This window comes from Halomonas sabkhae, from assembly GCF_030409265.1.
GTDB lineage: Bacteria > Pseudomonadota > Gammaproteobacteria > Pseudomonadales > Halomonadaceae > Halomonas > Halomonas halmophila.
The window spans coordinates 57672-115342 of sequence record NZ_JAUFPM010000008.1; the positions used below are offsets into that span (position 1 = coordinate 57672).

Below are 57671 nucleotides of genomic sequence, written 5' to 3' on the forward strand. Positions count from 1 at the left end.
TGGGGTTATCGACCACCTGACGCAGGGGTTCGACGCCTGCATGACCGAGACAGCACAACAACTGGTTGGTATTCGCCAATTTCGAGAGCTGCTGGGCACCCAATGAGGCAAGAAAGTCTGCCATGACATCATCGACCTTGAGCCGAAACATGGCCTCTTCCCGGTCAGCATTCAGCAGACGCTGCGCCAACAGGAGATAGGCAAGATTCATTTCACGAATCTCATCCAGGTATTCGTTGGATTTCATAATTCCCTGCTTTTAATGCGTTATTTATTCGGGATGGCCGATTCCGCCCTGCGTTCCGAAAGACTTTCATCTCACGCAACGCACAGCATACGGCCATCTTTTTTCATTTGTTCAACATTGTCTATAATTCGCCAGCGGATGCAACATGGCGCCACCAACGGTCACAACCCGGGGCAGTCACGTGTCAACCCTTGCGGTGAAAAATTCCATGAAATCACATGATTAAGACCAAACTATGACAAAGCAGCAGGGACGCAATAAAGGTAATCAAGAACCCCGAACCAACATCATTCAACGCTCATCAGCGGACCTTTCGTGCAGCCAGACCAGCAGTTCGGCGATGACCCGATACAGCCTGGGCGGAATTTCTTCATCCAGGTCGAGCTGCATCAACAGACCCACCAGCGCTGGGGAGTCGTGGACATGGACGCCCTGACGTCGCGCCTCCTCGACGATACGCTCGGCCAGCTCGCCATAACCACGCGCCACGACCCTTGGCGCAGCGTCATCATCGCCATAGGCCAGCGCCACAGCCCGTCGACGTGCGTCCTCGTCGGTCATTCCTCTTCCTCCCCCCAGTTTTCCAGGCGCAACTGCACATGCTCGAAGCCATGGTGCTCCAGCCGCTGGCGCAGCGTCTCAAGCTCCGTCCCCAGGTTCGAGAGGATCGTCGCATCACGCACCTGCAGGGTGACACCCAGTGTCGTCGCCCCCATTCGCAGGGCCACCCGCATGTCTCCCAGACCCTCGATTTTCAGGGTCAGCTCGGAGCGGAAGGACCCTTCTTCATCATCATGATCACTCGAGGCTGACTCGCCGCCCTCGCGTCGATGCTCCCTTCCCTCGGGGGGCAAATGCACCGCCAACGCCATGAACAGCCCACTCCAGACATCGCCTTCCCAACGCAACGTCGGCGATGCAAGCATCTCCAGTTGATGGCGGACCAAACCCTGCAAGTGCTCATGGACCGGTTCGCGCCCGGCCATGGCGTTGACCGCCGACGAACGCGTCACCTCCGTGGCTGAAGATCCAGCTTCTCCGGAGATCGCCGCGGCACCCGCCATGGGCCCAGCGCCAGCTTGTGACGGCGATACCTGCCCAGGAGTAAAGGTCAAGGTTCGCCACATCTGGGGCTCACGCTCGAGTTGCTGACGCGACAGCCCTCCCGCGAACCAGCGAGCCAGGTGTGACTCGTAGAAGAGGCCGCTGTCTCGCACGCTGCCCTCGAGGCGTTGCGCCAGCTGGGAGGGCGAGATCGACTGATCGGCGCTCATCAGGGGGGCGGCAGGAGTCACCACCGAGGTGGGAGCGGGGAAACGCAGCAATAGATCGGCGATGGCCCGTGCCGTGGCACTGAAATGAGTATGGGTCGAGGCGGAGGTCGCGGCATCCGGTCCCGTTATTGGCCCGGAGGTACGTGGTGCCTCCGGCGTGCTGGGCGCTGCACGCTCCGGCGGCGCACGAGCGTCGAGTCGCGAATCGCTGTGCAGGGCGCGTGGCGCATCGCCGGGGGCAACCGGCTTGACCGGTTGATTCAGGTCGCGGGGTGGCGGCACATCGGCGCGCTTGCCCAGCACCTGGTGCAGCAGCGTGTCCAGCAGCGGGGTGATCCCGCTCACGACGAATCCGTCCCGAAGCGCGACCCGGCATCGATGACGCCGGGCCGGGCGCCACCCCCGTAGGTACGCTGCAGGTCGCGCTTGCGCCGGGAGACACCAATCAGCTCACCCAGCTCATCGCGACGCTGGATGAGATGGCGGCGTATTTCCATATCGTTCTCGAGGATGCGTTCCAGCAGCTCCGCCTTGTGCCGCCGGGCCTCTTCATCCAACACGACATTGGCGTCGAGCGTCGGCAACCGCTCCACCTCCTGCACGTATTCGGTTTCCTGAGCGACCAGGTTTTCCCAGTCGGCCGCCAGGGCAGCTTCCAGCATGCTTTCGCTGCGTGTCAGCAGGCTGGTGTAAACATCGAGCACGGCTGCGCTCGAGGCTGGCGCTTCATCGAGAAACTGACTCATGCTCAAGCTCCTGCAGCCTGAGACTCGATGTCCCGCCAGGCCGAGGCGATGTCATCCAGCAGGCGCTCTGCTTCGTCCAGAGCCCCGACGTCATTTTGGGCATTGGCCGCCAACAGGCGACGGGCAATGTACTCGTAGAGCGACGCCAGATTACCCGCCACCTCACCACCACGCTCACCGTCCAGGGCCGCCAGCAAGCCATTGTTGACGATGTCCAGCGCCTTGGAAATCGACTTGCCCTTCTCGGCGATATGGCCAGCTTCCATGTGGATACGCGCCGCCCGAATGGCGGTACACGCACCATCGAACAGCATTACGATCAACTGATGCGGGCTGGCGGACATCACGCCACTCTCCACCCCGACCTTCGCGTAGGCTCCCGCCCCTTGCATAGCTGCCATGGCCATTGACTCCTTCGATCGGTAAAACCGTCCCAAAACCTTACGGTCCTCAAGGCTTGTTCAAACTGCCCGCAGTCTGGCAAACGCCAAGCGTGAAGATATCGCGAGCAGGCCTTGCCGAATGGGCTATTTTCTCGTTTATCGGCCAGGCCCCCCGGAACTTTAGGAATATGCTCAGCCGTTTACCACGACTTCCTCGACCACCTCTCCCAGACGCTGGCTCACATCGCCCTGAATGACCTTGCCCATTTCTTCCGTGGGCGGTCCGGCCGTATCGGTGAGTTGCACCCGAGCAATCGCACCGCTGTCGTCCAGCCCCTGGACCCAACCCAGGGTGTCACTCGAAAAGCGGACCAGCGAGCCGATCGGGTAGCGACCGAAACGCTGAAAATAGCGCCGCACCCAGCGCGCATCGAAGGCGTCGGAATGCGTCAGCAGGTGGCTTATCACCTCCTGAAGACGCCAGGCGGGACGATCAGCCCGATCGCGTCGCATGGCGTCCACGACATCGACCACGGCGGCGGCACGTTCAAGTTCTCCCAGCGTCTCGCCACCCAGGCCCTGTGGGTACCCATTGCCATCCAAGCGCTCATTGATGCGCTGCACCACCGAAGTATGCACCGCGCTGGCCAGCCAATGACAATGACGCATGCGAGGCTGGAGAATATCGACATGCTCGCGCATCCGTTGTTTATCTTCAGTACTCGGCGTGGCCAGCTCCCAGAGGTCGGCCGGCAACAGCGCCTTGCCCAGATCGTGCAGCATGGCTGAAGCCACAACCGCCTTGCATAACTCATGCGGCGGTGAAACCTCCTGCAGCAAATCGAGCAGGTGTACTGCGACGCTCACGCAGTGGCGAACCAGCCGGGCCTCCTCGTGCAGACAGTGCGTAGCGAACAGCAACGCCTCGCGATCCTCTTCATGCAGCAACAGCAGCAGGTCAGCGTGCCGCGATAACTGGACCGAGGAAACCTCGCCGCCTTGATGCAGTTCGAGAATCTGGGCATCCAGGTAGCCGGCGACACGCGACAGCCGCTTTGCCATGGGCGTGGCATAACGGCACATGTTGCGACGCCCTATCGTGGGGGAAGCAGTCACCGAGGCCAGGAACAAGGGTGATGGCTGCCTGGAGGCATCTGCGCCCTCGACATGGCGTGCCGCCTCCTGCTCGATAGCGCGCACGAAATACCACAGCTTGCGCTCCTGCTCAGCACCTTCCTGCTCGAACCTGAAGCCCGCCTGAACTACGCGACGCACCATATCCGCGTTTCGGTGTCGCAACGACGCGCGACTAATGACGTAGCGTGTACCATCAGGAAAGCAGAGCTCGACTTCCAGCGGCACCGCTCCCTCTCCCAGCAAGCCACTGGCTGATAACGGCAACTCCAGCCGGCACCCCTCCAGGGACAGATCCTTGAGATCCCCCTGAATCGAGCGACCGCCAGCTTCGGTATTCCGCAGTATCGCACCAACTTCCATGCCGAGTCGCAACTGGGCACGAAACGTCTCACGACGCTGCAGGACTTCAAGACTGCGCGGATAGTCACTGCGACAGACCAGGCGTCCCTCTTCGTCCTGGCAAGACTGCATGGTCAGTGTCGAGGTCCGCACCATCTTTCCATGACTGCGCCCCAAAAGGCGGAATGGCTGACCGCGCTGCAACGTCCCCGCTATCTCGCGAATGGCGCTGATATCCAGCTGCAACTCCTCGCCGGGCCGATGATCCTCCACCAGTACCGGTAGCGGCTCCCCGCCCGCGTCCTCCACTTGCAGCGAGGCGCCGCCCGGCGCCATCAGCGCCTCGAGCAATGCCTCGACCTCCATGGGACTTTCCACCCGATCATAGCCATCCTCCACCATCCTTGTGCCTCTCATCTTTCGCGATCAATGGACCGATGCTGCAATACATCGGCCGCCACCTGTACAACTTGAGTCCCTGGCTGACTTGTCTTGCACCCGGCCCCCAAGGCTTGCCGTATACCCGCCATAACCCGCACTCTCTCGATATAACGCCGAACACTACGGCACCGGAGTAGCACCAATGACCTGGGAGAGTGTATCCATGCCTGCTCGGATCACTGCCGAGGAGGCCTTCCGGCGACTCGCCGAAGGGCTTGGTCACAGCGGTTCCGACGACTTTTTCGACACACTGGTGGAGCGGCTGGCCCAGCTTCTCTCGGCCGACCATGTCCTGATCGCTCGAGTGCGGGACGAAAAGGCCCAGACCCTGGCCATCTGGTCCCGGGGGCAGCATCTAGCAAACGTGCAATATGCCTTGGCCGGCACGCCTTGCGAGACGGTGGTCAGCCACGAAATGTGCCTGTACCCCGGCAATGTGCAGTCCCGTTTCCCCCATGACAGCATGCTGCGGGAGCTCGGGGTCGAGAGCTATCTGGGACTGCCGTTGTTCACGACAGATGGCGCCCACCTGGGGCTTCTGGCCGTCCTCGCCAACCGCCCCATCGCGCCCAGCGACCAGGAGTACGAGCTGCTGCGCATCGCCGCGACCCAGGCCGGTGCCGAACTGGGCCGACGAGAAGCCGAGTGCGCTCTGCAGGAAAGCGAGCGCCACGCCCGCGAGAGCGAGCGCCGGTTGAACACCCTACTCAATCATCTACCCGGCATGGCCTACCGCTGCCTCAACGACACGGACTGGACCATGCTGCTGGTCAGTCAGGGGGCCACCGATCTGACCGGCTACTCCCCCGATGATCTTGTCCAGAGTCGGCAAGTCAGCTATGCCCGACTCATACACCCTAATGACCGACAGCACGCCGACGATATGGTGCAGCAGGCCATCGCCCGGCGAGAGCCGTTCCAGGTCGTATATCGCCTGCAGACCGCCAACGGCGGTCTTCGCTGGATGTGGGAACAGGGCCAGGCGGTGTTCAACGCCAACGACCAGGTCGACAGCCTGGAAGGTTTCATCACCGACATTACCGAGCAGCACGAAGCCCAGCGCGTGCAGGAGGCGGTGATGCAGATCGCCTCCACCGTCACCAGCCAAACCGGAGACGACTACTTCCATCATCTAGTGGACACGCTCACCCGCACCCTCGAAGCCGATGCCGGTCTCGTCGCCCTGTTGGAACCGCTGCCTCCGACGGAAGCCGTTGCCCCGTCCCCTCCCGAAGAGACCATGATCAGCCTGATCAGCGCCCTCTCCGATGGGCAAAGCCTGGCACCTGGCCGCCTGCCCCTGACCGGCACGCCCTGCGCGACGCTGCTCCACGAGCAGGAGATCATGATCCAGCACGAAGGCCCCTCCGGGCTGCCGGGCTTCCCGGCGGATACCTGTGCCTGGATCGGCCGTCGGCTGGACAATACCCGAGGCGAGCCCATCGGCTTCATCATGGTGCTGTATCGCCAGCCGCTGGAGGCCGACGCCTTCGCCACCTCGGTGCTGCGTATTCTCTCCACTGGCGCCGCCGCCGAGCTGGAACGTCGCAACGACCACCGACGCATGCACCAGCTGGCCTATACCGATGGCACCACCGGCCTCCCCAATCGTATTCACTTCATGGAAGACCTGAGCCATCAACGACAGACCGCCGAGCGCGACCAGTACACACTGGCACTGCTGCTGATCGACATCCGCCGGTTCAAGGAAATCAACGACACCCTGGGCCATCAGGTCGGCGACCGCCTGCTCGCGACCCTCGGCGGGCGGCTGCAGTCCGCCCTGGCGCCACACGAGCGCCTGGCCCGGCTCTCCGGCGACGAGTTCGCCCTGCTGGTCCCCAGGGCCACGGCGACTACAGTGAAGGAATGCCTCGAGCGCATGCGCCAGGCCGTGAGCCGTCCCATCATCCTCGACCACCACCACTTTACGCTCTCGGTCAGCATCGGTAGCGCCCAGTATCCGCGGGATGCCGCCACGCCCGAAGAGCTGTTCAAGTTCGCCAGCATCGCCCTCTACCACGCCAAGCACCAGGCCGACGGCACCTGCCATTTCGCCCCCTCGATGACCCTGGCCCTCCAGCGTCGCCAGCGGATGACCGAACGACTCCACCTCGCCCTCGGTGAGGACAAGCTCGAGCTGTACTATCAGCCGAAGGTCGATCTCGCCAGTGGCGAGCTGGTGGGGGCCGAGGCGCTATGCCGCTGGTACGACGAGGACTGGGGCTGGGTCAGCCCCGGGGAGTTCATCCCGCTGGCCGAGGAGCGCGGGCTGATTCGTCCGCTGGGCGAATGGGTGCTCGAAAGGGCCGCTCGCCAACTGGCTACCTGGCGACACAACGGCCACCCCCTACCGGGCCGGCTGTCGATCAACGTCTCGGCCCAGCAATTCACCGACCCCGACCTGGCCCGACGCATCGCCGAACTGACCCGCCACACACCGACCTCGTCCATCGACCTGGAGCTGACGGAAAGCGACGTCATGCGGGACCCCGAACAGGCCATCGCCATCACCCAGACCCTGCGCAAGGCCGGCTACACCCTCTCGATCGACGACTTCGGCACCGGCTATTCCTCGCTGGCCTACCTGCGCCGCTTCGCGGCCGACACCCTCAAGATCGATCTTTCCTTCGTACGCGAAATGCTCGACGGCCCCCACGACCGCGCCATCGTGGAAACCATCATCGCCATGGCCCGCAGCCTGGGCATGCAGACCATCGCCGAAGGGGTGGAAACGCCGAAACAGGCCCGTGAACTGGCCCGGCTGGGCTGCGACCAGGCCCAGGGCTTTCACTTCGGCCGCCCGCAGCCCCCGGCCGACTTCGTGGCAAGCTGGGGCGACGCCATGACATCCCGATAAGACCGCACCGCAAGCGCCGTATCAGCGACTGTCCTGCGGCACCGAGAGCCGCCGAATCCTCTCGAAGCGACCCTCGGGCGAGACATACAAGCGAAAGACGCCATGCACCCCGTCCCGCGTCACAACCCGGCGCAGCGCCTCGGCCGGAAACTGTACGCTGCGCCCGTCAAGGCTGCGGGTATGCACCATGCCCACCCGGCCCTCGTAATGGGCCAGGCAAGCTGCAGGGGAAAGGTCGAGGATGACGTCGATGGTGGGCATGCCGGCTTTTGTTGGTCCGCTCCCGATAGCACTAATCCGCTGACATCATACGCAACAGCCCTTTCATGAATAATCAACCTGCAGTCAAGGAATCATGCCGGTTGGCAGGCATACTGCTTCCAAGTTTCTCTGACAGCATTCAGATCAACGTCTTTCTGGACCTGGAACACACCTGCCGACTCTACCGACTCCACGACGTCGAGAAACTGGAGCACCACATGATAGTGCGGCCGATTCCAGAAGTCATGAATAAATATGTAAGCATCACGCCCATTACAGGGATTTCTAGCAATATGCTCGATAGCCGTCATGGTACAAGCTACACGAAAACGCCCATCTACCAAAACAAGGTCAAAAGGCTGACTGTGCTGAAATATTGCTCGACTGTATTCAGGGAAAGTGTGGCTCTCTTTCGCGTCAGCCGGGAACCCCCACTCCGTGGTCGGACCGATACCCACCGCTTTGACTCGGCAAGGAGGACCAAGCTCCTTTTTAAGTGCATTCACCCAGTTGATGTCACTCTCGACCCCTTTAACATCAAGCCCTTCCTTGACAGCCCATACTGTCGAGCCGCCAGCCCCAAACTCAAAGTAATTCTCTGCCTGGCTGAGACAACCACTAAATAACTGGCGCTCCGAATCAGACATATGAGGTTGGTCAGGAAGCGCATTTTTTTTGTTAGATGCATTATTATTGACCACTCCCCACCATGCCAGCTCAAGACCTAGCGCCTCCCCAATCAACTGAGGTGCGGACTCATCAGCTATATCAACTTCCAGAAAGTTATCATCGCCCTCAAAAAAATCTCGAACCTTGTCATGGTGACGCGCGACCCATGCCTCTAGATCAGAAACATCATCCACCCCCTGAAATCTCAAACCAGGTACACTAGAGGATTTAAGCCTATCTAAAAAATCACCCCATCTCGCTATACTATAAGCAGTTTCTTTCGGATTCCGATAATTGAGAACAAACAAACAACCAGGGTGCTTATCACGAAGCCTTCCAATCACATCGAGATCAAGATTTGGCCAGTAACTATACCCCTTTATTGGCATGCACACATCTGACTGAGCAATTGCATCATAATCACTCAAAAAATACCAGGGATCATTTTTTTCACTTAACCCCTTGTACATCAACTCACCGACAAACCCCTCTCTTACTCTCCAGTGAGCAGATGAATAGCCTGTTTCTTCCAGTGCTTTCTGAATGGTCGAAGTTCCAGACTTTGGGAAACCAACGACAAAAACCTTTCTTCTTTTTAGGTCAGCTTCAGCCGATGACTGGTTTCTGAGGGAACGTCCACAACCGGAAAACTCTAACAACCCTTCTCTAGCTAAAAATGTCTCAGACTTTTTCTGACTAACTTCGCACAACAATGCATATGCCATATCCTGAATTCCATAAATCGTATGCAATAGAAAGGCGAGCTTGGTGCGCTGAGAGTCATCTAGCATTTTTATGCGTTCATGGCTGGGCATAAAGAGTACATCAGCGGTCAATAGCTCGGTCGCCTGGCGCTGTGTCTCCGGCACGACCTCAGGAAGGTGGCTGCAATGCCTCATGCTCTCAAAACGATAGAAGCGGAAGCCGTGCCGACTTGCCCAGTGCTGCAATTCGGCGAAATTCGGCTGGCGCTCATGCGTCGGCTGGAAGGCGACTTTCACCTGGATCAGCAGCGTGTCTTTTAGCGTCCGCTCGCCGTTCTCGAGGATCTGCATCGCTTCGTGCAGGTCGTCCAGCACCAGCATGTCGACGCTGGGAAGACCCTCGACCTGATCGAGCGCAACCGTATTGATGGATAACTCGGTGAGTACCTTGAGCTTGTCATGCTGATCTTCCGGCAGCTGTTCTGCGGGAAGGGGCTTCAGGGTACTGCCTTTCTCGGCATCCAGGGTGGCGTAGAGCGTGGCGGGCTGGCCGTCGCCGAGCAGGGCGTGAGGGTAGTGATGCAGTTCGCCGTACTCCTGCAACGCTTCAATCTTGTTGTTGAGCAGGCTGGCGGGGTCGAAGCTGATCACCGCGAGGTGGCCGCTGGCCATCCACTTGGCGTAATCCGGGTGGCGGGGCAGCACGGCGGCATTATCGATCACGGTAACGGGCTCATCGAGCTGCCATTCGAAGCCAGTGGGTTCCGGTTCTTCCTCTTCACGCGCCTCCACCAGGTCGACTCGCTCACCCTCATCGGCAAACCAGGCGTCGCCTTCCTTGTTGAAGGTCAGGGCCTCGGGGGCCTTGTCGTCACAGTGGCGCTGCCAGATGGCCCTCAGGGCATTGTTGAAGTGATGGGCGAAGCGTGGCGCGTCGCAGACCGGCGAGTAATGCAGCACGGTGCGCAGGCCGGCGCGGATCACCGCCAGGTTGGGCAGGTCGTTGGCCAGTTCCAGCACCCGCTGGCGGTACTCGTCCCAACTGCTAGTCACCAGCTCCTGCAAGCCGGCGTTGATCAGGTGGGTGGCACTGTGACGGCCCGCGAAGGTCGGCCCCGGCAGGGTCACGACCGGCACGCCCATCAACATGGCCTCGCAGGTGGTCAGGCCGCCAGAGTAGGGCCAGCTGTCCAGGGCGATATCGATGCGCTGATAGGTCTCGAGGAACTCCGCATGTTTGGTAGGCCCTTCGAGCAGGACGCGATACTCCGCGATGCCATGCTCGGCGAGGGTCTGGCGGATCCACCCGCAGAAGTCCTCGCTCTCGTACTGAGCACCACGCAGCAACAGCCGGCTGTCGGGCAGCTCGTACATCAGCCTGGCCCACTCGCCCAGCAACGTCTCGCCGATCTTGGCCGGGTTGTTCAGACAACCCAGGGTCACATAGCCGTTCTTGATGGCCGGCAGGGACGCGGTGGCCGGCGCATAGGGGCACGGCATATAGCAGATGTAATCATCCGGCAGGCGAATCAGCTTCTCGGTGTACTGATCGTCCACGCCTTCGGGCGTCTCGATGGCATCCGACAGCAGATAGTCGATGGACGACAGCCCCATGGTATTGACCAGGCCACCAACCCACTTGATGCATAGCGGCGCCGGCCGCATGGAGATCGCCTGCAGGCAGCTACCATCACCGTGGCCCGAAAGATCGATCAAGATATCGATGGCATCGTCGCGGATCTGCCGGGCCAGCGCTTCCTGCCCCAGATGGCGCACCGGCCGCCAGACGCGTGTGGCCTCGCGAATCTTGCGGGTCACATAGTCGTCGTGGTCATTGGTGGTATAGGCATAAAAATGAATGTCCGGCCGGCTATGCTCCATGGCCGTGGCGATCATCTGCCCCACCGGATGAATGCGAAACCCGGAAGAAATCAGGCCGACGCGCAGCGGCTTCGCTGGATCCTTCGGGTTGGCCGGCGCGGGCAGCGGCGGTAGCGCGAAGCGTGAGTCCCAACCCTTGGCGAAGTCGACGATCGCCTGCTGGCTGACATCGGGGTTGTAGTGCTTGGCGAAGAAGATGTTGGAGTAGGCCATGACATAGTCAGGCTGCGCCTCCAGGGCTCGCTGGTAGTAAGTCTCGGACAGTTTGTATTGCCCAATATCCTTGTAGAGATTGCCCAGGTTGTTATAGACGGGCGCCTGGCCGGGATAATCACGCTCGAGCTGCTGATAGATATCGAGCGCCTGACTGAAATACTTGGTCTGGTACAGCAGGGAACCGACCAGGATGCCGCTACGGAAAGCGTCATGCCCCAGTTCTCGGGCCTTGCTGGCATGCTCCAGCGCCTTGGTGTGCTTGCCCGCCGATTGCAGCATCTCGGCCAGGCGATATTGGGCCGGGGCATAATCGGGCTGGAGCTCCACGGCGCGCGTCTGGTAGCGAACGGCCTGGTCGTTCTCGCCCTGACGGTAATAGACCGCCGCCAGGCTGGTCAGCGACAGGGGGTCCGAATCCTTGATATCGACCGAGCGGTGCAGATGCTCGAGGGCCTCGTCCACTCGCCCATCCTCGAGCAGGGTGGTGCCCAACGCCTTCCAGGCGAAGGCACTCTCCGGGTAGCGCTCGGTCATCGACTGGGCCGCCTGCTCCGCGTCGACCAGGCGCTTGGCCTTGTAGAGCCCCATGAAACGATCGACCTCCGGCTTGGGCACGCCCAGGTCCGCATGCTCGGGCACGCGTTTCCAATGCCGACCGGTACGCTTTCCGGATGACTTGTGGACCGATGTCTTCTGGCGGGACTTCTTCCTGGCCATGGAACCCTCGATGAACTGGAGTGGCACGGATTGGCGATTGCCGCCAATCTAGCAAGGTGTGGCTGCTGCCAAGGCAAGAAAAACCCGGGCTAGAGCCCGGGTTATCTGCTGTTTGAAACGGGCAGGACCGCTTAGCCCAGCAGCGAGAGCACACTCTGAGGCGTCTGATTGGCTTGGGCCAGCATGGAGGTCCCGGCCTGCTGAAGAATATTGGCCCGTGTCATGTTCGACACTTCCTCCGCATAGTCGGCATCCTCAATGCGCGAGCGCGCCTCGGTCAGATTGGTCGAGGTGGTCTCGATATTATCCAGTGCCGTCTCGAAACGGTTCTGCATGGCACCCAGGTTGCTGCGTGATTCATCAACAGCGGAAATACGGTCGTCTAGTGTGGCAAGAGCATCGCCTTGCAGTACATCGAAACCAAGAGCGTCCTGTTCTCGAGCAACACCAGCCACTGTGCCTAGTTCACCAGCTCCAGTGCCTGCGGCGACATACCCATTAGTCCCGGCAGCGGTTGCATACATATTCCAGCCACCACCAGTCGAGGCGCTGCCATCTGCCTCTGCTGCTGCGATGCTGATATCAATCGTTTGATTGTCTTTAGAACCAACCTGGATACTGAAATCCTGATCGGTGCCTCCAGCAAACAGGTCGCGGCCGTTGAACTGCGTCTGGCTAGTGACGCGATCGATTTCCGCCAGGCGCTGATTCACCTCTTCCTGGATGGAATCGATATCCTGGGCGGTATTGGTATCGTTCTGCGCCTGGACGGTCAGCTCGCGGACACGCTGCAGATTGTCGTTGACCTGGTTCAGGGAACCTTCGGCAGTCTGGGCCAGGGAGATACCGTCGTTGGCGTTCCGCGAGGCCTGATCCAGGCCGGTCACGGTGCTGGTCATGCGGTTGGCGATGGCCTGGCCGGCGGCATCGTCGGCGGCGCTGTTGATACGCAGGCCGGAGGACAGGCGTTCCTGGGCCTGCTGCAGGGAGTTCTGGGAACTGCTCAGGTTGTTCTGCCCGATCAGGGCCGTGATATTGGTATTGATGACGGACATGTCAAATCTCCAGGATGAACTTCACGATGCCTTGTCACGGTTATCGGCCGCTCAAGGCAGAGCTTGAGGCCGATGACAAGGCATTCAGCGATTCAAGGGGAACGGCTTAGCCCAGCAGGGAGAGCACGCTCTGCGGCGTCTGGTTGGCCTGGGCCAGCATGGAGGTACCCGCCTGCTGGAGGATATTGGCCCGCGTCATGTTCGACACCTCTTCCGCGTAGTCGGCGTCCTCGATACGCGAGCGCGCCTCGGTCAGATTGGTCGAGGTGGTCTCGATATTATCCAGTGCCGTCTCGAAGCGGTTTTGCATGGCACCCAAGTTACTGCGTGTTTCGTCTACAGCACTTATCTTGTCGTCGAGGACTGATAGGGCATCAGTCTCAAGAACATCAAACCCATTCGCGACTCCGCTACGACTCTCATCACCAACAGTCTGAGTACTTACATCTGTCCCAGTATTTGAGTACATATTCCAACCACCGGAAGTAGTGGAAGTTCCACTTCCACTTGCACCTGCAATATCGATGCTAATGGTTTCGCCGTCTTTAGCCCCCACTTGGATCGAAAACGAGGTTCCAGCCGTACCATTCGCATCAAAAACTGAACGACCGTTAAACTCAGTCTGACTGGTCACACGATCGATTTCCGCCAGGCGCTCATTCACTTCTTCCTGGATGGAGTCGATATCCTGGGCGGTATTGGTATCGTTCTGCGCCTGGACGGTCAGCTCGCGGACACGCTGCAGGTTGTCGTTGACCTGGTTCAGGGAACCCTCGGCAGTCTGGGCCAGGGAGATGCCGTCGTTGGCGTTGCGCGAGGCCTGATCCAGGCCGGTCACGGTGCTGGTCATGCGGTTGGCGATGGCCTGGCCGGCGGCATCGTCGGCAGCGCTGTTGATGCGCAGGCCGGAAGACAGGCGCTCCTGGGCCTGCTGCAGGGAGTTCTGGGAACTGCTCAGGTTGTTCTGCCCGATCAGGGCCGTGATGTTGGTATTGATCACAGACATGGGATCGTTCCTTCTGGGTTGAGGGCTCCATCGGCCACCCCGTCCGTTCGGCGGGGCCTGCCACCACGGCGCCATAGGCCGTTATATGGTTTAACGGCCGATAGGGCGCTTGACTTTAGGGTCGAGAGATAATTTCTCTGGCGACGTTCCATGTGGATGGCGGGCAACATCGGGGAAAACGAACGGGATCAACCCTGATTTGACTGGCCGGCGAGGGTCGACAACTGCTGGGTCAGGTAGGCGCTGGTGGCATTCATCTGCGCGATCATGCCATCCAGTTGACTGAACTGCTTGCGATAGCGCTCGACGGTGCGCTCGACGCTTTCTTCCGTGCGAATATAACGATCCTCGAGGCGGCTGACCTGTGCCTCGGAGCTGCTGATGGCGCTCTCGATGCTGCCCTCATCACCGAGCATCTGGCCGAGTGTCTCGTCCAGCCGGCCCGCCATGCCACCTTCCTCGCTGGTACCGGCGAAGAACTCGCTCACCGCCTCCGGGGTCTCGGTCAGTGCCTCGTCCAGCTTGCTGTCATCCAGCTCCAGGCGCCCATTGGCCTGCAGGGAAATACCCAACTGCGACAGCATGCTGAGCTCGCCATCGCTCACGGGGTCGACCAGGGCACGGCTCATGTCAGACGCGATATTGCGCAACGTGCGGTCACCGACCAGCTCGCCGGCGGTCGAGGCATCCCCGGTAGCCTCGGTCATGCGTCCCATGGTGGACTTCAGCTTATTGTAGGTATCGACGAAGGCGGTGATCGCCTCCTTGACCGATTCCTCGTCCTGCTCCACCACCAGGCTCAGGGTCTCGCCGGAGGCGGCGGGGTCGAGCGCCAGCGTCACGCCTTGAATGGCACCCTCGACGGTATTGGACGCACTGGTGATGGCGATGCCATTGATATCGAGCTCGGCATCGAGGCCCTGCTGATGGGTATCGGCATCTTGGCCCAGGGTCACCCCGCCCGCCAGATCGGTGAAGGCCATGCTGGCAAGCCCGGCATCGGCCCCGCTCTCGCGGGAGCTGAGCACCAGACGGTAACCGGTGCCATCGTTGATGATGGAGGCGTCCACCCCGGCATCGGGGTCGTCGTTGATGGTGTCGCGGATCCCCTCTAGGCTGGCATTTTCCGCCAACTCGATGCTGGCACTGGTACTGCCATTGCCGAAGGTCAGGTCCAGGGTGGCACTCGCACCGGTCAGGGGCTTTTCCAGGTCGCTCACCCGAGTGCTCGCCAGGCTGCCGGCGCGGGCGGTCTGGTCCACGGTGATTTCGTAGCGCCCGGGGCTGGCCTCCTCGCCGGTGGTAGCCGTCATGCCCTCGCCCAGCACGCTGGCCGAAAGACTCTGATAGAGCGCGCCGTCATTGAGCTCGGCAACGGTATCGCGAAACTCGCTCAATCCGGACTGCAGGCGACCATAGGCAGAGATTTTCGCCTGTTCCTGGGTCTTCCGCTCGGTGATGGGATTGAGCTTCTGCCGTTCGGCAGATTCCAGCTGGTCGAGTAGACCGCTGAGATCGAGGCCGGAACCGACGCCCAGTGATGAAATGCTAGCCATGGAGGTTGCCTCTACATGATCGCCTGTTACGGCCCTGCCAAGGCTTATCGGCCACGAACGCAAAAACTTTACACAAAAAACCCGGCTATCGGGCCGGGTCTCGCGAGGAGGAGAAGAGGTGAGGAGCCAGAAGATTACAATAGCCCGCCGCCGCCACCAGAGTTCATGCCGCTCAACTGCTGTGTGAGGTAGCTACTGGTCTGATTCATCTGGGCTACCATGCTGTCGAGCTGATTGAACTGGGTGCGGTAACGCTCCACGGTCTGCTCGATGCTGTCTTCCGTACGGGTATAGCGTTCACCAAGCCGATCGATCTGGTTCTCGGCACCCTGAATGGCATTGCCCAGAGCGCCGGTGTCGCTGGTCAGCTGTTCGGTGGTCTCGGTGAGACGCTCCGCGAGGCCGGGGGTAGTGTCATCACCGGCGAAAAAGGTCTCGACGGCGGCGGGGTCCTCGACCAGGGCACTATCCAGCTCATCCTGATCGAGCTCCAGGGTGCCATCCACGTTCATCGAGAGCCCCACATCGCTGAGCATCGAGAGCTCGCCCCCCGCCTGACCACCGCTGGACAGATCGCCACGCAGGCGGGACTCGATGGTGCGCACGGCACTGTCACCATTGAGGGCACCAGCCTGGCTACCCTCGCCGTTGAAGGCCGTCAGGTTATCGGTAGCTTCTTTCAAAGCGTTGTAGTTCTCCACGAAGCCGGTGACCGCCTCGCGAATCGATTCGTCGTCACGCGCCACGCTCAAAGTGCTCGACCCCTCCTGCTGCAGATCCAGGTCCACGCCCTGGATGGCCCCCTCCACCCGGTTGGTGGTGCTGGTGATGGCGATGCCATTGACCTCCAGACTGGCATCCTGCCCTCCCTGGGTTTCGGTGGTAGCACTCAGCGTGACCTGGTCGGCCATGGTCGCGAAGTTGGTGCCGGTGATACTGGCCTGCTCGCCGGTATCCTCGGACATCAGTGCCAACCGATGCCCAGTGCCATCGTCGATGATCGAGGCATTCACCGCGGCGTCCGGATCGGCGTTCACTGCATCGCGTACGTCTGCCAGGGTGCTGCCGGCGGCGATGTTCACGCTGTGATCCAACCCGGCATCCTGAAAGCTGAGGTCCAGCGTGGTGTCGGCACTGTTGAGCTCGGCTTCAGGATCGGCCACGCGCTGGGTCGCCCGGCTGCCGGATGTCGCCAGATCGTTGACGGTGACGTTGTATTCGCCGCTGGCGGCATCGCTGTCGGCCGAGGCCTTGAAGGCATCGCCGCTGATACTGGCCTCATGGCCCTGAAAGAGCTCGGGGTCACTGAGCTTGTCGGCCGCGTCGCCGAAGGACGAAAGCGCGCTCTCCAGCTCGCCGTAGGCGGAGATCTTGACCTCCTGCTCCTGCACCTGCTGCTGAATCGGTTCGAGCTTGGCCCGTTCGGCCTCCTGCAACTGGTTGAGCAGGCTATTGAGTTCAAGCCCCGACCCCACGCCGAGTGAAGAAATGCTCGCCATACCGTGCCGCCTCTGGCTGGTGAATAAAAGTCTCTGAGAGGGGTATCGACCGCACTTTCGGGAACTTTAGCCAGGCACCGAAGATACCTGAAGCTACTAGACGCGCTTGGGCAAGCTCCCTGGCAATGACCTCGCTCATATCGCCTGCCAATTCGCGAGACCGTAAACGCCGGAGCGATACTCACGACCGGTGGCCTGCCCGGTTGCTTCAGGCAACCGGTCGGGTAGTGCTTGCAGCCGATCCAGCGGCATTGGCTTCGCGAACAGAAATCCCTGCAGTAGATCACACTGGCGACGGCCAAGATCCCGCTGCTGATCAAAGGTTTCGATGCCTTCCGCGACGACCTGCAGATTCATGTGATGGGCCATGGTGATAATGCCCTGTACGATGGCCGCATTGCCCGAACAGGTCAGAATATCCTGGATGAAGGCACGATCCAGCTTGACCCTGTGAATGGGTAGATCGCGGAGGTAACTGAGGCTGGAGAAGCCCGTACCGAAATCGTCGATGGCAATCGTGATGCCCCGCTCGCGCAATTTCCCGATCAGCGCAATGGCCTGTTCGGCGCCCCGCATCAGGATGCTTTCGGTCACCTCCAGTTCGAGGAGTTCAGGCGGAAGTTGTGTCTCGTCCAGAATGCGCGTGACTTCATCCAGGAAACCATCGCGCCGAAACTGCAGGGGCGAGATGTTGACCGAGACCGGGAAGACTCGCTCACCCTGCGCCAGACGATCCGCCATGCTCTGACACGCATGCCTCAGCACCCAGCGTCCCAGTGTGATGATTTGCCCGGTTTGTTCAGCCAGGGGAATGAACTCCGCTGGAGAGATCAGCCCGTGCTCGGGATGCTGCCACCGGACCAGGGCCTCGACACTGCGAATTCGCCCGCTGAACGCCTCCACGATCGGCTGATAATAGAGCTCGAACTGCTGCTCACGCAGCGCCACCTGCATATCATGTCGTAACAGGCATCTGGCATTGATGCGCTGTCTGACACCTTCCTTGTACCACTGCCAGGTGTTGCGCCCTTGACGCTTCGCCTCTTCCAGTGCCAATCCCGCATTTTGCAGCAACTCCTGGGAACATACGGTGCCGGCATCAGTGTAGGCCACTCCAATACTGGTACTGATGTACAACTCACGTCCCGCGATCTCGATGGGCATATCAAATGCATCGAGAATTGACTGTGCCTTATCCGTCACTTCGTTCCGGTTCTCGAACCCCGGAAACAGCATGACGAACTCATCGCTGGCGATACGGGCCAATGTATCGCTGGCTCCGAGCAACAGACGCAGTCGGTCGGCGACAGCGGCCAGTAGCAGGTTGCCCACATGGTGGCCCAGGCCATCATTGATAACCCTGAAACCATCAAGGTCGAGGTACATCACGACCAGCGTATGGCGCTGCTCACGGCTTGAGCGAAACTCACTTTCGAGACGACCATCCAGGGCGGAACGGTTGGCTAACCCCGTCAGCACATCATGCGACGCCTGATAGGCAAGCTGCGCTTCCTGTTCCAACTGTTGGGTAATATCTTCCAGCGTCCCGATGAAGTGGGTGCACTTACCCGTCTCGTCGACCACAGGGCTGATCGACAGATTATTCCAGAATGTCGAGCCATCCTGACGATAATTGAGCAGTGTGACCTCCACGGCGGAGCACCTTCGCAAGGCATCACGGATGGTGTCTATGCTCGCCGGGGCGGTCTCACTGCCCTGAAGGAAACGACAGTTCCTGCCGATGACCTGGCTGAATTCATGGCCCGTTATCCGGCAGAAGGCATCGTTGGCATAGACCAGCGGCATGTCTTCCTGTGTGGCATCGGCCATGATCACCCCGACCGGGCTCGCCTCGATTCCTCGCTGCAATAATCGAAGGTCGGATTCCTGGTGCTTGCGCTGAGTGATATCGCGACAAATACCATAGACACCGACAACGTCTTCATCGATGGTCACCGGAAAATTGGTGATTTCCAGATGATAGACGTGGCCATTGGCATGGATGCCGGCCGTTTCGTAATGGCGAGTCTCTCCTGACCTTGCTGCATCGAAGGCATCCTGAGTGAGCTCCCGATATTCAGGGTCGATGAAATCATTGAAATGCCGTCCCACAAGCGCTTCTTCTGCATAGCCGGATATCCGTTCAAGGGCCGTATTACCACGCTGGAAACGCCCTTCCAGGTCGAACTCATAGACCCCTTCCGGATGGTTATCAAACAGGGAGCGGTACCACTCGGCCAATGCCCGGTGAGAACGGCTTTCCTGGTCACGCATGATGGCAAGCGCCACCAGCGCAGCGCCCTGCCGCAACCACTGAAGGCTGCTCTCGGCAGGGGCCGCGGACTCTCGAAAATAGGCATCGAAGGTGCCCAGCAACTCCCCGGACGCGTTCAGTACCGGGCAGGACCAGCAAGCCTGCAACCCTTCGTCCAGCGCATCACGCCGCAGGTCATGCCAACGTGCATCGCTTACGATGTTGACCGTGACCATTGGCCGACGCCAGTAGCCAGCTGCACCAAAGGAGGGCGCATTCGGCCCGATCCCGACCTGCTGAAGGCGTTCGCAGTAACGCTTGGAAAAACGCTGGCTGGGCAACAAGCTGAGCGTGCACCGGGCTTGATCGAAACGCATGAAGGCGGCGCTGGCGCCGGGCAGCAGGATACCTGCCCAGCCGGCGATAGCGTCCAGCGTGTTGTCCAGCGGCGCCTGACGGGCAATCAGCTCATGGACATCCTGCTGCGCTTCCAGCAGGGCAAGATCATCTGTCATCGACTGACTCCATACCGCACAGAAAGAAGAGCCATGGAGCTTGTTTCTTCTGCCAAAAGGCTCGCAATACGCCAAAGCTTCCTTACACCAACTCGGTGCCTGACTCGACCTGCCGAGGTGCCGGCTCGGTGCGAGCCGAAGTCGTGTCGGCACGACGCTGGCTCAGGGTGAAGCCGCCCACGGCAGCGGACAGGCGGTCGGCCTGATCCTTGAGCTGTTCGGCGGCGGTGGTCGACTCTTCCACCAGGGCGGCGTTTTGCTGGGTCATGCGGTCAAGCTCGGAGACCGCCACATTGACCTGACTGATGCCCTCACTTTGCTCACCGGTAGCGGCGGTGATCTCGCCCAGCACATCGGTCACCCGGGTGACACTCTCGACGATCTCGGCCATGGTCTCACCCGCCTGGCGCACCTGGCTGGCGCCTTCCTCGGTGCGTTCCACGGAGGTATCGATCAGGCCCTTGATCTGCTTGGCCGCCTCGGCACTGCGGCTTGCCAGCTGACGGACCTCGTCGGCTACCACCGCGAAGCCGCGTCCTTGCTCACCAGCGCGGGCCGCCTCCACCGAAGCGTTGAGCGCCAGCAGGTTGGTCTGGAAGGCAATGCTGTCCATCACGCTGACGATCTCGCTGATCTGCCGCGAAGAGTCGCTGATGCCTTGCATGGTCTCGACTACCTGGTCGACCGCCTCGCCGCCGCGCCGGGCGACATCGGAGGAGGATTCGGCCAGGCCGTTGGCCTGACGCGAGGACTCGGCGGTGTGCTCCACGGTGCTGGTGATTTCCTCCATGGAGGCCGAGGTCTGCTGCAGGCTGGAGGCGGCGTTCTCGGTGCGGCGCGAAAGGTCCTGCCCGCCGGTGGCGATCTCGGTGGCGGCGACCCGCACCGATTCGCTGCTGTCGCGGATGGTGGTCATCACCTCTTCCATGCGCGACACGAACTGGTTGAAGGCTGTCGCGATCTGCGCCACTTCGTCCTTGCCGTCCGCCGGCAGCCTTCGGGTCAAGTCGCCGCTGCCGCTGGCCACGTTGTCCATGGCATCGCGCACCGCCAGCAGGCGACGGAAGACGACACGCAGCAAGGCACCCAGCAGGATGGCCGCACCCAGGGCGACCAGCACCAGGGTGATCGCGGAAGCGCTCATCACGCCTCGCAGGCCGGCAGTGGCCTCGAATTCGTCCAGCGCCACCACCAGTTGCCAGTCGGTACCGTCGATGGGCTGGCCACGCAGCAGCTTGTCCGACTCGCCCAGCATGACATGCCTGGGGGCCTCGACTTCGGGCAGCTCACTCAATGACGCAGGCGTCAGGGCCGGGGAGAGCTCGCCGACCGGCTCGAGGCTCATCTCGGGATCGGGATGGGCCACCAGGGTGCCGTCGGCGGACGCCAGGAACGCCAGGCTCGAGGGAGTGGGGGCGATCTGGTCGACGATATCGACGATGGCGTCGATGGCCACGTCGCCGCCGGCCACGGCGATCAACTGGCCGTCGCGGTAGAAGGGGGTGGCGAAGGTCACCACCAGCTTGTCTGAGGTGGCGTCCTCGTAGGGCGCGGTGACCACGGTGGACTCGGCCTCCACGGCCTGGCGGTACCAGGGACGCTCGCGCGGGTCGTAGCCATCCGGGGTCTCGCTGGCCGAGAAGACGACGTCACCATTCGCCGGATCGGCGATATAGGTATTCATGAAGTCGCCGGACACCAGCAACTGCTCGAGAGCGGGCATGGGGCTTTCGCTGGTCGCCACGGCATCCAGGGCCTCGAGCATGCCGATGCGGGCGTCGACCCATTCCTCGATGGCCTGACCGTTGCCGTGCGCCACGGCCCGGAGGTTCTGGTCGATCTGGCGTTCGTTGTGGGATTCGACGGTGAAGTAACTGGCCGCGCCGTTGATGATCAACGCCACGGCAATCACCGTCAGGGTGGCGATGAGAATACGCAGTCGCAATGAGGTCAGCATGAACACTCTCGTGGATGGGGAGGTTGGGATGAATAAAGGGTATCGGCGAGAACCGCGCCGACTTGAGCCCCTCCCGCGAACCACGGTGCCCATCATGCTGACGGGTCACTGGCGACGGTCGATGAACAGGCTGTTGCCCGACTGATGCTTGGCCTGCGTGCTGACATCGGCCCTGGGTGACCCGATGCCCGGGTACTCCGATAGCATCATCCCGTCCCCTGCCTATGCGGGCTGCAGCGCCGCGTCTTCCGATTCTTCCTCTCGGGCCACGTCCGATGATGTCTCGGCGGCCGGCGTCACGCTGTCTTCCTCCAGCGCTCTCGGGGCAATGTCGGCCGCCGCCAGCATGAAGCGCCCGGTGAAGTCGCGCATGTGGCCGGCCTGGACTTCCAGCGCCTCGGCGGTCTCGTTGGCACGTTCCACCAGTCCATGGTTGCGCTGGGTCACGGTTTCCATCTGGTTCATGTCCCGATTGAGCGCCACCAGGCCTCGATGCTGTTCCTCCGAGGCCTGGGCGACCTGCTCGATGCGCTCGTCGACTCCCTGAATGGCGGCGACGATGTCGCGCATGTCGTCGCCGGCCTGACGGGACAGCGACTTGCCCTGCTCTACGCTGGCCGCGGAGGCTGCGATCAGCTCGCGAATGTCACGGGCCGCGCGGCCGCTGCGCGACGCCAGATTGCGCACCTCGCCGGCCACCACCGCAAACCCGCGACCGTGCTCGCCGGCCCGCGCCGCTTCCACTGAAGCGTTGAGCGCCAGCAGATTGGTCTGGAAGGCGATGTCGTCGATCAGCCCGACGATCTCGCCGATACGCCCCGAGCGTTCGTGCACCTCGCCCATGGTATCGACGAAGGCCTTCACCACTTCACCGCCACGGCTGGCCTTGTCGCTCGCCCGCTCTGCCAGTTGGCTCGCTTCGCGCACATGCTCGGTATTGTCGGCCACCGAGACGGTCATCTCATCGAGGTTCGCGGCGGTCCGTTCCAGGGAACCGCCCTGCTGCCGGGTGCGCGCCGCGAGTTCCTGATTGCTCTCGCTCAGGTGCGAGGCGCCATCGAACACCCGGTCGGCGCTTTCCCGCACCTGCCGCACCGTGCCGGCCAGCGCGCGCCGCATGCCGTCGAGCTCGCGGAAGAGTCGGTCGATCTCGTTGTCGCCGCGCGCCGCCACCTCTCCGGTCAGGTCGCCCTCGGCGATACGCCGGAAATGGGCGATGACGTCGCCCAACGGGCGCAGCACATTGCGCCGCACGCCCCAGACCACCACCGCGACGATGAGCAGCGCCGCGACCAGGGCGCCCCCCAGGGCCAGATTGAGCCAGCCCGAGAGCTCGACGAATCGCGCTGCCTGAGCATCGCCCTGCGTCTCGGCGTTGGCGAAGAAGCCATCCGCCTCCTGCATGAAGGCCTGGCTCATGTCACTGACCCGCGACTGGCCCGAGTCATAGGCGCCGACATCGCCTTCCTGCAACAGCATCAACTGCAACGACAGGCCGGTCCCCAGCAGCGACTGGAAGCGTGACGCCAGGGTGTCCACGATCGCCTGGTCGGCGGCCGGCACGGCCAGGAAGCGCTCGAAGGCCGCCTCGGCCTCTTGCATGCGCTGCTCGGCACGCTCGAGCACCGGCCCGGGGCGATCGAAGGACGGCGTGCGCAGCAGATGAGCGGCTCGGTCCATGGCCACCTGGGTCCGCAAGGTAGCGATATAGGCCTGATGGAGGGCCCGGGATTGCTCGACATTCTGCTCGCGCAGCGTATCGAAGGCCGTGCGGCCGTGCTGGTTGGCGTAGAGGCCGAGGGCGCCGAGGGTCACCAGGATCACCGTGAAGGCGATCAGCACCAGGAGACCGCTGAGGCGGATGGACATTTGCTCGATGAAGCGCATCGGAAGATTCCATGACTGACGGTTGGCGATGACGGGCCACGCAGCGCGGCCTCGATGACGCTTCTATCAGCGTTTCATGACATTCCGATGGCACGACCGACTCAAGCTACTGAATTTCCTGTTTTAACGCTAGATCGCCCCATGACTCTAAAGGATCGAAGCTCCTGGCCGATAACGTTAAGAATCGCTATCTCCAAGCGGCAAGCGACAAGCCAAGGAATGACCCACAAGATTAAGAGGGAGGCTGACGATGACATCGCCACTGACCGATGCGACCTCGACGCAGGGACGGGCCGGCGTCGACACGAGCTCGACACGACGACAGGTCGAAACGGCTCTGGATGTCCTCCCCCCGACGGGCAGCGTGCTCGGCGAGGGCGAAGGCCGCGAGACCGTCAAACGCGGCGAGCTGGTGGCGCCGTTGCAGCGCGTCAATGAGGTGCTTCGCCCCTATGGCGTGGAGTTCGAGCTCGACGAGGGCACCTCCCGCGTGGTGACACGGCTGGTCGACCGGGAGAGCGGCGAGGTGATCCGCCAGATTCCCGCCGAGGAGGTGCTGCGCGTCGCCGAGCGCATCGAGGAATTGCGAAGAGGCTTGATCCGACAGCAAGCCTAGACCCGCATGTTCATGACGTCCTTGTAGGCCGTGATCAGTCGGCTGCGCACCTGCTTGCCCATCTCGAAGGCCACGCTGGCCTTCTGCACATCGACCATGACGTCATCGAGTTCCACTCCCGGTTTACCAGCCTGGAAGTCACGCGTCTTTTCCGCGGCTTCCTGCTTGAGCGTGTTGATGCGCTCGATGGAGGTCTGCAGCTCGTCGACGAAACCACCCTCTCCGACTGTCGTGGAGAGCTGCTGCCCCTTGGGCGACTGGCCAGCAGCCTGACTGGTGAGACTTTGCATCTGGGTCAGGGCCGACTCGAGAGCGGGTGAACTCATTGCGACTCCAGGAAAGGTCAGGGTTTCAAGGCATCGGCACCGAAAATCCACAGGCTCGCCGACGGTTCGGGCAAAGCCTAACAGGGTGCGGCAGCGCGTCATGCCACCAAATAACGCGCAAAAATCGGGCTTTTCACACCTTTGGGTCGACGCACGCCACGGATAATAGCCCCATCCAAGCTCCGCCCCGACCCCGGGCGGCGAACCGTGATGGACGGAACGCAGTCGATGCCTTCTTCTTTTGACACCCTGGACGCTGGCGCCGAACGAGCGAGGAGGCCCACATGAGTAGTGGCGCCTCCGCCGGCGGCCGTCAGGATAACCAGTCCGCTTCCAGCTTCGCGCGCTTAAAGCGTCAGTTGCGCGGCAGCCCACTCTTGATCCTGCTGATCGCCGGCGCCGCCTCGATCGCCGTGATCGCCGCTCTGCTTTTGTGGGCCAGCGCTCCGCAGTACCGCGTGCTGTACAGCAACCTCAGCGAGGCCGATGGCGGCAGCATCATCGCCGAACTGGACAGCCGCAGCATCCCCTACCGTTTCAGCCAGGGCGGACAGGCCTTGATGGTCCCCGGCAACCAGGTTCATAAGCTGCGCCTGCAACTGGCCGAGCAGGGGCTGCCGAAAGGCGGCAACGTGGGCCTGGAGCTGATGGAGAACCAAGCCTTCGGCATCAGCCAGTTCGCCGAGCAGATCAACTACCAACGCGGCCTGGAGGGCGAGCTGGCACGTTCCATGGAGTCACTGGGGCCGGTTGCCGGCGCCAGGATACACCTGGCGTTGGCCAAGGATTCGGTATTCGTGCGCCGCCGCGAGCCAGCCAAGGCTTCCGTGGTGCTGACCCTGGAGCCCGGCCGTGCCCTCGGCGAAGGACAGGTCAACGCCATCGCCCATATGGTCTCGAGCAGCGTGCCCGACCTGCCCACCGAGGCGGTAACGGTGGTCGATCAGGACGGACACCTGCTGTCGAGTCCAGACGGCGGCTCCACGGGGCTCGACGGTACCCAGCTGGATTACGTCGCCGAGGTGGAGCGCACCTATCGTCAACGCATCGAGGCAATCCTCACGCCGATCCTTGGCCGCGACAATGTGCGCGCTCAAGTCACCGCGCAGCTCGATTTCTCCCGGCGCGAGGAAACCGCCGAACGCTATACCCCCAACCAGTCATCCAACGAAGCTGCGGTGCGCAGCCGGCAGACAAGCCTCAACCTCGACGGTGATGACCTGGCCAGTGGCGTGCCGGGGGCGCTGAGCAACTCCCCTCCCGGTTACGCTGAATCGCCCATCGCGACGCCGTCGGAAGACGACGAAGGTGCGACGACCGACGAGGCACAGGGCGACGAAGAAGAGGCGGGCGAACCGGCCCCCCAGTCCCGGGGACACCTCAACCGTGATGACGTGATCAACTATGAAGTCGACCGCCAGGTCTCGCATGTGGAGCACCAACGTGGCCAGGTCGAGCGCTTGTCCGCCGCGGTAGTGGTCGACTACCAGCAGACGCCCGCCGACGAACCCGACGCCGAACCGACAGCCACGCCCCTTGGCGACGAAGAACTGGCCCAGGTGGAGCGACTGGTGCGGCAAGCCCTGGGGTTCTCGGAAACGCGCGGCGACCAGGTGACGGTGGTCAACCGACCCTTCGCCGACCAAGCCTCTCAGGAGGCGGAACAGCTGGCCTGGTGGCAAGACCCCGCGCTTCAGCGCCTGGCCTTCGGACTGGGCCGCTATCTGCTGGTGGGGATCGCTCTACTGCTGCTTTACCTGCTGATCCTGCGCCCGCTGATCCGGCGCTACACGGCACAGCCTCTACCCGCCGCGACTCCATCGGCACCCAGCGTCGACGCCCGGGCCGGCGACGAACCCGCGGAAGAGAATACAACGGACGGCGAGGATGCAGCGGCGAGCTACGAGCAGCCCCGACGCCGGCGCAAGACCTCGGCTTATGAGCAGAACCTGAAAGACCTGCGGGAGATGGCCCAGGAAGATCCCCGCATGGTGGCCATGATCGCTCGCGGCTGGATGAACAAGCATGAGCAATAAAATGAGCGGCACACGCCGCAGCGCCATCCTCCTGCTGGCCCTGGACGAAGACAGCGCAGCCGAAGTGTTCAAGCACATGACGGCCAAGGAGGTTCAACAGATCAGCCTGGAAATGGCGACCCTGGATCAGATCTCTCACGATGAGATGCGCCAGGTGCTGCAGTACTTCCACGATGAGACAGAGGAGTTCATTGCCCTGAACCTCAGCTCCAGCGATCACATTCGCTCGGTATTGACCAAGGCGTTGGGCAGCGAACGCGCCTCGAGCCTCATCGAGGACGTCATGGAAACCTCCAGCACCAGCACCGGCATCGATGCCCTCAACCTGATGGAAGCCTCCATGGTGGCCGAGCTGATCCGCGACGAGCACCCGCAGATCATTGCCACCATCCTGATTCATCTCGATCGCCATCAGGCCTCCGATGTGCTCGAGATGTTCGATGACAAGCTGCGTAACGATGTGGTGTTGCGCATCGCCACCTTCAGCGGCGTCCAGCCGGCCGCACTGCAGGAACTCACCGAGGTCCTGACCAACATGCTCGACGGCCAGAACCTGAAACGCAGCAAGATGGGCGGCGCCCGCACCGCGGCGGAGATCCTCAACCTGATGAATACCCATCAGGAAGAGGCCGCCATCGATACCGTACGTTCTCACAGCGAAGAGCTCGCGCAGAAGATCATCGACGAGATGTTCCTGTTCGAGAACATGCTCGACCTGGATGACCGAAGCATCCAGCTGGTGCTCAAGGAGATCGACTCCAACTCCCTGGTAGTCGCACTCAAGGGGGCGCCGGAGGCACTCACGGAGAAGTTCATGCGCAACATGTCGCAACGTGCTGCCGACCTCCTGCGCGAAGACATGGAAGCCCGTGGACCAATCCGGGTCTCCCAGGTGGAAGCCGAGCAGAAGACCATCCTGCAGGTGGTGCGCCGCCTGGCCGACGCTGGCGAAGTGGTGCTGAGTGGAGGAGACGAGGCCTATGTCTGACGATGCGCGAAACACGCGGGATACCGCCGCAACCTCGAGCTGGCGACGCTGGCGCATGGGTGAATTGCGCGCCGAGCAGGAGGAGGTCGCCACCGAGGCCGAGGCCCAAGCCGTGCATACCCGGCGCCAGGAGGCTCGTCGCCAACAGGAAGCCCTTGATGCACTGCGCGAGCAGGTCCGACGCGACGCCTACGAAGAAGGGCTGCGCCAGGGACGGGAGGCAGGACATGCCGAGGGCCTCGCCCAGGGGCGCGAGGACGCTCAGCAAGCAGCCGATGCGGCCTTTGAACGCCGCCTGGAGGAAGAAATCGCTCCCCTGCGGACACTCACGGGCCAGTTCAAAGAGGCTCTGGCTGTGCTGGATGACGCCATCGCCGATGATCTCGTCGATCTCGCTCTGGCCACGGGGCACCAGCTGGCCGGTGAAGCGCTCAAGGCGCGACCACGGCAGGTTCTCGAACTGGTACGAGCTCTGCTGCACACCGAGCCGCCCCTGGTCGGGCAGCAACGGCTCTGGCTGCACCCTCTAGATCTGCGACTGGTGGAGAAGACTCTGGGCGATGAGCTCGTGGCCGCCGGCTGGCGACTGCAGCCGGATGATCAGCTCAGTCGAGGGGGTTGCCGTGTGACCAGCGAGAGCGGAGAACTGGACGCCACCTGGGAATCTCGCTGGCAGGCAGTACGTGATCAGCAGCGCACCCGCCGGCCCCGCACGGGAACCGCCAGCGCCACCTCGGAGTGAATGATGGGCACGACAGGCCACCCCGCACATCATCATGAACACTGGCAACGCGCCCTACGCAGCATGCGTGGCCGCGTCGACTCCCTGCCGACCAGCCGGGCCAGTGGCCGTGTGGTCCGCGCCACCGGCATGGTGATCGAGGTCGTCGGCCTGCGGGTCGCCCTTGGAAACGCCTGTCGCATCGAACTGCCCGACGTGCCGGGACAACCAGCGACCCGCTATGCCGAAGCCGAGGTGGTCGGCTTCTCCGGTGACCGACTTTTCCTGATGCCTCTGGCCGGACTTTCCGGTCTGATGCCCGGCGCCCGGGTTCACCCCCTGAGCGAAAACACCGGCGATGCCGCGCGACGCTTCCCGATCGGCGAGGATCTGCTTGGCCGAGTGGTGGATGGCAACGGCGAACCACTGGACGACCTGGGGCCGCTTGATGAGTCACCCCGCGCGCCACTGGCTCAGCCTCCCTTCAACCCTCTGGCGCGGGCCCCGATCGATACCCAGATCGACGTCGGCATCCGTGCCATCAACGCTCTGCTCAGCGTCGGACGTGGCCAGCGTATGGGGCTGTTCGCCGGATCCGGCGTCGGCAAGTCAGTATTGCTGGGCATGATGGCCCGTTATACGCGCGCCGATGTCATCGTGGTCGGCCTGATCGGTGAGCGCGGCCGCGAAGTCCAGGACTTCATCGACAACATACTCGGCGCCCATGGCCGAGAGCGTGCCGTCGTGGTCGCGGCCCCCGCCGACACCTCGCCGCTGCAACGCCTCCAGGGTGCCTCCTACGCTACCCGGCTCGCCGAAGGCTTTCGCGATCAGGGGAATGACGTCCTGCTGATCATGGACTCGCTGACACGCTACGCCATGGCGCAGCGCGAAATTGCTCTGGCCATCGGCGAACCACCGGCCACCAAGGGCTATCCGCCCTCGGTCTTCGCCAAGCTGCCGAGCCTGGTGGAACGCGCCGGCAATGCCGAGCGCGGTAGTGGCTCGATCACTGCTTTCTACACCGTGCTGACCGAGGGCGACGACCAGCAGGATCCCATCGCCGACTCGGCACGCGCAATCCTCGACGGCCATGTAGTGCTGTCCCGTGTGCTGGCCGAGGCCGGCCATTATCCGGCCATCGATATCGAGGCCTCCATCAGCCGGGCGATGAACGCCGTCATCGACGACAACCAGAGACGCCAGGCCCAGCGTTTCAAGGGCCTCTTCTCACGCTATCAGCGCAACCGCGACTTGATCAGCGTCGGTGCCTACCATCCGGGCAACGACGACCGGCTCGACGACGCCGTGCGCCGCTACCCGGACCTGGAGGCCTTCCTGCAGCAGGACATCGATGAATGCGCCGACCTCGAGGCCTCACGCCTCGCACTGGCTGGCGTATCGGGAGGCACGACATGAACCGCACGCCACTTGACACATTGAGCGAAATGGCCCGCCAGGCTCGCGACCAGGCGGGACAACGACTGGCCGGAGATCGCCACGACGCCCGCAAGGTCGCCGAGCAACTGGAGGCCCTGCAACGCTACCGAGCCGAGTACGCCGCACGACTTCAGACAGCCCTGCGCGATGGTATCGACCCGGCCTCCATGCACAACTACCAACGCTTCCTGGCCTCGCTCGACGACGCCCTGGAGCGTGCCCAACAGGCACTGGACGAACAGCAACGCCGCGTCGACCAGAGCCAGCAGCACTGGCAGAACGAGCAACGTCGACTGCGCTCCTACGACACTCTGGCCGAACGCCGTGAGGCCTCGCGCCGGCGCAGCGAGCAGCAACGCGAACAGCACGCCAGCGACGACCTGGTGAACAGCACACGGCAACGAGCGCCTCTGTTCGGAGGCTGAGACGAACATCAAGGAGACATTGATGGATACCCTACCGCGACTCATGGGCGCGCTCGGCAAGAATGCCTCGACCGACACCACCGGCGCCGGCACCAAGGCCGCCGCCTCCGAACGAGACGCCTTCGCCGAGGCCATGGCGTCGCTCTCGCCCTCGGGCGGCGGGCTCGAGGCGTCGTCACGGCGGCTGGGCAACGGGCGTGACGGTGCTTCCGATATCGCGGCAACCGGTGCCGCCACGGCCGAGACCGCGACGCTGGTGCAGCACGCGAATGACTGGACGCAACGGATCGACACGGCCACCCCGGAGCCGGGCACCTCCGGGGACTCCGCGCCCTCGCCCGAGCTGGCGGTCGCCATGGAGCGCCTGCAGTTGATCGAACAGGCCGGCACCCAGGCCACGGCACAGGGCTCTCAAGCAGTCGCACAAGGCACCGAGCAAGTGGCCCGGGACACCCAGGCAGTAGTGGCCTCGGGTCAACTGGAGGCGCAGGTACGGCTCCAAGGAAATACCGCCATGCCTCGGGGAGGGCTCGCGCACGACGGCATGTCACGGGTAAATATGCCGCAGCAGGCCATATCGCGGGATGTCATCCAGCAAGCCACCGTTTCCCGCCAGGCCGGAATCCCGCTCGATGCGACCATGACGCGCGAGGCACACCCCGGTGCCGAAGCGCACCGTCCATCCACGGCTTTCAGTGAACTGCCCTCGGCCCGGATGCAGATTCAGGCCCAGGAACTACGGCCGAGCCCGACCGCTCAGGCGGTATCCGCTGCCCTCTCGGTGGCACAACGCGACCCGACGGACACCACAGACTTCGTGCCGACGCGCGGCGATGCTGGCGCGGCTTCGTCGTTGCTCGACATGACCACCTCAGCCTCCATGCCGGCTCAGCATGTCGGTACCGGCGCTCCCGGCCAGGCAACGACCACCCTGGCCACAACTGCCACGCCACCCGCCCAGGCCAGCCTGACCGCCCCAGTAGGCAGTCAGGACTGGACCCGGCAACTGGGGCAACAGCTGCTGCGCTTCAGCCAGGGAAGTGGCGAGCAGCGTATAGAGATGCGCCTGCACCCTGCCGAACTGGGCCCACTCTCGGTCTCCCTGAAGGTGGGCGACCAGGGGGCCCAGGCCCAGTTCCTCTCTACTCACGCGCCGGTTCGCCAAGCTCTGGAGCAGGCCATACCGCAACTGCGCGAGGCCCTTGCGGAGCAGGGCATCACCCTCGGCGAGACCTCGGTGGGCGAGCACCAGCAGAGTAGCGCCGACGACACGGACAGCGGCTTGTCCGGCAGCAGCCCGGGCCTGTCCGGAACCGATGACGAACCGGCCGGCGGCGAACTCGTCACCGACCGGCAAGGGTCCCTGGAGATGTCCCTGGATGGGCGAGTCGACCTCTACGCCTGAGTGTTGGCCAATGACTACGCTCGGGCTGGAGCCCGGGTAAAAACCCAAGATAGGCCCATTCACTAGGCCTGTTCATTTCATCATGGCCGGCCCCGAATCGGCATAATCTCCCCCGAATCGGCGTAAATGTTCATATAGGAGCGGTAATGGCGACATCCGGAGGCGGCTCACGAAAGCTGCTGTGGTTACTGGTGGTCTTGGTCGTCCTGAGCCTGTCGGCCGCCGCCATCGCGTTTTTCATGCTGTTTACCCAGCAGGGCGGCATGGAACAGGCCCGAGCGGAAGAGCCCGCGACCATCGAGCAGCAGGCCCCGATCTTCGTCGAGATCGACCCCTTCACGGTCAACCTCGCAGAGGATGACTATGGGACTCGACTACTCTATGCCGGGATCTCACTCAAGGTGAGCGACACCCGGTCTCGAGAACTACTCGAAACTCATATGCCGCAGGTACGCAGCCGGCTGCTGACCCTGCTCTCGGGCAAGCAGGCACAGGATCTGACATCGGCCAGCGGCAAGAAGCGCCTGACCGACCAGATCATCGCCGCACTCGAGACCCCGATGGCGGAGACACAGCCCGACCTCGCCATCGAGGATGTGCTCTTTACCGAATTCATCGTGCAATAGCGGCAAGGTCGCGGAGTCACCCCATGTCTCAGGACGATCTGCTGTCCCAGGATGAAATCGATGCCCTGCTCAAGGGCGTCAGCGGAGATGATGAACCCCATGGCGATGGCAGCAACACGCCCAAGGTGCGCCCCTTCGATCCCGCCTCGCAGCACCGCATCATCCGTGAACGCCTTCATACACTGGATATCATCAATGAGCGCTTTGCCCGCCATTTCCGCGTGGGCCTGTTCAATCTGATACGGCGCAGCGCCGATATCACCGTGGATTCGGTGCGCTACCAAAGCTACAGCGAGTTTTCACGCAACGTTCCGGTTCCGACCAACATCAACATGATCGCCATGAAGCCGCTTAAGGGCTCGGCGCTCATTGTCTTTCCGCCCAACCTGGTATTCATGGTGGTGGACAACCTGTTCGGTGGCGACGGCCGCTTCCTGACCAAATCGGAGGGACGGGAGTTCACCAACACCGAACAGCGCATCATCCAGCGCATGCTGCGCCTGGCCATCGAGGCGTACAGCGAATCCTGGCGGTCGGTCTATCCGCTCGAAATCAGCTTTCTGCGTTCCGAGATGCAGGCCAAGTTTGCCAACATCACCAACTCGCCCAACGAGATCGTGGTCAATACCAGTTTCAATCTCGAGGTGGGTAACCTGGCCAGCAGCTTCCAGGTGTGCATGCCGTATTCGATGATCGAGCCCTTGCGCGACCTGCTCACCAATCCCTTGAGCGATGGCCACCAGGACCAGGACGGCACCTGGAAACGGCGCATGGCCGGCGAGATTCGTCATTCGGCGGTCGAACTGGTCGCCGACTTCGCCGACCTGCCCTCACGCATCTCCGAGGTCACGAAGCTCGAGGTGGGCGATATTCTGCCCCTGGAACTTCCCGAAACGGTGACCGGCAAGGTGGACGGCGTGCCGGTCATGGAGTGCGAGTACGGCAGCCAGCACGGCCAGCGGGCATTGCGTGTCTTGCGACTGTTCGACCACGCCGCCGATCACGCCCCGTCCGATGCCTTCGTCAAAGCGCCCGAGCCGAAACCCGAGGACCCCCATCATGACTGACCCCAACCAGCCCGATCAGAACGTCGGCGATAAGGACTGGGCCGACGCCATGTCGGAACAGGAAGGCAACAGCACGTCCGAAGATAGCGCGGAGCAGGCGGATCCATGGGCCGAGGCCCTGGCCGAGCAGGAAGCTGCCGAGGGTACCAATGCCACGTCCTCGGACACCTCGCCGGAAACCGCGCGAGCCGCCGGCGACAGCGTTTTTCAGCCGCTGGAGCAGGGCGACAACGCGCCTCTGCCTCGTGATCTCGAAATGATCATGGACATCCCGGTCAAGTTGACCGTGGAGCTCGGCCGTACTCGTCTGACCATCAAGCAGCTGCTCGAGCTGGCCCAGGGTTCAGTGATCGAGCTCGAAGGCCTGGCCGGTGAGCCCATGGACATCCTGATCAATGGCTATCTGATTGCCCAAGGCGAAGTGGTGGTCATCGAGGACAAGTACGGCATCCGCATCACCGAAATCATCACACCATCAGAACGCGTCCAGAAGCTTAACCGATGAGCCAGAACGCCGAAGTCGACGGCACCGTCGCCGATGGCATCGCTCAGGGAAGCGACACCCTTATCGGCATGGCTACCCTGGGCAAGACAGCTGCCGCCCTGGCACTCGTCATCGTCATTATCCTGATCTGCAACCTGTTGCTGCGTCGTCTAGGGGGCAGCGGCAAGGGCCGGGGTCCCCGCCCGACACTCATCGGCGGCATCAATGTGGGCAACCGCGAGCGGGTGGTGATCGTCGAGGTCGATTCCACCTGGCTAGTGCTGGGTGTCGGCGGCGGTCAGGTCAACAAGCTGCATGAGATGCCGACGCCGCCGGACGAGGCCACCTCGACCGCCACAGGCACTGGCAACAGCGGCTTTGCCATGCGCTTTGCACGAGCGCTCCGCCAGCAAACCACGGGACACGATGACGGACCACGGGGGACGTCATGAGTGGCACTCCTTATCGCCCCTGGCGCTTCTCTCTGCTGTTCCTGTTGACACTGTCCCTGCTGACGTTGTGCCTGCTGGCCCTGCCCTCCCCGGCACTGGCTCAGCAGATTCCCGGCATCATCAGCGAGCCCATGGAAGACGGTGGCCAGCAATGGTCGCTGTCGCTGCAGACGCTGTTGCTGCTCAGCTCCATGGCCTTCCTGCCGGCGGCCTTGCTGATGATGACCAGCTTCACTCGCATCATCATCGTACTGAGCCTGCTGCGTACTGCCATGGGTACCCAGGCGACACCGCCCAATCAAATTTTGCTGGGACTGGCTCTGTTCCTGACGTTCTTCATCATGGCGCCGGTCTTCGGCGAGGTGCATGCCCAGGCCTGGGTGCCACTGTCCAACGGCGACATCAACCTGCCCGAATTCCTCAACCAGGCCCAGGGTCCACTGCGGGAGTTCATGATGGCCCAGACCCGGGAGCCAGATCTGGCGTTGTTCGCTCGTCTGGCCGATATCGGCGAACTGCAGGGCCCTGCAGACGTGCCTTTGCGTGTCCTGGTGCCTTCGTTCGTGACCAGCGAGCTGAAGACGGCTTTCCAGATCGGTTTTACCATCTTCATTCCCTTCCTGATCATCGACCTGGTAGTGGCCAGCACACTGATGTCGCTGGGCATGATGATGGTGCCGCCGATCACCATCTCGTTGCCGTTCAAGCTGATGCTGTTCGTGCTGGTCGATGGCTGGCAGCTGTTGATCGGCTCGCTGGCGGAAAGCTTCTATATCTAATGCCCGACCCGAGGAGACACGCATGACGCCCGAGACGGTTATGACCATTGCCTACCAGGGCATGCGCGTCACCTTACTGCTGGCCGGTCCCTTGCTGCTGACGGCACTGCTTACCGGCCTGCTGGTGAGCCTGTTCCAGGCAGCCACCCAGATCAACGAAATGACGCTGTCGTTCATCCCCAAGATCCTGGCGGTCTTCGGCGTGCTGGTGCTGGCCGGTCCTTGGTTACTCAAGCTGATCACCAACTTTACCCGGGAGCTATTCAGCAACATCCCGACGCTCATTTCCTGACAGCGGACGCCCGACATGGTCGAGGTTACCTTCGCCCAACTCCATGGCTGGCTGGTCGCCTTTCTGTGGCCATTCGCCAGGATCACTGGGTTGATGCTCAGCTCGCCCTTGTGGGGGCACTCCGGTGCGCCGCGCCAGGTAAAGATCGCCGCGGCTGGAGCGCTGACGGTAGTGATCGCCCCCATATTGCCACCGATGCCGGACGTGGCGATCGTCTCCTGGGAGGGACTCGGCATCCTGGCGGAGCAACTGCTCATCGGCGCAGCCATGGGCCTGGTCATGCGCGTGACCCTGGCGGTGGTGCAGGCCACCGGCGAGTTCATCGGCCTGCAGATGGGGCTGGCCTTCGCCACCTTCTTCGACCCTTCCAGCGGCACCAACATGATGGTGCTCTCGCGGCTGCTCTACATGATCACGTTGCTGATGTTCCTGGCCTTCGACGTGCATCTGGTGGTGCTCGAGGTCCTTGCCGACAGCTTTCGCACCCTGCCCATCGGCATGGGGCGCTTCGATCCCGCAGCCTTCATGATGCTGGCTCGTTACGGCGGCACCATCTTCTCTTCTGGCATGCTGCTGGCCCTGCCACTGGTGGCTTCGCTGCTCATCATCAACCTTTCGCTTGGCATCCTCAATCGCGCAGCACCGCAGCTCACGGTATTCAATATCGGCTTTCCCGCCTCTCTGACGGTGGGCATTATCCTGTTGATGGTACTGATGACCGACCTCGACCGTTTCCTCGAGCGACTCTTCGATCAGGGAATCGGCGCCCTGCGGGGGCTGCTCGAGATGCTGGCATCCCTACCCCCAGGTGGCTGACTGCATACCGAATGACCTTCAGATGCTCGGCGCCAAGAGCCTGAGCCGGACCAGGGCGACCAAGAACAACCGTGTCACCATGGCTGCGAGAGAACCATTCCCCTAGAGGTACTGGAACAGCGACATCCCCTTCAAGTCCGCAAACGTCTTTTGAGACGCCTGCATGCCGACCTGACGCATGCTGTACTCGGAAATCGCCTCGGCGTAGTCCAGGTCGACAAGATCCGAGAGGGCTTGCTCATGGTTGAGCATGCGGTTGTCGCTCACCGAGTCGACCACGTCGAGCTCGTTGAGTCGCGCACCCATGGAGGCGCGCACGGTCAGGACATTGTCGAGACTGTTGTCGAGCTCGCGCATCGCGGTGTTCAGGGTATTGCGGCGCGCTGACTGTTCCTGAGATGTCTCGGCGGGATTCTCCAGTACGCCGATGGCTTTCTCGAGGGTCTTGAAGAGGTCGGTGTTCATGGTGTCAGCAGGGCCGACCGACAGGCCATCGCCATCCTCGGGGCTGCCCTGCAGCTCCATGCTTAGCCCGCCGAACTGCAGGGGCTCGCCTGACTGATAGGTGACCCCCTGCATGCCCGCCACGGGATCACCGTCAGCACTCACCGAATAGGTCATGGTGCCGCCGTCCTCGGCAAAGCTTATCTCGAAGCGCTTGCCGTAATTATCGGCATCGGCATCGAGGGTTTCCGGTCCCTTGAAGGTAAGGTCGCCGTTATTGCCGGTGCGGGCCTCGGCTACGTAACCGGCGCCGCTCGGCACACTCTGAAAGATTTCCTGGCCGCTGTCGCTGACCTCCATCAAGCGTGAGGCGTCGATGCGCTGTTGCCGAACCTCGGTACTGCCGACGTATTCAATATTGCCGTTGCCGTTATCGACGAAGGGCTTGCTGCCGTCTTCATAGCCACCGAACAGGTAGCGACCATTGCCGTCGGTGGCATTGGCCTGCCCGGCCAGGGTTTCGTAGACTCCACGCAGCTCACTAGCCACGGATTCGCGGTCGGCGTCACTCAGGGTGTCGCTGGAGGCCTGGACCAGCAGTGTCTTGGCGCTGGTCACGGCATCACTGACGCTATTGAGCACACTCTCGCTCTGGGAGAGCGTGTTGCGCGCACTGACTCGCGAGTCGGTGTACTGTTCGGTGACGGCCATGGACTGGTCGACTCCGACCGCCCGCGAGGCAGCCTGGGGGTCATCGGAAGGATTGACCACCCGACGTCCACTGGCGATCTGCTGACTGACATCGAGAAAACCACTCTGCTGCTGATTCAGGGAGGTGACGCTCTGCTCGAACATGGTGACGGTGCTGATACGCATATGAGATGACTCCCGTAATCAGGCGCGCAGGCCGAGAATGGTATCGATCATCGTCTTTCCGGCTTCGATGACCTTGGCATTGGCCTGATAATACTGCTGGTAGCGGATCAGGTTGGCGGCCTCCTCGTCCAGGTTGACGCCGGACTCGGATTGCTGGGTGGCTTCCAGCTGTTCGGTGAGCCCCTGGCGGGCCTCCAGGTTGACCTGGACGACATTGGTCCGATTGCCGACATCACTGACCATGGCGCCATAGGCCCCACTGAGCGAGGCCGAACCGCCAACCACGCTGGCGTCCTGCAGGTCCTGCATGGCCAGGGCATTCTCGTTGTTGCCGGTGCCTCCCGAGGCACTCGCCGCAGCGATCCGGTCCAGATCACCGATCGCCGTCTCGAGGCTACCTGCCGCGTTGCGCACCGGCTGGACCTCGAAGCTATCATTCTCGGCCAGCTTGCCGGCATCATCGAAGGTCAGCGTCACCCCGCCGAAGCTCAGAGTGGCATCGCTGCCGTCATTATTGGGGTCGTTGAAGGTCAGCTCATCGGCGCCCAGTACCTCGCCGGTGTCACGCTGCCTGACTTCGAAGCCGGGCGGGTCACTCTCGCTGTCGGTGACCTTGACGGTGTAATCGCTGGCACGCAGGCGGTCGATGTTCTCAGTGTCGAAGCTGGCATCGGTGATTTCGGCCCCGCCCGGGTTATCGACGGCCGCATAGGTGCGCGGCTGCCCGATCTCGAAGAAGTCACCGCCGGCTTCGCCATCCAGGTCGACACCTTCGGCATGCTGCTCGTTGAATGCCGTCGCCAGCGAAACGGCCATCTGGCCAATCTGATTCTGGGTCTTGTCGAGAGTCTCGGAGCGGAAGCTCATCAGCCCCCCCAGGTTACCACCGGTCACGGCGTCCTCTTCCATGGGCACGACATCACCGCCCGAATTGCGATAGCCCAGCACGGTGCGCTGCGGGTCATCGGGTGAGTCGATGGCCTGCAGCTCGAATGACTGGCTCCCGGCCACCAGAGGCTGGCCATTGGGCAGACTGACGTTATAGGCCTTGCCGTCCTGGACATCGAGTCGCACGCCCAGCCGCTCGTTGAGCTCATGAACCAGCTGGTCACGCTGGTTGAGCAGGCCATTGGCGGCCTCGCCATCGCGTGCTCTGGCCAGGGAAATGTCGCGATTGACCCCAGCCAGTTGCTCGGTGGTGTTGTTGATCTGGGTGACCTCGTCACGGATCTGCCCGTTGACGCCCTCCTGCATGTCGCGCAGGTAACCGTCGAAGGATCGGAACTGGGCGCTCAGAGTATCCGCGCTGCCCAGCACACCCTGACGGGCGGCAGGATCGGCGGGGGAACTGGCCAGATCTTCCATCGAGGAGAAAAACCCCTGCATCAGAGGCGCCAGCCCCACCTCACGATCGGCCAGCAGGCTGTCGATCTGCTCCACCTGGTTGCGATAGGTGTCCAGCGCACTGGACTCGCTGGTCGCCCCATTGAGCTGGTCGGCGACAAAACGGTCGAACTGGCGCTGAATGTCGTTGACCTGTACCCCGCCCCCGGTGGATCTCTCGCCAAGGATCGCCTCTTCACGGTTGTAGCCCGGCGTGAAGACGTTGCTGATGTTGTTGCTGGTGGTGCTCAGGGCATTCTGCGCGGCGTTGAGCCCACTGAGTCCGGTGGAAAAGATGCTCATGTCGGAGATTCCTTGTGCCGATGATCTTCTTATCGGCCGATGGACGTCCGGCTTGAGGCCTGTCTCAGCAAAAACGCCGGCTCGTCGTGGAAGTCAGGCTCGGTTTGAACGTTGGACGATCAGCGTTGTGCCAGACGCGAGCCCCCCACGGGGCCCAGCGTATCCATCACCGCGACCAGCTTGTCAGCATAGGCCGGGTCGGTGGCGTAGCCGCCGCGCTGCAGGGCGTGGGCTGCCTGGTCGGCCGTGGCCGCCTTGGTAACCCCGGCATAGCGCGGGTTGTCGCCGATCAATCGGGCATAGTCAGTGAACGCCGCCTCGAAGGAATCGTAGACACGGAAGCGGTCACGCACCGCCTGGCGTTCGCCGTTGATAACTTCATGGGTCGCGACCTCGGAGGTCTCACCCTCCCAGCTCTCCCCGGCCTTGATGCCGAAGAGGTTATGACTGTTGCCGCCGTCATGCGTGGCGATCTCATGCCGACCCCAGCCGGTTTCTAGGGCGGCCTGGGCGAGAATGAGTTCGGCCGGCACCCCGGAGGCCTCACTGGCCGCCTGTGCCGGTGCCGCCAGTCGACCGACGAAATCACGCACATGGGCGGGGCGATCATCGGCGACGTCAGGTGTACTGTCATCGGCGGAGACGGCCTTGACTTCATCGAGGAAGTTCTCAGGCATGCTGGCCTCAGGTTCGTCTTTCGGCACCAGCGCATCTTCCAGAGGTCGCGGCGTGCCGCGTGGAATACCGGCAATCAGTGCTTCGATGTCCTCGTCCTTGCGCGAACGAGCGTTGTCGAGCCGGTCTCCTAACTGGGCAAATAGCTGCTCGGCCAGCCCGGTGCCGCGTTCGGCGATATGCTGGGACAGCTGCTTGTCCAGCATGGAGGTATAGAAGTCGGTGTTCCGGTCATCGAGCAACCCCGAGCTCGGCACGGTATCGCGCATGCTCTTCATCATCATCTGCACGAACATCGCCTCGAACTTCCTGGCCGCACTTTCCAGGCCTTCTTCCGGGGCACGACGGGCAGTATGCTTGAGTCGCTCCAGCCCCTGCACATCCATGGCGAGATGTTCGCCGACGCCTTTTCCGCCACCCAAGCTCATCAGATGATCTCCAGTTCAGCGCGCAACGACCCCGACGCTTTCAAGGCCTCGAGGATCGACATCAAGTCATTGGGCGTGGCACCCAGGGAATTGAGGGCATCCACCACATCGAGCAGATTGGCACCTTCCACGACCTTGAGGGTGCCAGGCTGCTGCTCGATGCTCACCTCGCTATCCTGCACCACCACAGTATCGCCCTCGGTGAAGGGATTCGGCTGACTTACTCCCACCTCACTGTCGATAACGATCGACAGATTGCCATGAGCCACCGCAGCCTGATGCAGGGTAACGGCACCATTGAGCACGATGGCGCCGGTACGCGAGTTGAGTACCACCTTGGCCGGCGCTTGGGTAGGAGTAACCTCGAGATTCTCGACTCGAGCCATGAAGTTGACTCGCGCATTGGCGTCACCAGGCCCGTCCAGGGAAATGACCCGGCCATTCTGCGCCGACGCCACAGAGTAGCCGAACGATCGGTTGATGGCCTCGACCACTCTCTGGGCCGTACCGAAATCGCTCTGGTCAAGCTGAAGCTCCAGACGGCCACCGTTGCTGCCCAATGCCAGCGGCACTTCCTTCTCCACCGTGGCGCCATTAGCAATGCGCCCGCCGGCCTGCTGGTTGATCTGCACGCTCGAACCACCAGCGGAGGCGCTGGCACCGCCGACCAGGAGGTTGCCCTGGGCGATGGCATAGGTATCGCCATCAGCCCCCTTGAGTGGCGTCATCAACAAGGTGCCGCCACGCAGGCTGTCGGCGTTGCCCACCGAGGAAACCACCACGTCGAGCCGCTGCCCCTGCCGCGCGAAGGCTGGCAGGTCGGCAGTTACCATCACAGCGGCCACATTACGTAACTGCATATTGGTTCCGGCCGGCACAGTGATGCCCAGTTGCGAGAGCATGTTGGTCAGGCTCTGTCCGGTAAACGGGGCCTGCATGGTCCGGTCGCCGCTGCCATCCAAACCGACTACCAGCCCATAGCCCACCAGGGCGTTGTCGCGTACGCCAGCGAAACTGGCGATCTCGCGAATGCGCTCCGCCTGGGCCGGTAGAGCGATCAGGCAGGCGAGCACCAGAACCACCAGCCGGCGCCAGCCTAAGTACGTCTTGTGCATGCTACCGAAGCTCATCCTGCCACCACTAGAAAGGCGAAATATTGAGAAAGAAGCGCTGCAACCAGCCCATGTGCTGCGCCTCGTTGATGTAGCCATCGCCGACATACTCGATACGGGCATCGGCCACTGAAGTGGACGGCACGGTATTTTTACCGGTGATCGAGCGCGGATTGACCACACCGCCGAAGCGAATGAACTCGGTGCCCTGGTTGATCGCTATCTGCTTTTCGCCTCGGACCCGCAGGTTACCGTTGGCCATCACCTCGATGACCGTCACCGTGATGGTTCCGGTGAAGGAATTGGTCGCCTCGGCACCACCGCCACCCTCGAAGTCACTCTGGCCCTCGATGTCGAAGCCATACTCGGCCAGGGTCTCGAGTGCATCCGGCACCTGGTCGAGGGTCAGGCTGGAGGAGCCGTTGCGGTCGGCGTTGGAACGGGCGTTCTTGCTGGCACTGACTTCTTCGTCCAGGACAATGGTCAGGACATCACCGACCTGGCGTGGGCGACGGTCCTCGAATAGCGGTTGATGTCCTTGGTGGGCCTGGTAGATGGAGCCATTGGGTACCGGCTGCTGGCGATCGGGAATATCGACTTTTTCCTGCTCACCGACCACCGAAGCCCTCGGAATCTGGGCACAGCCGCCCAGCAGCAACGCCACCAACAGCGCCGCGCCCAGGAGCCGACATCCGGAACCCGCCTTCGTCCCCTTCATGTTCGCGCCTCCCTGCCATCGTGCCGCCTGGTCATGGTGTCGTTCTCCATCACAGCTGGGTGAGACGCGCCAGCATTTCGTCGCTGGTCTGCACTGCCTTGCTGTTGATCTCGTAGGCTCGCTGGGTCTGGATCATGCCGACCATTTCCTCGACCACGTTGACATTGGAGGTTTCGACATAGCCCTGGGAGAGGCGGCCCGCGCCATTCATGCCAGGGATGCCTTCATTGCGCGGACCCGAAGCGGTGGTCTCACGGTATAGGTTGCCGCCGATGCTCTCGAGACCAGTGGGATTGACGAAGCTGGACACAGTGATCTGGCCGACCTCATTGGATTCGCTGCTCCCCGGCTCGGTAACGGAGACGATGCCATCCTCGCCGATGCTGACCGACAGGGCGTTCGGGGGAATCATGATGGCTGGCTCCAGCGGATAGCCATTGGCGGTGACCATCTGGCCATTCTCATCCAGTTGAAAACTGCCGTCGCGGGTATAGGCTGTGGTGCCATCCGGCATGCGGACCTGAAAGAAGCCCTTGCCGTTGATGGCCAAATCACGGGAGTTCTCGGTGTTCTCGAGCCCGCCCTGGGTATGCAGCCGTTCGGTGGCCACCGGGCGCACCCCGGTGCCGACCTGCATGCCGGAAGGCAGTCGGTTCTGCACATCGTTCTGGGCCCCCGGCTGGCGCAGGTTCTGGTAGAGCAGGTCTTCGAATACCGCTCTCGAGCGCTTGAAGCCATTGGTATTGACGTTGGCCAGGTTGTTGGAAATGACGTCCAGCTTGACCTGCTGGGATTCCAGACCGGTCTTGGCTGTCCACAATGAGTTGATCATCTCGGGTCCTCGTGATCCTGTCGCGTCAGCCCTGCAGGGCGAGCAGACTATTGGCGCGTTGGGCGTTCTCGTCGGCGGTTTCGATGGCCTTGGTCTGCAGCTCATAGCGGCGAGCCACGTCGATCATCGACACCATGGCGTCCACGGCACTGACATTGCTGCCCTCAAGGGAGCCGCTCACCAGGCGGGCGTCCTCGTCGGCGGGCAGCGCCGCGACTGCCCCGCCCTCTCCGGGCGGCGCCCGGAAGAGGCCATCGACGCCCCGCGTCAGCCCATCATCACCGGGCGTGACCAGTTTGAGGCGTCCCACCGCCGTCAGAGCATCCGACTCCTGCCCCGGGGCGATGGCACTGATCGTGCCGTCACTGCCCATGGAGAGCTCCGAGCCGAGAGGCACCTGGATCGGGCCGTCGTTCTCGCCAATCACAGGGCGACCGGCACTACGCAGCAAGCCGTCGCCATCCACCTGTAGATCGCCGCGCCGCGTGTATGCCTCGCTGCCGTCTGATGCCTGGACGGCCAGCCAGGCATCCTCTTGCATGGCAACATCCAGGGAACGTCCGGTACGGTTCAATGGTCCCGGTGAAAAATCCGAACCCGGCGTGGAAGCCGCCACCGAGACACGGGTGTCCAGTTCGCCATCACCCTGGACCGGTACCGCACGCATGGCGTGCAGCTGGGCGCGAAAGCCGGTGGTGGAGACATTCGACAGGTTGTGGCTGACCACGCCCTGCTGCTCCATGCTTTGCCGGGCCCCGCTCATGGCGGTGTAGAGCATGCGATCCATGTGTCACTCCGGCGCGATCAGCGCAGGTTGATGGCAGTCTGCAGGACTTCATCCTGGGTCTTGATGGTCTGGGAGTTAGCCTGATAAGAGCGCTGGGTGACGATCATGTCCACCAGCTCCTGGGCCATGTCCACGTTGGAGCTTTCCACAGCACCGGACTGGATACCCCCCAACTGACCGGTGCCTGGCGCGCCGACCAGTTCCTGGCCGGAAGCCGCGGTGGCTGTCCAGGCGTTGTCGCCCGCCGGATCAAGGCCTTCGGGATTACGGAAGCTGGCCATCGCGATCTGACCGGCCGGACGCGACTGCTCGTTGGAGTAGTTGCGCATGATAGTGCCGTCGTCTTCGATACTGGTACCCACAAGGGAACCGGAGGTATAGCCGTTCTGGGTCAGATCACTGGAACGGGAGGTGTTGCCGAACTGGGTGGAGCCGGTGATATTGAGGCTGAAGGCCAGATCGGCAGGCTCATCACCCAGCGGGGTTGTAGTGTCGCTTGCCACGCTGATGGCCGGCATATTGGCCGGGTCATTGGCATCGTTACCATTGATGGTGTCTAGTTGCCCGCTATTGTCGAAATTGAGGGTGAAGTCGTTGTCCGCGCTGTAATGGCCGTCCATCGTCACCCGTCCGGTCCAGCTGTTGGCCCCGGACTTCTCGTAGTAGACGGTGGCGTTGCGCGGATTACCCAGAGAGTCGTAGGAAGTGAAGTTGTTGGCGTAGTGGTAGTTCAGGGTCTGCTGGTTATTGGCCGGGTCCGACACGTCAGTCGTCACGTCGACCTGGTCGAGCTCCTCGTCGGGCACTTCACGGGAATCCAGGTTGAGCGTGGTGGAAACATCCGTGGTGGCACTGGCCGCCATTTCCTCGGCCGAGACCTGCAGCACCTCGGGCTGGCCACCGGTCTGCACCTGGCCGTCGGCATTGACGCCGAAGCCCATCAAGCGCGCACCCTGGGCATTCTGCAGGTATCCATCGGCGGTCATGGAGAGCTGGCCGTTGCGCGAGTAGACGACCTCGCCGTTCTGCTGCATGCGCAGAAAGCCTTCGCCGCTAATACCCAGATCCAGATCACGGCCGGTGGATTCCAGGTTACCTTCGCCGAAGTCCTGCAGCACTCGGGAAACCTTGGTACCCAGCCCGACCTTGGAGTTGGCATAGACATCCGAGAACAGGGTATCGCTGCCCTTGAAGCCCACAGTCTGGGAATTGGCGATGTTGTTGCCCAGCACGTCCAGGCTGGATGAGGCCGCGTTGAGGCCGCTGAGTGCTTGTGAAAAGCCCATGTGTCGTTCCCCTTGTCGCTCGGTTGTCGTTACAGGATCTGCTTGATATCGGACAGGCCGACCCGGCCGTAGACGGCCCCCAGGTCGAGTTGGATGTCACCGCTTTCGCCGGCCGGCGTGACGCTGTTGACCTGGGCGTAATTAAGGGTCTCGACCGGGACCGACTCCCCTTCCTGGGTGGCCTCGACCGCGACCTTGTAAGCCCCATCGACTGCGGCTTCGCCATCGCTGGTCTTGCCGTTCCAGCTGAAGGAATCAATGCCACTATCCACTGCGCCCACGTCATAGCGATTGATGACCTGGCCATCTCCATTGGTAATGGTAACGGTGACGTTGTCGGCGGGGCTCTGCAGCTCGACACCGAAGGGCGTGGTGTTCACCTCGCCTTCTTCGCCCTGGCTCAGCAGGACGCGGTCACCCGGCACCAGTACGCCCTTGCCGATAAGACCTGACGCCTGCAGAGACTGACCGGCATCGATTTGCCCATTGATCTCGGAAAGAGAGTCATTGAGTTTCTCGATCCCGCTCACAGTATTGACCTGGGCCAATTGAGAGGTGGTCTGGTGATTGTCCATCGGGTTGAGCGGGTCCTGGTTCTGCAACTGCGTCACCAGCAGGGTCATGAAGTTTTCGCGCAGAGCACCGGACTGGCTGGCGTTCAAACCCGCCGAACCGCCGCTGTTCAGGGTGTTCATCACGCCAGAATCAATCGTATTGGCCATGCCGTCAGCCCTCGCCCATGGTCAGTGTCTTGAGCAGCAGTTGCTTGTTGGTGTCCATGACCTCGACGTTGGCCTGGTAGGAACGCGATGCCGAGATCATGTTGACCATCTCCGCCGCCGGGTCGACGTTGGGCATATCCACATAGCCCTGATCATCGGCCAGGGGATGCTCGGGGCGATATTCGCTGCGCATCGGGGAAGAGTCCTCGACCACTTCCCTGACACTGACGCCACCGAGCCCTGCGTTCGACCGGGCACGTGTCTCGAACAGCACTTGCTTGGCGCGGTACGCCTCACCGTCAGGTCCTGCCACGCTATCGGCATTGGCCAGGTTGCTGGCAGTCACGTTCATGCGTTGCGACTGGGCGCTCATGGCCGAGCCGGAAATATCAAATACGGAAAACATCGACATGATGGCTGCTCCTAGTCATTCGGGCTGCATGGCCGATTTCAGGCCCTGGATCCGGCGTCCGATAAAGGTCAGCGCTGCCTGATAGCGCACGGAGTTATCGGCAAACTGAGCACGCTCGCGATCCATATCCACGGTATTGCCATCCAGGCTTGGTTGGTCGGGCACGCGATAGAGCAGATCCCCGCGGGGCAGAGCGGGTGCCTGCCCGGCCAGGTGCCGTGACGCTGTCTGCTCCAGAGCAAGTCCCTCGCCACCTCCCCCAGCCTTTTGCACGGCACGCTCCAGTGCACTGGTAAAGTCCATGTCGCGGGCCTTGTAGCCCGGTGTGTCGGCGTTGGCGATATTGCTTGCCAGGACCTGCTGGCGCTCATGACGGAGCGACAAGGCCTGTTGATGGAAGTTGAAGGCGGCATCGAGCTGATCGATCATCCGGCACCCTCCGGCAAAAAGGATTCGTCGACGTTGGAGGATAGCGACTCCCTTGTCCTTCCAAAGGCGTGAACAACCGACATTACCTAGGCCATTTCCACGATTCCCTCGGCGCGACGGGCGCTAGACTCGACGACCAGGCTCACCAATCCCGATAACAAGATGACTCGAACAACGCTGGCGACAACGCACCTGATCTTCGTCCTGGTGGTAGCAAGCCTCGCCACTCTCCAGGCCCAAGCCGCCGATGAGGCGATGCTGGACAATGTGCGACAGTTCCTCGAGGTCCAGGCCAACTCCTTGGGGGATGACACCGAAGTGACGCTATATCCTCCTGCGGCAAAATTTCCGGCCTGTCCCTCGCCGAAACCATTCTTGCCCAATGCTTCCCGGCCGCCGCTCGGCCGCATCTCGGTGGGCGTCAAGTGCGGCGAGCAGGGAAGACGCACCCGCTTCCTGCAAGCCGAGGTTTCGGTGATCGGCACGCACCTCGAGACCGCCCGGGACATTGCCGCCGGCGAAACAATCACCCATGACAATGTGGTATTTCGTCATGGCGACCTGGCTCGCCTGCCGCGCCAAGCCCTGCGAGAGTCCGAACAGGCCATCGGGCGCGTCACCATGCGGCCTCTTTCAGAAGGGCAGGTACTGCAGGACTATCAACTTCGCACGCCACGACTGGTCAACCGTGGCGAGAAAGTCACTCTCGAAGCCCGCGGCGACGGTTTTCGCATCACCCGGTCCGCCGAAGCACTGGCACCAGGCGGACGTGGCGACAAGATTCGCGTGCGTCTCGGCAACCGCGAGGTCATTGATGCCCAGGTGATCGGCAAGCGCCACCTGATCGTGGACAACTGATGCCGTCGTGCCCACACTGTGACCCATATTGGAAGGTTTTTTCTGAGGCCTGATAGGTAATAATCAACGAATGCAGGCATTTTTCGCACTAGATCCTAAAGTGCAAGGCGCACGCGCCGATAGCCTCCCTATCAGTACCGGTCACGAGGCAACCAGAGTGAAAGTCGACAACCACCAGCCAATGCGCCCCGACCAGACAACGCAGGGGGAGCCGGCTCGCAAGACACAGGAGACGCCGTCTCCTCAACGCGCCAGTGACGACCCGGCAAGCATGACGCACCTGCGCCATGCCGGCACCGATACAAGTCAGGATATCGATGCCGCCCGCGTGGACGAGTTGCGCGATGCCATCCGCGAGGGCCGCCTCGAAATACATCCCGAGCGCATTGCCGACGGCCTGATCGCCAGTGTACAAGACCTGCTGGTGGACGGAGACTCTGAGACATGAGTCTGACGCAACTGCTCGACGACCAGCGAGCTCGCCTCGATAAGCTCGGCACCCTGCTGGAAGAAGAGCGCGCCCTGCTGCTGGATGGTCAACCCGATGGCAAAGCCCTGCAGCGTCTGGCCAGGGACAAGGCGCACTTGCATGAAACGTTAGAAGCGACGGAAGCCAAACGCGCCAGGGTACAGCGACGGCTGGGCTATGCGTCGGGTCCAGCAGGAGCTCGGCAAGCTGCTAAAGATGCTGACTGCCTGCCGCAGTGGCAAGCGACGCTCGACGCTGCAAGGCGCATATCGCGCCTCAACACAGGTAATGGCAACCTGTTGTCAGTGCGCATGGCACATAATCAGCGTACGTTGGATTACATCCACCGCATCGCCGAACCTGACGTCTATGCAGCCAATGGACGCGCAGGATTGCAGGCACGACGCTTGAACGCACGAGCATGATGATCAATTTCCTGCATCCAACCAGGCTGTCAATGCCTCGGCCTCCAGCGCCTCACACACACCATCGCCCTGAATGAAACCCGCCACCAGGCACCCGGCAACTTCCCGTTGAGTCTCGGTAGAAACGCCGGTCACCACACCCTCGAGTTGCAAGGCCTCCAGGCAGCGCGCCAAGGCTTCGAGGCCACGAGCGGGCGGCGTATCCGGCTGACGGATTGCATCAGCAACGCCCCGACCAAGCGTCACCCGGGATACCGGCAGACTGGCGAGCCTCATGATATCCACAGGCCCATGGCCGGAATGACTCACTGCCAGTCGCACACCGAGGGCAACCAGTCGCCGCAGGAGATGCATCTGATCGGCAGCCTGGTCAATAAAAGCCCGCTCATCCAGCTCGACGCATAGCCAACTCAGGTCCAGATTCAAACCGCGCAGGAAGACATCCAACGGGCGGCGGTCTGCTACGGACTGGTCCAGTGTCGCCATACTGACATCGAGAGAAAGACCAAGTTTTGCCAGCTTGCCCCCCGCCTCTTGCCAATGCACACGTTGAGCCGCCATACGCTCAATACCCCAGCGATCCAGGCGAACAGCCTGCCCCAATTCGGCCACCAGTGGCAGGAAATCTTTCGGTAGCAACTCTCCCAGCTCCGGATGCATGAGACGCAATTGAGCCTCTACATCTCGGCACCTGCCGTCATGAGGGGACACACGCGGCTGATAAACAACTCGAAAGTTTTTTTCCGGATAGTGTAAGGCGTCCTGTACAAATCTCTTCAATGCCAAACGACTCCCCAGAACCGACCTGAGAGAAGAGTCATAAAAACTATAGTTTGCTGGTTCCGAACGAGAAATTGCCGATTCCGCGCTCCCCACCAAGCACTCGAGCATGTCACCATCCTGAGGATAGATCGCAATGCCCATGGAAAGCGATAATAGCGGTGCCTCATGTCCTACTCGAAATGGAGCCTCCATCGCTTCCTGACAACGCAAGGCTACAGTCTGCAAACTACCCGGGGTTACCGCTTGTTCGATCAAGATCCCCCAGCGCCCTTGCCCCAAGCGACTCAGGCTATCTTCGTTCCGCAAGGTTTGAATCAGGCGCCGTCCGACCTGTTGCTGAAGCATGTCAAGGCTTTCATCACCGAGGCGCTCTCGCAATACCTCGCAGCCATCCAGGCTGACCAGCAATAAGCCAATCTGACCATCATGACGCTCAGCACGCTCCAGGGCATGACTGACACGATCTTCGAACAGCCAGACAGGAGTCATTCCGGCCAGGGACCCAGGGTAGGCATGAGCTTTCCCTGAAGATACAGGCGGTGCATCATTGCATGGATCGATGAACGTCCACATGATTGACGCCCCGTTCTGGTGAGAGGGAAGCCTGTTTTCAAACATGAAAGCATCGTGAGAACTGCCCTCTTCACCCGAACGATTGACCTGAACTCGCTGCCAATTACCAGCGACCGGCTCGTTGGAAAACCATGATGACTGTAGCGACGGTCGACGAACCAGGCCGTGACCCGCCTGCCCTACAAGATCGGATGGCTCAAAGCCCAACAATGCATAAAATGCGTCATTGGCCCACAGTACTCGATAGTGCTTGTCCAGCAGGACAATACCCGCGGCCGTGCGAGAGGCGGCCAGCATCGGCCACTGAAGCACAGGGTGCTTAACCACTTCGGCGCCGTCAGAACGCTCCCCGGCGCCAGGCCCTTCAGGTTTGCCCTTTTCATCCGACATGACGTTTCCTACCAGAAATATTACGATCTATTATAGATTTTTCGGCTTATATGATTCGAACTTTAGCCCAAAACAGTCATGTGGCTCGTTTTATCAAAGCCCAAGCGTCTAAAAAGCCATTTTCGTCTTCAAAACCGGAACCCGCCACTCACCTTCGCGAATTTCTGCATGAGCCCACCGCTGTGATGAATATCATCAGAAAACACCGAGCTTTGGCTGGTACCTCTCCTCTCATGATAATTAAGAACAAGGCATGAGTACTCGAAGGGTCACGCAACTCTGTTAAGTCACATGGCTGCTCTTGCATGCGCTGCCTAAGTATGCATCCACCTTTTTTTTCCAGGTTATACCAGTCACTGTGCATCAGGATCTGCCGAATTTTCATCGCGCCTCTTTACTGCCCTCATCCACGACAGAAGGGCCACACCTGGTAGAAGGCGTCGCATTGGAACTCGGCTTCGCAGGAAGGCAGTTGCGAGCGGTAGCGCGAGGCATTGGTGGCCACCTCACGGGAGGCGCGTAGCACGGCCGGCTTACCGCGATAGCTGCCACGGTTATAGCCGCCCTGGCCCTGATGGTAGGCCAGGTAGAGGTGCCGTGGATTGTTCAGCGATACTCCGGTCATGCGTTGAGTGCGCGCGTTATACCAACCGATGAAGTCCGTGGCGTCTTCCATGTCCGAGCGGCTGGCGAAGATACCGCCAACATCGTCCTGATACTCGTCCCACACCGGATCCAGCGCCTGGGCATAGCCAAAGGCCGAAGACGGCCGCTTCCAGGGGATGAAGCCCAGCAGATAGGTGCGCGGCGGCCGCACATGGCTGCGGAAGGACGACTCCCGCTCGATAAAGGCCATCTGCGTCGAGATGGGCGTACCCCAGCGCTTTTCCGAGGCCTTGGCGGCGTCATACCAGTCCGGCTGTTCGCGGAAGATCTCGCAGATGTTGGACTGCCGTTCCGGCGGCGACGGAGCGAAGATCGCACAACCGGATAACATCCCCAGGAGCGGCACCAGGAGCGCCAGCCGGAAAATGGTCCCATCAAAGGACGTGAAGGGCATCATAGTGGTCTCGCTCTTGAGAATAGGCCGCCAGGGTAACGTCATGGTACTTCAGTTAGCTTCGTACGGAATACACAGACGCCGGATAGGCTGACTCGCAATCAGCAAGCTGCCTCCTAAAGGCTGCCTCGACAGAGCAATAACAAGGCAAAGTGTAAGGTGTAAGAGCGGCCAACGGCTCAACCAGTGAGCGAGACGAGGAGGACACGTAGATGACTCACCTGCTGCTGATTGGCGGCGGCCATGCCCATGCCTTCGTGCTGGAAGCCTTTGCGCGCCATCCGGAGCCCGAGGTATCGATCACCCTGGTCATGCCGGGAGACAGGGCGCCCTACTCCGGCATGGTGCCGGCCTGGCTGGCGGGGGAGTACACCACCGACGACATGACCCTCGACATAGCCTGGCTGGCGAAGCGCGCCGGAGCGAGGCTGGTCCAGGATTCGGTGGTCGCGATTCGTGCCGCCGAGCAGTGGGTGCAACTGGCCAGCGGCGACTGGCTGGAATACGACCAGGCCTCGCTCAATGTCGGGGCGACGCTGGCGCCCCCCGCGCGCCGGCCCGCTGCCCAGGCGCCGGAGGTGCTGCCCATGCGTCCGCTGGATGCCCTGCAGGAGCGCTGGCCGGCTTTGCTGGCCGAGGTCGCCGCATGGCCCACCACGCCACCGCGCCGGGTGCTGGCGGTGGGCGCCGGTGCGGCGGGTTGCGAGACCCTGCTGGCGGTGCTGGCGCGCTTGCGTGCCGAGCGCCCGGATATCGACTGGCAGGGCACCCTGCTCGGCCAGTCGGCACAACCGCTGCCAGGCGCCGGGTACCTGCCCGCCTGGCTGATGCGCCGTCAGCTAACCAGGGCCGGTATCACCTGGAACGGCGAGCGTCGCGCGCAACGGATCGTCGATCAGGGCGTCGAGGATGAGCGCGGCCAGGTTCACCCGGCGGATCTGGTGCTCTGGGCCACCGGCGCCCGGGGCCATGCCTGGCTGACCAATGGCGATCTGCCCCTGGATGATCGCGGCTTCATCCCGGTGACCGACACTCTGGCGGTGGCGGTTGCCGGCAGCGACACTGCGCCCAGCCTGTGGGCGGCCGGTGACTGCGCGGCCTTTGCCCCACCCTTGCCCAAGGCCGGCGTGCACGCCGTGCGCATGGGCCCGGTGCTGGCGGAGAACCTGCGGCGCGCCTGCCGCGGCGAGCCAGCCCGGCCTTATCAGCCGCAGCACCAGGTCCTAGCGCTGGTCGGCACCGGCAATGGCCGGGCCATCGCCAGTCGCGGCGCCCTGGGCATCGCCGGCCGCTGGGTGTGGCGCTGGAAGCAAAGCATCGACCGGCGTTTCATCGCCCGTTTCACGCCACCGCCAGAGGCTTGAAGGCCGCTCAGCGAGACGACGCGGTGGCCTGTTCGGCGATCTCGGCGAGGCGTTCCTCCAACTGGTCGGCCAGCTCGTTCAGGGCATCGGCCTGGCTGGAATCGTCCAGGTCAGCGGCGTAGGGGGCAAACACCTCGCTGGGAAGCTGCCAGGCCAGGGTCGCGGTGCCATCCTCATTTTCCGTGACATAGAAGCGCAGCGGTGCCTCGATCATCGCCGGCACGCTGAGGCGCAGCATTTCGACGGCAATATCGTTGCGAAACACGCCCACCACCCGGTTGCCGGGTATTTCCACGCCGCGCTCGGCCGCCACCTCGGTGGGCCCCACATCGAACACCACCCCCATGCCGTTATCCTTGACGGCCTGTTTCAGTTGATCCAACAGATCCGAGTAGCTGTGTTGTGTCGGCATGACCCGCCAGCCCTCTTCCGGCCAGGGCGTCTCGGCCGAAGCCGGCAGTGCCATGAACGACAACATCAGAATCAGCAGTGAATGACGCACAAAGCCCTGAATTTTCGGCATGATGACACCTCATGATGGTTCGGGAAGCGATACGCTGGCGTTGCTCGCGCTAGGATTGTGGTCCATGGACGCCCAGGATGCCATGCCCCGCTGCTATCAGCGACTGACCTCATAACGGGGTGTAAGGAATCGCCCGCTCGGACGACATAACCGGGGTAAACCAGAGGAGCACTACATGAGACATAAACGGGGCCTGCTACTGGCCGCCATGCTGGCCGTACCCGGCATCGGTCAGGCCTTTGAGCTGTCCGAATGGTCGACGGTGACCGAGGCCGCCAGCGGCCAGACCGTCTACTGGAGTGCCTGGGGCGGGGATTCCCGCGTCAATGGCTATATCGACTGGGTGGCCGAGCAGGTCGAAGCGCGCCATGACATCGAGCTGGTCCACGTCAAGGTCGGCGATATCGCCGAGACGGTCAGCCGTATCCTGGCCGAAAAGTCGACCGGCAATGCCCGGGAAGGCGCCACCGACCTGCTGTGGATCAACGGCGAGAACTTCGCCGCCATGAAGGAACGCGATCTGCTCTACGGGCCCTGGGCCGAGCAGCTGCCGAATTTCTCGCTGACCGCGCCCGAGCAGAATCCCGAGGTGCGCGAGGACTTCACACTGCCCGTAGAGGGCTACGAGGCGCCCTGGGGCCGGGCGCAGCTCACCTTCTACCACGACAGTTCCCGGGTCGCAGAGCCGCCGCGCAGCATGTCGGCCCTGCTGGACTGGGCCCGGGAGAACCCCGGTCGCTTCACCTACCCCAAGCCACCCTCGTTTTTCGGCACCAGCTTTCTCAAGCAGGCCCTGCTGGGGCTGGCCGAGACACCCGAGGTGCTTTACGAGCCCGTCGGTAACGCCGATTTCGAGGCCGTCACGGCGCCTTTGTGGCGTTATCTCGACCAGCTCCACCCGCACCTGTGGCGGGAGGGCGAGGATTTTCCCGCCGGTGGACCGAAGTTGCGCCAGCTGATGGGCGACGGCGAGCTCAGCCTGGCCTTCACCTTCACACCCTCGGCCCCGGCGGCGAGCGTGCTCGACCATCAGTTACCGCCCAGCACGCGCAGTTACTATCTCGACGAGGGCACCCTGGGCAATGTGCACTTCGTGGCGGTCCCCTTCAACGCCCAGCACAAGGCCGGTGCCCTGGTGGTCGCCAACTTTCTGATGTCGCCCGAGGCCCAGGCCCACAAGCAGGACCTGAGTGTCTGGGGCGATGCCTCGGTACTCGAGATGTCGCGGCTGTCCGCCGCGCAGCAACAACGCTTCGAGCCAGAAAGTCGCGCAGCCGAGAGTCTGCCGCCGCAGAGCGCCGGCACACTATTGCGTGAGCCGCATCCCTCCTGGGTCGAGTCGCTCGAAGCGGCCTGGCGGCAGCGCTACGCCAACCCATGAAGGCGGCGCTGTCCTATCGGCTGGTCATCAGGGCCCTGCCCTGGCTGACCATCGGCTTGCTCAGCCTGCCGGTGCTCAGCGGCCTGGCCGGGGCACTGGCCCCGGCCTTCGGCTGGCTGCCGGCCCTGGGTGGCGAACAGCTGAGCCTGGCCCCCTGGCGCGAGCTGGCCCGGGCGCCGGGTCTCAGCGAGATGCTGCGCCTCAGTCTCGTCTCGGGGCTAGGCAGTGCGGCCATCTCGCTGGCGGTGGTGGTGCTGTTTCTGGGCAGCTTCCTGCAGTCCCCGGTGTACCGTCGCCTGCAGGGCTGGCTGGCGCCACTGCTGGCCGTGCCGCATGCCGCCGCGGCGATCGGGCTGGCCTTCCTGCTGGCCCCTTCCGGCTGGGTGATGCGGATTCTCTCACCCTGGCTGACCGGCCTCGACTACCCGCCCGATTTCGCCTTTCCCGGCGACAGCCTGGGGCTGGCGCTGATCCTTGGCCTGGTCATCAAGGAGGTTCCCTTCCTGCTGTTGATGAGCCTGGCGGCGCTGGTGCAGTGCCGGGCCGATGAACGCATGACGGTGGCCCGCAGCCTGGGCTATCCACCGCTTACGGCCTTTCTCAAGACGGTGATGCCCGGGCTCTACCCGCTGCTGCGGCTGCCGGTCTATGCGGTGATCGCCTTCGCCACCTCCAACGTGGAGGTGGCCATGATTCTCGGGCCGACGACCCCCTCGACGCTGGCGGTGGCCGTGGTCGGCTGGCTGCATGACCCCGAGCTGACGACGCGCTTCATGGCCTCCGCCGGGGCTCTGCTGCAGCTGATGGTGACTCTGGCGGCACTGCTCGGCTGGTGGTTGATGGAGCGCCTGGTGGTGCGTCTCAGCCGTGGCTGGTGGCAGGATGGTCGCCGCCACTGCGGGGAACGCGGCTGGGCCCTGGTCGCCCGCTGGGCCATGCGCCTGGTGCTGGGCCTGATGTTGCTCGCGCTGGCCGGGCTGGCACTGTGGTCGGTGGCCGGTTACTGGCCCTTCCCGCAGTCGCTGCCCTGGCCGCCCACCCTCGCCAACTGGCAGGACGCCGCCGACGGCCTGCTGAGCCCGGTGGCCCAATCGCTGGCGGTGGCGCTGGGTGCCACCCTGCTGTCGCTGGTGCTGGTGCTGGGTTCGCTGGAAGCCGAGACACTGCGCCGCCGCCCCCTGCGCCCGGGCGCTCAGCTGATCCTGTATCTGCCGTTGCTGGTGCCCTCGGTGGCCTTCCTGTTCGGCCTGGTGATGCTGCAGGCACAGCTGGGCCAGCAGCCGGGCCTGCTGGCGGTCATCCTCGGCCACGCGGTCTTCGTGCTGCCCTACCTGTTTCTGTCACTGGCCGAAAGCTACCGGCGCCTGGACCCGCGCTGGGCCCAGCAGGCGCGCAGCCTGGGCGCCGGCCCCTGGCGGGTCTTTGTGGGTGTACGCCTGCCCATGCTGCTGGCGCCCATCCTGACCGCCGCGGCGGTCGGCTTTGCCGTGAGCATCGGCCAGTACCTGCCGACCCTGCTGCTCGGGGCCGGCCGAGTAGAGACCGTGACCACCGAGGCCGTCAGCCTGGCCAGCGGCGGCGACCGTCGACTGACGGCCATCCATGCCCTGCTGCAACTGGCACTGCCGGCACTGGGCTTTGTAGTGGCGCTGTTGCTGCCACGCCTGCTGTTTCGGCGGCGGCGTGGCCTGTTGTTGTCACACTGACCGGAAGACAAGCATTCATGGCGACCCTGCACCTCGACAATGTTCAGATTTACCAGGGCCAGCAGTCACTGCTGAGCCTCGACACCACCATCGCGCCCGGCGAGATCGTGACCGTGATGGGCCCCTCCGGCGTGGGCAAGTCGACCCTGCTGGCGTATATCGCCGGCTTTCTGAGCCCGGCCTTCCAGGCCAGCGGACAGGTGCGGCTGGATGACACCCGCCTCGACACCCTGCCCGCCGAGCAGCGCCATCTCGGCCTGTTATTCCAGGATCCGCTGCTCTTCCCTCATCTCGATGTCGAGGGCAACCTGGCCTTCGGCATGCGGCGGGATGGCAGCCGCGCCGAACGCCGCGAGCGTATCCGGACAGCACTGGCCTCGGTGGGGCTGGAGGCCTTCGCGCGACGCGACCCGGATACGCTGTCCGGCGGCCAGAAGGCACGCGTCGCGCTGTTGCGGGTGCTGCTCTCGGCGCCACAGGCCATACTGCTCGATGAGCCCTTCTCCAGGCTGGACGCCACTCTGCGCGACGAGATCCGTCAATGGGTCTTCGAGCGGGTTCGCGACCATCACCTGCCGACCCTGATGGTGACCCATGATGAAGCCGATGCCCGCGCCGCGGGCGGACGCATCCTGACTCTGTCAGCAGCGTGACCAAACTGCCATGATGCTCATGCCAGAGGAGACCCACATGTCCCACTACCCCTTGTACCGCCCCCTGCTGCTGGCGCTGCTGAGCCTTGCCACCACCAGCGCCGCCAGCGCGGCCGGCATCGAGTTCAGCGCCAGCGATATAGCCGGCTGGCCGACGCGCTCCTTCGAGGGCGAGAGCCAGTATCGGGTGACCCGGGAGGATGGCCGGCAGGTACTGCAGGCACGCAGTCAGGGCCAGGCCTCGGCCAAGTACCTGGAGCGCGATATCGACCTCAACGAAACGCCCTACCTGCACTGGTGCTGGAAGATCGACTCCCGCTATGCCGGGCTCGATGAGCGGAGCAAGAGCGGCGACGACTATCCCGCCCGCCTCTATGTGGCGCGCAAGACCGGGCTGCTGCCCTGGCAGCTGCAGTCCGTGAATTATGTCTGGTCCTCGACGCAGCCCCCGGGCAGCCGCTGGCCCAATGCCTTCACCGAGCGTGCCATGCTGCTGGCGTTGCAGGGCGAATCCTCGCCGCTGAATGAATGGCGTGGCGAGGTCCGCGATATCCGCGCCGACTTCGAGGCGCTGTTCGGCGAGGACATCGACGAAATCAATGGCCTGGCCTTGATGAGCGACGGCGACAACGCCGGCGGCGATGCCATGGCACACTTCGCCGCTGTCGGCCTGGCCACCACCCCGGCACCCCCGAAGTGTCCGTCATGATACCGCCGGAAAGCTCGACCACCATGGCGATGCACCGGCCAGAGGCTTCATCTGGCTCGATCATCGTTGTATTGCCACACTTCATCTAAGTACCAGCCAGGAGCCCCGTCATGGCGCCATCCGAAGTGGAGTGGCCTGACTCATCCGGCGATCATTTGGCCAAGCCGTCGGCGTCTCAGCGGCAACAGCGGCTCGAGGCCCTGAGACCTCGCTTGATCGGCTTTGCCCGCCTGCAATTGCGTGATGCCCACGAAGCCGAGGACATCGTGCAGGACACCATGATCGCGGCCATC

54 protein-coding genes (2 of these 54 cut by a window edge) are annotated in these 57671 nt (G+C 62.5%); 24 read left to right on the top strand and 30 right to left on the bottom strand.

Annotated elements, in window-relative coordinates; all coding sequences use genetic code 11:
• The 6 genes from flhD to QWY79_RS06235 all read right to left on the bottom strand — a co-directional run.
• Window positions 1-247, bottom strand: the 5' portion of a protein-coding gene (gene flhD, locus QWY79_RS06210; RefSeq protein WP_290270954.1) for a flagellar transcriptional regulator FlhD. Its footprint begins 89 nt before the window's first position; 247 of the gene's 336 nt are visible here — the first part of the coding sequence; it begins with the start codon at window positions 245-247; the stop codon falls past the left edge of the window.
• A 291-nt stretch (window positions 248-538) separates the two neighbouring features.
• Window positions 539-808: an EscU/YscU/HrcU family type III secretion system export apparatus switch protein gene (locus tag QWY79_RS06215; protein WP_290270955.1), complete on the bottom strand. Its 270-nt coding sequence runs from the start codon at window positions 806-808 to the stop codon at window positions 539-541.
• Entirely contained in the window at window positions 805-1866 is a 1062-nt protein-coding gene (locus tag QWY79_RS06220) for a flagellar hook-length control protein FliK (RefSeq protein WP_290270956.1), read from the bottom strand. The genes QWY79_RS06215 and QWY79_RS06220 overlap by 4 nt, the downstream gene beginning before the upstream one ends.
• Entirely contained in the window at window positions 1863-2267 is a 405-nt protein-coding gene (locus tag QWY79_RS06225; protein WP_290270958.1) for a flagellar protein FliT, read from the bottom strand. Before QWY79_RS06225 ends, QWY79_RS06220 begins: the two co-directional genes overlap by 4 nt.
• A gap of 2 nt (window positions 2268-2269) precedes the next feature.
• Window positions 2270-2668, bottom strand: coding sequence for a flagellar export chaperone FliS (fliS, locus tag QWY79_RS06230; protein WP_290270960.1), 399 nt, complete (start codon window positions 2666-2668; stop codon window positions 2270-2272).
• A 174-nt stretch (window positions 2669-2842) separates the two neighbouring features.
• Window positions 2843-4528 (bottom strand): HD domain-containing phosphohydrolase, encoded by a 1686-nt coding sequence (locus tag QWY79_RS06235; RefSeq protein ID WP_290270963.1) that lies wholly within the window; start codon window positions 4526-4528, stop codon window positions 2843-2845.
• Window positions 4529-4730: 202 nt separating this feature from the next.
• On the opposite strand from QWY79_RS06235, the gene QWY79_RS06240 reads away from it, so the two are divergent.
• The gene (locus QWY79_RS06240; protein ID WP_290270965.1) at window positions 4731-7427 is read left to right on the top strand and encodes a bifunctional diguanylate cyclase/phosphodiesterase; all 2697 of its coding nucleotides are present in this window, start codon (window positions 4731-4733) and stop codon (window positions 7425-7427) included.
• Between the two features lie 21 nt (window positions 7428-7448).
• Here QWY79_RS06240 and QWY79_RS06245 read toward each other — a convergent pair whose 3' ends face one another.
• The 9 genes from QWY79_RS06245 to QWY79_RS06285 all read right to left on the bottom strand — a co-directional run bounded on the left by QWY79_RS06245 (window position 7449) and on the right by QWY79_RS06285 (window position 23604).
• Window positions 7449-7688 carry a DUF2835 domain-containing protein gene (locus tag QWY79_RS06245; RefSeq protein ID WP_290270967.1) on the bottom strand — a complete coding sequence of 80 codons (240 nt, stop codon included), beginning with the start codon at window positions 7686-7688 and terminating at the stop codon, window positions 7449-7451.
• A 92-nt stretch (window positions 7689-7780) separates the two neighbouring features.
• Entirely contained in the window at window positions 7781-11875 is a 4095-nt protein-coding gene (locus QWY79_RS06250; RefSeq protein ID WP_290270969.1) for an O-linked N-acetylglucosamine transferase family protein, read from the bottom strand.
• A gap of 131 nt (window positions 11876-12006) precedes the next feature.
• The gene (locus tag QWY79_RS06255) at window positions 12007-12930 is read right to left on the bottom strand and encodes a flagellin N-terminal helical domain-containing protein (RefSeq protein WP_290270971.1); all 924 of its coding nucleotides are present in this window, start codon (window positions 12928-12930) and stop codon (window positions 12007-12009) included.
• A gap of 106 nt (window positions 12931-13036) precedes the next feature.
• Window positions 13037-13936 carry a flagellin N-terminal helical domain-containing protein gene (locus QWY79_RS06260; protein ID WP_290270973.1) on the bottom strand — a complete coding sequence of 300 codons (900 nt, stop codon included), beginning with the start codon at window positions 13934-13936 and terminating at the stop codon, window positions 13037-13039.
• A 188-nt stretch (window positions 13937-14124) separates the two neighbouring features.
• Complete coding sequence (gene fliD, locus QWY79_RS06265) at window positions 14125-15492, bottom strand: flagellar filament capping protein FliD (RefSeq protein WP_290270974.1); 1368 nt, start codon at window positions 15490-15492, stop codon at window positions 14125-14127.
• A 134-nt stretch (window positions 15493-15626) separates the two neighbouring features.
• Window positions 15627-16991, bottom strand: coding sequence for a flagellar filament capping protein FliD (fliD, locus tag QWY79_RS06270; protein WP_290270976.1), 1365 nt, complete (start codon window positions 16989-16991; stop codon window positions 15627-15629).
• 135 nt (window positions 16992-17126) lie between these two features.
• Window positions 17127-19760 (bottom strand): sensor domain-containing phosphodiesterase, encoded by a 2634-nt coding sequence (locus QWY79_RS06275; RefSeq protein ID WP_290270977.1) that lies wholly within the window; start codon window positions 19758-19760, stop codon window positions 17127-17129.
• An 82-nt stretch (window positions 19761-19842) separates the two neighbouring features.
• The gene (locus tag QWY79_RS06280; protein WP_290270979.1) at window positions 19843-21717 is read right to left on the bottom strand and encodes a methyl-accepting chemotaxis protein; all 1875 of its coding nucleotides are present in this window, start codon (window positions 21715-21717) and stop codon (window positions 19843-19845) included.
• A 222-nt stretch (window positions 21718-21939) separates the two neighbouring features.
• Window positions 21940-23604, bottom strand: a complete 1665-nt coding sequence (locus tag QWY79_RS06285) for a methyl-accepting chemotaxis protein (protein ID WP_290270981.1) — start codon at window positions 23602-23604, stop codon at window positions 21940-21942.
• A 250-nt stretch (window positions 23605-23854) separates the two neighbouring features.
• On the opposite strand from QWY79_RS06285, the gene QWY79_RS06290 reads away from it, so the two are divergent.
• Window positions 23855-24220, top strand: coding sequence for a flagellar protein FlaG (locus QWY79_RS06290; protein ID WP_290270983.1), 366 nt, complete (start codon window positions 23855-23857; stop codon window positions 24218-24220).
• On the opposite strand, the gene fliE is transcribed toward QWY79_RS06290, so the two are convergent.
• Window positions 24217-24546: a flagellar hook-basal body complex protein FliE gene (fliE, locus tag QWY79_RS06295; RefSeq protein ID WP_290270985.1), complete on the bottom strand. Its 330-nt coding sequence runs from the start codon at window positions 24544-24546 to the stop codon at window positions 24217-24219. The genes QWY79_RS06290 and fliE overlap by 4 nt on opposite strands.
• Before the next feature lie 284 nt (window positions 24547-24830).
• Between fliE and fliF the strand changes: the two genes are divergently transcribed.
• From fliF to fliR, 13 genes are all read left to right on the top strand, one after another.
• On the top strand, window positions 24831-26582 hold the full coding sequence (fliF, locus tag QWY79_RS06300) for a flagellar basal-body MS-ring/collar protein FliF (RefSeq protein ID WP_290270987.1): 1752 nt from the start codon (window positions 24831-24833) through the stop codon (window positions 26580-26582).
• Window positions 26572-27570, top strand: coding sequence for a flagellar motor switch protein FliG (gene fliG / locus QWY79_RS06305; RefSeq protein ID WP_290270989.1), 999 nt, complete (start codon window positions 26572-26574; stop codon window positions 27568-27570). The genes fliF and fliG overlap by 11 nt, the downstream gene beginning before the upstream one ends.
• Window positions 27563-28312, top strand: a complete 750-nt coding sequence (locus QWY79_RS06310; protein ID WP_290270991.1) for a flagellar assembly protein FliH — start codon at window positions 27563-27565, stop codon at window positions 28310-28312. The genes fliG and QWY79_RS06310 overlap by 8 nt, the downstream gene beginning before the upstream one ends.
• Window positions 28313-28315: 3 nt before the next feature.
• On the top strand, window positions 28316-29710 hold the full coding sequence (gene fliI, locus QWY79_RS06315; protein ID WP_435389772.1) for a flagellar protein export ATPase FliI: 1395 nt from the start codon (window positions 28316-28318) through the stop codon (window positions 29708-29710).
• A complete protein-coding gene (gene fliJ, locus QWY79_RS06320) occupies window positions 29707-30156 on the top strand; it encodes a flagellar export protein FliJ (RefSeq protein WP_290270995.1) in 450 nt (149 codons plus the stop codon). Before fliI ends, fliJ begins: the two co-directional genes overlap by 4 nt.
• A gap of 22 nt (window positions 30157-30178) precedes the next feature.
• Entirely contained in the window at window positions 30179-31561 is a 1383-nt protein-coding gene (locus QWY79_RS06325) for a flagellar hook-length control protein FliK (RefSeq protein WP_290270997.1), read from the top strand.
• Window positions 31562-31707: 146 nt separating this feature from the next.
• Window positions 31708-32187, top strand: a complete 480-nt coding sequence (fliL, locus tag QWY79_RS06330) for a flagellar basal body-associated protein FliL (RefSeq protein WP_290270999.1) — start codon at window positions 31708-31710, stop codon at window positions 32185-32187.
• Between the two features lie 23 nt (window positions 32188-32210).
• Window positions 32211-33254 carry a flagellar motor switch protein FliM gene (fliM, locus tag QWY79_RS06335; protein WP_290271001.1) on the top strand — a complete coding sequence of 348 codons (1044 nt, stop codon included), beginning with the start codon at window positions 32211-32213 and terminating at the stop codon, window positions 33252-33254.
• Entirely contained in the window at window positions 33247-33759 is a 513-nt protein-coding gene (gene fliN, locus QWY79_RS06340) for a flagellar motor switch protein FliN (RefSeq protein WP_290271003.1), read from the top strand. The genes fliM and fliN overlap by 8 nt, the downstream gene beginning before the upstream one ends.
• Entirely contained in the window at window positions 33756-34190 is a 435-nt protein-coding gene (gene fliO, locus QWY79_RS06345) for a flagellar biosynthetic protein FliO (protein WP_290271005.1), read from the top strand. The genes fliN and fliO overlap by 4 nt, the downstream gene beginning before the upstream one ends.
• Window positions 34187-34969, top strand: coding sequence for a flagellar type III secretion system pore protein FliP (gene fliP, locus QWY79_RS06350; protein ID WP_290271006.1), 783 nt, complete (start codon window positions 34187-34189; stop codon window positions 34967-34969). Before fliO ends, fliP begins: the two co-directional genes overlap by 4 nt.
• 22 nt (window positions 34970-34991) lie before the next feature.
• Complete coding sequence (fliQ, locus tag QWY79_RS06355; protein WP_290271008.1) at window positions 34992-35261, top strand: flagellar biosynthesis protein FliQ; 270 nt, start codon at window positions 34992-34994, stop codon at window positions 35259-35261.
• A 15-nt stretch (window positions 35262-35276) separates the two neighbouring features.
• Window positions 35277-36077, top strand: coding sequence for a flagellar biosynthetic protein FliR (gene fliR / locus QWY79_RS06360; RefSeq protein ID WP_290271010.1), 801 nt, complete (start codon window positions 35277-35279; stop codon window positions 36075-36077).
• A 102-nt stretch (window positions 36078-36179) separates the two neighbouring features.
• Here the strand turns inward: fliR and flgL are convergent, their stop codons facing one another.
• From flgL to flgB, 11 genes are all read right to left on the bottom strand, one after another.
• Window positions 36180-37397 (bottom strand): flagellar hook-associated protein FlgL, encoded by a 1218-nt coding sequence (gene flgL, locus QWY79_RS06365; protein ID WP_290271013.1) that lies wholly within the window; start codon window positions 37395-37397, stop codon window positions 36180-36182.
• Window positions 37398-37415: 18 nt separating this feature from the next.
• Window positions 37416-39083, bottom strand: coding sequence for a flagellar hook-associated protein FlgK (gene flgK / locus QWY79_RS06370; protein WP_290271015.1), 1668 nt, complete (start codon window positions 39081-39083; stop codon window positions 37416-37418).
• Window positions 39084-39202: 119 nt separating this feature from the next.
• A complete protein-coding gene (flgJ, locus tag QWY79_RS06375) occupies window positions 39203-40186 on the bottom strand; it encodes a flagellar assembly peptidoglycan hydrolase FlgJ (RefSeq protein ID WP_290271016.1) in 984 nt (327 codons plus the stop codon).
• Entirely contained in the window at window positions 40186-41301 is a 1116-nt protein-coding gene (locus QWY79_RS06380) for a flagellar basal body P-ring protein FlgI (protein ID WP_290271018.1), read from the bottom strand. Before QWY79_RS06380 ends, flgJ begins: the two co-directional genes overlap by 1 nt.
• 25 nt (window positions 41302-41326) lie before the next feature.
• Window positions 41327-42016: a flagellar basal body L-ring protein FlgH gene (locus QWY79_RS06385; protein WP_290271019.1), complete on the bottom strand. Its 690-nt coding sequence runs from the start codon at window positions 42014-42016 to the stop codon at window positions 41327-41329.
• Window positions 42017-42065: 49 nt separating this feature from the next.
• Window positions 42066-42848 (bottom strand): flagellar basal-body rod protein FlgG, encoded by a 783-nt coding sequence (gene flgG, locus QWY79_RS06390; RefSeq protein WP_290271022.1) that lies wholly within the window; start codon window positions 42846-42848, stop codon window positions 42066-42068.
• A gap of 25 nt (window positions 42849-42873) precedes the next feature.
• Window positions 42874-43635, bottom strand: coding sequence for a flagellar basal body rod protein FlgF (locus tag QWY79_RS06395; protein ID WP_290271024.1), 762 nt, complete (start codon window positions 43633-43635; stop codon window positions 42874-42876).
• Between the two features lie 17 nt (window positions 43636-43652).
• Window positions 43653-44921 carry a flagellar hook protein FlgE gene (gene flgE, locus QWY79_RS06400; RefSeq protein WP_290271025.1) on the bottom strand — a complete coding sequence of 423 codons (1269 nt, stop codon included), beginning with the start codon at window positions 44919-44921 and terminating at the stop codon, window positions 43653-43655.
• Window positions 44922-44950: 29 nt separating this feature from the next.
• Window positions 44951-45643, bottom strand: coding sequence for a flagellar hook assembly protein FlgD (gene flgD / locus QWY79_RS06405; protein ID WP_290271027.1), 693 nt, complete (start codon window positions 45641-45643; stop codon window positions 44951-44953).
• 4 nt (window positions 45644-45647) lie between these two features.
• A complete protein-coding gene (flgC, locus tag QWY79_RS06410; protein WP_290271029.1) occupies window positions 45648-46055 on the bottom strand; it encodes a flagellar basal body rod protein FlgC in 408 nt (135 codons plus the stop codon).
• 15 nt (window positions 46056-46070) lie between these two features.
• Entirely contained in the window at window positions 46071-46484 is a 414-nt protein-coding gene (gene flgB / locus QWY79_RS06415; protein WP_290271030.1) for a flagellar basal body rod protein FlgB, read from the bottom strand.
• A gap of 162 nt (window positions 46485-46646) precedes the next feature.
• Between flgB and flgA the strand changes: the two genes are divergently transcribed.
• The 3 genes from flgA to QWY79_RS06430 all read left to right on the top strand — a co-directional run bounded on the left by flgA (window position 46647) and on the right by QWY79_RS06430 (window position 48236).
• Window positions 46647-47342: a flagellar basal body P-ring formation chaperone FlgA gene (gene flgA, locus QWY79_RS06420; protein WP_290271032.1), complete on the top strand. Its 696-nt coding sequence runs from the start codon at window positions 46647-46649 to the stop codon at window positions 47340-47342.
• Window positions 47343-47499: 157 nt separating this feature from the next.
• On the top strand, window positions 47500-47790 hold the full coding sequence (gene flgM / locus QWY79_RS06425; protein WP_290271035.1) for a flagellar biosynthesis anti-sigma factor FlgM: 291 nt from the start codon (window positions 47500-47502) through the stop codon (window positions 47788-47790).
• Complete coding sequence (locus tag QWY79_RS06430) at window positions 47787-48236, top strand: flagella synthesis protein FlgN (protein ID WP_290271037.1); 450 nt, start codon at window positions 47787-47789, stop codon at window positions 48234-48236. Before flgM ends, QWY79_RS06430 begins: the two co-directional genes overlap by 4 nt.
• A gap of 3 nt (window positions 48237-48239) precedes the next feature.
• On the opposite strand, the gene QWY79_RS06435 is transcribed toward QWY79_RS06430, so the two are convergent.
• Window positions 48240-49982, bottom strand: a complete 1743-nt coding sequence (locus QWY79_RS06435; protein ID WP_290271039.1) for an EAL domain-containing protein — start codon at window positions 49980-49982, stop codon at window positions 48240-48242.
• 403 nt (window positions 49983-50385) lie between these two features.
• Window positions 50386-51045: a transglycosylase SLT domain-containing protein gene (locus QWY79_RS06440; RefSeq protein ID WP_290271041.1), complete on the bottom strand. Its 660-nt coding sequence runs from the start codon at window positions 51043-51045 to the stop codon at window positions 50386-50388.
• Between the two features lie 209 nt (window positions 51046-51254).
• Between QWY79_RS06440 and QWY79_RS06445 the strand changes: the two genes are divergently transcribed.
• Entirely contained in the window at window positions 51255-52406 is a 1152-nt protein-coding gene (locus QWY79_RS06445; RefSeq protein WP_290271042.1) for an FAD-dependent oxidoreductase, read from the top strand.
• A 7-nt stretch (window positions 52407-52413) separates the two neighbouring features.
• Here QWY79_RS06445 and QWY79_RS06450 read toward each other — a convergent pair whose 3' ends face one another.
• The gene (locus tag QWY79_RS06450; RefSeq protein ID WP_290271044.1) at window positions 52414-52929 is read right to left on the bottom strand and encodes a DUF302 domain-containing protein; all 516 of its coding nucleotides are present in this window, start codon (window positions 52927-52929) and stop codon (window positions 52414-52416) included.
• A gap of 175 nt (window positions 52930-53104) precedes the next feature.
• On the opposite strand from QWY79_RS06450, the gene QWY79_RS06455 reads away from it, so the two are divergent.
• The 5 genes from QWY79_RS06455 to QWY79_RS06475 all read left to right on the top strand — a co-directional run.
• Window positions 53105-54310: an ABC transporter substrate-binding protein gene (locus tag QWY79_RS06455; protein ID WP_290271046.1), complete on the top strand. Its 1206-nt coding sequence runs from the start codon at window positions 53105-53107 to the stop codon at window positions 54308-54310.
• Window positions 54307-56016: an ABC transporter permease gene (locus QWY79_RS06460; protein WP_290271048.1), complete on the top strand. Its 1710-nt coding sequence runs from the start codon at window positions 54307-54309 to the stop codon at window positions 56014-56016. The genes QWY79_RS06455 and QWY79_RS06460 overlap by 4 nt, the downstream gene beginning before the upstream one ends.
• 17 nt (window positions 56017-56033) lie before the next feature.
• Window positions 56034-56669 (top strand): ATP-binding cassette domain-containing protein, encoded by a 636-nt coding sequence (locus tag QWY79_RS06465; RefSeq protein ID WP_290271049.1) that lies wholly within the window; start codon window positions 56034-56036, stop codon window positions 56667-56669.
• A 37-nt stretch (window positions 56670-56706) separates the two neighbouring features.
• Window positions 56707-57378, top strand: a complete 672-nt coding sequence (locus QWY79_RS06470) for a DUF3047 domain-containing protein (RefSeq protein ID WP_290271051.1) — start codon at window positions 56707-56709, stop codon at window positions 57376-57378.
• Between the two features lie 110 nt (window positions 57379-57488).
• Window positions 57489-57671: the start of a sigma-70 family RNA polymerase sigma factor gene (locus tag QWY79_RS06475; RefSeq protein WP_290271053.1), read on the top strand. 441 nt of this gene lie beyond the right edge of the window; only the first 183 of its 624 coding nucleotides appear in the window; it begins with the start codon at window positions 57489-57491; its stop codon lies off the right edge, out of view.

Coding starts and splice junctions, on each gene's coding strand:
- QWY79_RS06225 (WP_290270958.1), bottom strand. CDS start 2,267: ATGAGTCAGTTTCTCGATGAAGCGCCAGCCTCGAGCGCAGCCGTGCTC.
- fliD (WP_290270974.1), bottom strand. CDS start 15,492: ATGGCTAGCATTTCATCACTGGGCGTCGGTTCCGGCCTCGATCTCAGC.
- fliI (WP_435389772.1), top strand. CDS start 28,316: ATGGGCACGACAGGCCACCCCGCACATCATCATGAACACTGGCAACGC.
- QWY79_RS06285 (WP_290270981.1), bottom strand. CDS start 23,604: ATGCGCTTCATCGAGCAAATGTCCATCCGCCTCAGCGGTCTCCTGGTG.
- fliP (WP_290271006.1), top strand. CDS start 34,187: ATGAGTGGCACTCCTTATCGCCCCTGGCGCTTCTCTCTGCTGTTCCTG.
- QWY79_RS06275 (WP_290270977.1), bottom strand. CDS start 19,760: ATGACAGATGATCTTGCCCTGCTGGAAGCGCAGCAGGATGTCCATGAG.
- QWY79_RS06240 (WP_290270965.1), top strand. CDS start 4,731: ATGCCTGCTCGGATCACTGCCGAGGAGGCCTTCCGGCGACTCGCCGAA.
- QWY79_RS06255 (WP_290270971.1), bottom strand. CDS start 12,930: ATGTCCGTCATCAATACCAATATCACGGCCCTGATCGGGCAGAACAAC.
- flgA (WP_290271032.1), top strand. CDS start 46,647: ATGACTCGAACAACGCTGGCGACAACGCACCTGATCTTCGTCCTGGTG.
- flgG (WP_290271022.1), bottom strand. CDS start 42,848: ATGATCAACTCATTGTGGACAGCCAAGACCGGTCTGGAATCCCAGCAG.
- fliO (WP_290271005.1), top strand. CDS start 33,756: ATGAGCCAGAACGCCGAAGTCGACGGCACCGTCGCCGATGGCATCGCT.
- fliF (WP_290270987.1), top strand. CDS start 24,831: ATGAGTAGTGGCGCCTCCGCCGGCGGCCGTCAGGATAACCAGTCCGCT.
- fliD (WP_290270976.1), bottom strand. CDS start 16,991: ATGGCGAGCATTTCTTCACTCGGCGTGGGGTCGGGGCTTGAACTCAAT.
- flgL (WP_290271013.1), bottom strand. CDS start 37,397: ATGCGTATCAGCACCGTCACCATGTTCGAGCAGAGCGTCACCTCCCTG.
- fliL (WP_290270999.1), top strand. CDS start 31,708: ATGGCGACATCCGGAGGCGGCTCACGAAAGCTGCTGTGGTTACTGGTG.
- QWY79_RS06450 (WP_290271044.1), bottom strand. CDS start 52,929: ATGCCGAAAATTCAGGGCTTTGTGCGTCATTCACTGCTGATTCTGATG.
- QWY79_RS06445 (WP_290271042.1), top strand. CDS start 51,255: ATGACTCACCTGCTGCTGATTGGCGGCGGCCATGCCCATGCCTTCGTG.
- QWY79_RS06260 (WP_290270973.1), bottom strand. CDS start 13,936: ATGTCTGTGATCAATACCAACATCACGGCCCTGATCGGGCAGAACAAC.
- fliR (WP_290271010.1), top strand. CDS start 35,277: ATGGTCGAGGTTACCTTCGCCCAACTCCATGGCTGGCTGGTCGCCTTT.
- fliQ (WP_290271008.1), top strand. CDS start 34,992: ATGACGCCCGAGACGGTTATGACCATTGCCTACCAGGGCATGCGCGTC.
- flgB (WP_290271030.1), bottom strand. CDS start 46,484: ATGATCGATCAGCTCGATGCCGCCTTCAACTTCCATCAACAGGCCTTG.
- QWY79_RS06470 (WP_290271051.1), top strand. CDS start 56,707: ATGTCCCACTACCCCTTGTACCGCCCCCTGCTGCTGGCGCTGCTGAGC.
- flgC (WP_290271029.1), bottom strand. CDS start 46,055: ATGTCGATGTTTTCCGTATTTGATATTTCCGGCTCGGCCATGAGCGCC.
- QWY79_RS06245 (WP_290270967.1), bottom strand. CDS start 7,688: ATGCCCACCATCGACGTCATCCTCGACCTTTCCCCTGCAGCTTGCCTG.
- flgK (WP_290271015.1), bottom strand. CDS start 39,083: ATGAGCATCTTTTCCACCGGACTCAGTGGGCTCAACGCCGCGCAGAAT.
- QWY79_RS06235 (WP_290270963.1), bottom strand. CDS start 4,528: ATGGTGGAGGATGGCTATGATCGGGTGGAAAGTCCCATGGAGGTCGAG.
- QWY79_RS06385 (WP_290271019.1), bottom strand. CDS start 42,016: ATGAAGGGGACGAAGGCGGGTTCCGGATGTCGGCTCCTGGGCGCGGCG.
- QWY79_RS06290 (WP_290270983.1), top strand. CDS start 23,855: ATGACATCGCCACTGACCGATGCGACCTCGACGCAGGGACGGGCCGGC.
- QWY79_RS06440 (WP_290271041.1), bottom strand. CDS start 51,045: ATGATGCCCTTCACGTCCTTTGATGGGACCATTTTCCGGCTGGCGCTC.
- fliN (WP_290271003.1), top strand. CDS start 33,247: ATGACTGACCCCAACCAGCCCGATCAGAACGTCGGCGATAAGGACTGG.
- QWY79_RS06325 (WP_290270997.1), top strand. CDS start 30,179: ATGGATACCCTACCGCGACTCATGGGCGCGCTCGGCAAGAATGCCTCG.
- QWY79_RS06460 (WP_290271048.1), top strand. CDS start 54,307: ATGAAGGCGGCGCTGTCCTATCGGCTGGTCATCAGGGCCCTGCCCTGG.
- QWY79_RS06310 (WP_290270991.1), top strand. CDS start 27,563: ATGTCTGACGATGCGCGAAACACGCGGGATACCGCCGCAACCTCGAGC.
- fliJ (WP_290270995.1), top strand. CDS start 29,707: ATGAACCGCACGCCACTTGACACATTGAGCGAAATGGCCCGCCAGGCT.
- QWY79_RS06250 (WP_290270969.1), bottom strand. CDS start 11,875: ATGGCCAGGAAGAAGTCCCGCCAGAAGACATCGGTCCACAAGTCATCC.
- QWY79_RS06465 (WP_290271049.1), top strand. CDS start 56,034: ATGGCGACCCTGCACCTCGACAATGTTCAGATTTACCAGGGCCAGCAG.
- QWY79_RS06215 (WP_290270955.1), bottom strand. CDS start 808: ATGACCGACGAGGACGCACGTCGACGGGCTGTGGCGCTGGCCTATGGC.
- flgD (WP_290271027.1), bottom strand. CDS start 45,643: ATGGCCAATACGATTGATTCTGGCGTGATGAACACCCTGAACAGCGGC.
- fliS (WP_290270960.1), bottom strand. CDS start 2,668: ATGGCAGCTATGCAAGGGGCGGGAGCCTACGCGAAGGTCGGGGTGGAG.
- QWY79_RS06430 (WP_290271037.1), top strand. CDS start 47,787: ATGAGTCTGACGCAACTGCTCGACGACCAGCGAGCTCGCCTCGATAAG.
- fliE (WP_290270985.1), bottom strand. CDS start 24,546: ATGAGTTCACCCGCTCTCGAGTCGGCCCTGACCCAGATGCAAAGTCTC.
- flgJ (WP_290271016.1), bottom strand. CDS start 40,186: ATGAGCTTGGGTGGCGGAAAAGGCGTCGGCGAACATCTCGCCATGGAT.
- QWY79_RS06395 (WP_290271024.1), bottom strand. CDS start 43,635: ATGGATCGCATGCTCTACACCGCCATGAGCGGGGCCCGGCAAAGCATG.
- QWY79_RS06455 (WP_290271046.1), top strand. CDS start 53,105: ATGAGACATAAACGGGGCCTGCTACTGGCCGCCATGCTGGCCGTACCC.
- QWY79_RS06280 (WP_290270979.1), bottom strand. CDS start 21,717: ATGCTGACCTCATTGCGACTGCGTATTCTCATCGCCACCCTGACGGTG.
- flgE (WP_290271025.1), bottom strand. CDS start 44,921: ATGGGCTTTTCACAAGCACTCAGCGGCCTCAACGCGGCCTCATCCAGC.
- fliM (WP_290271001.1), top strand. CDS start 32,211: ATGTCTCAGGACGATCTGCTGTCCCAGGATGAAATCGATGCCCTGCTC.
- fliG (WP_290270989.1), top strand. CDS start 26,572: ATGAGCAATAAAATGAGCGGCACACGCCGCAGCGCCATCCTCCTGCTG.
- QWY79_RS06435 (WP_290271039.1), bottom strand. CDS start 49,982: ATGTCGGATGAAAAGGGCAAACCTGAAGGGCCTGGCGCCGGGGAGCGT.
- QWY79_RS06380 (WP_290271018.1), bottom strand. CDS start 41,301: ATGCACAAGACGTACTTAGGCTGGCGCCGGCTGGTGGTTCTGGTGCTC.